The following is a 54458-nucleotide window of genomic DNA, read 5'->3' as shown; positions in this document are numbered from 1 at the left end:
CCACGAGGGTTCTCCCGCTCTCGAATTAAACCCGGGACCGACTTTTCCGTGACATATACCCCGAGTGGGAATCCTTCTCAGAGTTCACCCGAACTCGACATCACTCCTGGAGCAGCCCTGCCCGGGCATCCTCCCGAAGCTGCATGTCCCGCAGCTCATCCCTGTGGATCGCGGCGACGAACGACAACAGTCCGGCCTTGATCTGGGGTTCGGTCAACGGCTTCCGGAGGGCCACTTTCCACAACCCGTCCCTGGTGTCCCGATAGGGGGCATCCCAACGAGACAGATCTTGTTCTTGTCGATGTGTGTTGGTGGCCCGCCGATTCATGATCTGAACGTTAGGAGCGCCCCCGTGGCACCGGCCAGAAAGTTGCTTCAAGTTCCCCGAAGTCGCCTGCGGGCGGTCTCGAGCTCCGCCCGTGCCGCGTCTCCGTACACGGCTTGATCACGGAGCAGGTTGAAGAAGCGAAGGTAGATGGCGATCTCACTTGGACGTTTGGTCCGATAGCCGCCCGTCCAGTGCTCACTGCGCACGAGCACGTCGTCGTAGACGTAGAAGCCTTCGCCCGGCCAGATGTTCCGATGACTTCCCAACGGGATGATCCCCAAAGCGACATTCGGGAACGACGCGGCGCGTTCAATGTAGTCCAGTTGCTCCAGCATCGCGGGTACACCGCCCCGCACCGCGTACAGCGCAGGGGCCTCCACGACAAATGAGTACGCACACCTGGCGGACTCCAGAACGCGGCGACGATTCATCCTGCCGCCAGCTACCAGGTCCACGTCCTCGGCAAGCCCGTGGAAGCGGGACACGTCCGCCACGACGGCGCGTGTGTAGTCCCGCGTTTGGAGGAAGCCTGGAATCGTCTGAGACTCGTACGCCCGAACCAGTTTCGTCCGCTCGTACAAGGGCCTTATACGGGCACTCTGCTGGTTGAGTCCCGCCCTGAATGCGTGCCGGTACTCCTCCCACATCTCATCGAGTTGACGATGTGAGGCGATCAGCTCGGGAATCTGTTCAACGGCCCCGCAGGCGTCCGCCCATGCCCTGAGGTTCGACTCGGTGGGAACCTGCGTGCCATGCTCGATCTTGGAGATCTTACTTTTGTGCCAGCCGCATTGCCGGGCCAGATCGACACCGCTCAGGCCGGCGTCCAGCCTGAGGCCACGGAGACGATTGCCGAAGGCCCTCCGAGCATCCTGAATCTGATCCTGTTCGGACAAAACAGTGGATTCGAGAAGATGGTCAGACCGGGCGGTATTCGTGATGCGGAATGGCTATATCCCACAACGCCGAATAGATGTCACCACAGGACTTCACCACGTACGGATCGGCGTGATACTGAATCTCCGCTCGCAGGTCAGAACCATCAAATACGTTGAAGAGAACGGCTTCACCATCAAGCAGCCAGAAGTCATTGCCCGGCATGACCATGCGGGACGTGAGGTTGCGAGGGACCCATCGCAGATCCTCCCCCGCCTCGACCTTGAGACCGTTGGTCGCCTCATAGCACCATCGCTGGTACGCGGACAGCGGCTCAGAAACCACGCAGATGCGACGATAGACCTTGCCCTCGGCAACCCCGGCGCGCACACGATCGCACCACGGCTTCAAGGTCCGGGGAACTTCGTCCCGGTCACCTTGCCGCCAGTTCGCGAACAGCTCCCGATCGATGCCGTAGTTGTCGCGCATCTCCAGGTGCAGGGCTTCACGGGCGATTCCGTTGATCAGATCAGCCCGTGCCTTGGGAGAGATCAACTCCATAGCGCTCCTTCACGTACATATGCACGAACCGGTCGGCCAGCGCGTCCGGAATCTCGAGATAGGTCTCGTGCTCTGCCAGGGCATTCAGCATGTCACCCACGTCCGGCCCCAGCCGGTCCCCTTGCACGATCCACGAGCGCCGATTGGACTTGTAGAACGCCGCACACTCGTTGTCCTGGTTCGAACCGGGGTCCTTGCAGAAGAACGTAACCGCCAGGTCGTCTCTCCCACGGCGAGGTTGCTCCATGTTCCCGCCCTTCGTGATCAAGCCAAAGGTCCGGCACACGATTCAGGGAAGGAGGGCGTCCGCCCTCCGCATCAACACCCTCGGCTGCGCGACCTACCCGGTCAAGACCCGGCGGGGCAAGAATCGAGGCGCCGGAACGCGGCATCGGAGCCACAACATGCAGCGATCCGACGGCACGCCGCACATCGGAAAGCAGCCCCACGTTCACGCGAGGCCCGCGTCCGCCGTCCACCTCCGCGGCAACGCCACACCGCCCCGGCTCTGTCACGTGGACGACGGCGCGGGAGACGCCCGAGGTTCAGAGCGCGTCGCCCTCGCGGGCGCGGATCACGTCCGCGAGACGGCGAGCGGCGGACGGAGACAGGGCGAGGCGCGGACCTGCCGCGTCCTTGCTGTCGCGGATGCCTACGGATCGGGGAGACAGCCGGGCGACCTCGACACATGCCCCGCCTTCTGACGTGCTACGACTCGCCTTGCGCCATTCAACGATCATCGGTATTCGTCCATCGCTTTCTCAATCGCCGAGTACGACTCCGTCGCAGACCAGGCTAGATCATTGACCTCCTCCATCTTCTGCGCATACCGCTCCACCCGGTCAGGGTCCAGCACCAAATGTCCGACCATGCCGGGGGCCTCGGCGAAGGCGACATCGGAGCCGACCGTGAGGAGCTGGAAGGAACCGTCATGGCCAATGTGCCAACCGACGTGGCGTCCCACAACCCTCACGCTCGCACCGGGGCGTTGCGCCAATTCCAGGAGATGTGCGAGCTGCTCACGCATGACCCGCGCACCCCCGACCGGCGAGGCAAGGACGACCCACGACAACAGTGCAGAGACACGCGGCATGTCGCCCCGCTTCCACACGGCCGCCTGCCGCTCGAGCCGACGCTCCAGAGCCTGATCGACGTCGGCCAGCAGGCCCGCCGCGTGAGCCCGCTCGAAGGTCGCACGCGCATAGTCCGGCGTTTGCCACAGGCCCGGGATGATGCCGAGATCCCAGGTGCGGAGGCGGGACGCGGACGCTTCGTAGGCGGCGAGGGAGGTGAGCCAGTCGTCGTCGGGACGGGCGAGGGCGTGGGAGATGAGGTGCGTGAAGAGCCGTTCGAGGCGCCACGTGTCGTCCAGGATCATCGCGTGGTGCGGATTCAGGTGGCGCGTGCCACTGACCAGGCGTGTGACGTGGCTGCGCGAGCATCCGAGGAGTTCGGCGACCCGTGCCTGCGAGGTGCTCTGGACGTAGATCTGCCGTCGCAGTTCGACCGCGATGAGATCCCATATCGACCGCGCCGCGTCGAGTGGGGGACGTCCATTTTCCAGCGCTTTGGCGCGCTTTCCAGCCTTGGCGAATGATCTTGCAGGGGGCATTTCAAGATCTCTTTCGTTGCCTGCCGTTCTAGGAACCGTAGCGAGGTTAACCCGTCGTGACTCATCGTGTAGGTCCGATCACAGAATTGGCGGGAGGAAATCATGCGGCTTTCGCGGCGGCAGGGTGGGCGGCATGTGGCGGGGAAGAGCCTCGCCGTGTCGGAGGAGCCGGGGCGGGTGGTTCGGGTTGGTGCGCTGACCGCTCTGGCGGACGCGTGTCAGGTCGCCGGGATGCGGGTGCAGTGGCGTCCGCTCGGGGACGGGCCGACGCGCTACCTGCGGGTCTCGGTGGAGGGGGCCGCGCCCGTGGGGGTTCGGGTCGACTTCATGGACGACGAGTGGCTCTACGTCTGGCACACCGGGGACGAAGAGCCGCGCAGCATCGGCCCCTTGGACGACCTGTCCGGCATCGTCGCCATCGTCCACTACGTCCTGCACAAGCGGGTCGGGTGACGTGCGACGACGCGGCGGAGGTGGTGGGTGCCTCGCCGCGTCGTCGTGGGTGGGTCAGATGAAGGTGCTCAGGGTGGCCGCTGTGGTGAAGCCGACGATGGAGAGGATGGTTTCGAGGACGGTCCAGGTCTTGAGGGTGTCTCGGACGGAGAGGTTGAAGTAGCGCGAGACGATCCAGAAGCCGCCGTCGTTGACGTGGGACGCGATGATCGAGCCCGCTGAGATGGCGACGGCGATGAGGGCCAGGTGGGCCTGGGAGTGGTGTTCGCCTTGGAGCAGCGGGGCGACGATGCCGCCGGTGGTGACGATGGCGACGGTCGCGGAGCCCTGGGCGAGGCGGAGGCCGCAGCTGATCAGGTAGGCGAGGACGATGAGCGGGAGCCCGGCGTCCGCCATGGTGGTCGCGAGGGCCTTGCCGACGCCGGTCGCGGCGATGACGGCGCCGAAGAACGCGCCGCCGCCGACGACCAGGAGGAGCATGCCGACCGGACGCAGGGAGCGGGTGGCCAGGTCGGACAGTTCCTTCGCGGGGATGCCTCGGCGGATGCCCAGGAGGTAGCTCGCCAGGAGGACGGCGACGGTGAGGGCGACGGCCGGGGTTCCGACGAAGGTGAGCAGGGGGAGGACGCTGCTCCCCTTCCACCAGACGTCGCCGAAGGTGGCCAGCAGGATCAGGACGAGCGGGACGAGGATGATCAGGGCGACGAGGGCCAGGGGCGGTTCGGGGCGCGCCTCCTTCTCGGCGGCCGCGTAGTCCTCCGGGACCTGGGCCTGGACGCGGTTGCCGATCCACGTCCCCCAGGCGATGCCCGCGACGAGGAACGCCGGGACTCCGCAGGCCAGGCCCATGATGATCAGCCAGCCGAGGGACACGCCGAGCAGGCCGGACGCGGCGACCGGGCCCGGGTGCGGGGGCAGGAACGCGTGCGTCACGGACAGGCCGCACAGCATCGGCATCGCGTACAGGACGAGCGAGCGTCCGCCGCGCCGGGCGGTGATGTAGACGAGCGGCGCCAGCACGAAGATGCCGATGTCGAAGAAGACCGGCACCCCGAAGATGAGGCCGACCAGGCCCATCACGAGCGGGGCGCGTTTCTCGCCGAAGACTTCCAGGAGTCTCCGGGTGAGGACGTCGGCGCCGCCGGACGCCTCCAGGATCGCGCCGAGGATCGTCCCGAGTCCGATGATCGGGGCGATGTGCCCGAGGATGCCGCCGAACCCGGTCTCCAGCAGGGACGTCTTGGAGCTGAGCGGCGTCCCGACGATCTGGGACACGGGGAGTCCGGCGGCGAGGGCGAGGGCGAGGCCGGAGACGAGCAGGGAGATGAACGGTTCGAGCCGGACCTTGATGATGAGCACGAGCAGCAGGGCTATGGCCAGCGCGCACAGCAGCAGCAGGCCGCCCGTCTCGTGACGGAGCCAGTGGACCATGGGGGGTGTGCCTCCTCAGGGGGTGGAGGTGGTGTCCCTTCCGCGCCGCAGGGCGTGTCCGGGGAGGGCGCCGGTCGGACGTCCGTCGTGGAGGACCGGGACGCCGTTGACCAGCACGTGCGTGATGCCCTCCGGGACGGTCCGGGGGGCGTCGAAGGTGGCGGTGTCCCGCACCGTGGCGGGGTCGAACAGGACGAGGTCGGCGTGGTACCCGGTCCGGACGAGGCCGCGCTCACGCAGCCGGAGGCGTCGGGCGGGACGTCCGGTGAGGTGCGCGACGCACTCTTCGAGGGTGAGAACGCCCAGGTCACGGACGTAGTGGCCGAGGTAGCGGGGGAACGTCCCGTAGGCGCGGGGGTGGGGTTTCGCGCCGGGCGTCAGCGGGAGGAGGCCGTCACTGCCTCCGGTGTGCGCGGGGTGCCGCATGATCGCGCGGACGTTCTCCTCGTGCCCGACGTGCTGGAGGATCGTGGTGCCGAGGTCGTCGGCGGCGAGCAGTTCGCGGAACACCTCGAACGGCGGCCGTCCGGAGGACGCGGCGAGGGCGGCGACGGTGCGTCCGACCGTGCCGGGGACGCGGGAGCCGGAGATCTCGATGGTGTCCCACTCGACGGGGACGCCGTGGCAGCCGTCCGAGCCGTCCACCTCCATGACCTCGCGGACGTGCGCGGCGGACGCGGGGTCGGCGAGGCGGGCGAGGGCGGCGGCGGGTCCGCCCTCGGCGGCGCGGCTGGGGAGCAGGGCGGCGAGCGTGGTGGATCCGGGCAGGTAGGGATAGGTGTCGAGGGTGATGTCGCAGCCGCCGGAGATCGCCTCGTCCAGGAGGGCGAGCAGTTCGCCCGCGCGGCCCTTGTTGACGCCGAAGTTCATCGTGGCGTGGGCGAGGTGCAGCGGGCAGCCGGAGCGGCGTGAGACGTCGACCATCGCGGCGTACGCGTCGAGCGCGCCCGCGCCGTAGGAGCGGTGGTGCGGCGAGTGGTAGCCGCCGAGGCCCGCGACGACGCGGCAGAGCTCCACGAGCTCGTCGTCCGAGGCGTACGTTCCGGGCACGTAGGTGAGGCCGCTGGACATGCCGACCGCGCCTTCGCGCATGCCGGTCGCGACGAGGTCGCGCTGCCGGTCGAGTTCGGCGCGGGTCGGCTCGCGGGCGTCCCAGCCCATGGCGAGCAACCGGACGGTGCCCTGCGGGACGAGGTAGGCGGCGTTCACGGCGATGCCGCCGTCGAGCCGGTCGAGGTACCCGCCGACCGTGCGCCAGGTCCAGTCGAAGCCGTCCGGGTCGCCGTTCCAGCCCGCGATCGCCTGCCGGACGGACGCGAGCGTCACGTCCGAGACGGGCGCGTAGGACAGTCCGTCCTGGCCGATGACCTCGCAGGTCACGCCCTGGGCGACCTTCGCGAGGTGGTCGGGCGCGGCGAGCAGCGCGAGGTCGGAGTGGGCGTGCATGTCGATGAAGCCGGGAGCGAGGACGAGCCCGTCGGCGTCGACGACGTCCGGCGCGGAGGTCGCGGATGTGGTGATCTCGGCGATGCGTCCGTCCGCGACGCGGACGTTCGCGCGGTACGCGGGGGCTCCGGTTCCGTCGACGACGGTCGCGTGCCGGAAGAGCACGTCAGAACCAGGTCCGGACGAGGTCGACCACGGCCGGTTCGGGGTCGCCGGCGGACGAGATCACCGGGACGAGCTGCCATTTGTCCATCGCCGTGCACGGGTGCGACAGCCCGAACCGGACGATGTCGCCGACCGCGACGTCCGCGTCGCGGAGGAACGCGTGCTGGTCGGCGAGGGCGCTGACGTGCGCGTTCTCGACCGGTGCGGCGCCGCGTCCCCGGACGAGCTGCGGCACCGGCAGGCCCTCGTCGAACGGCAGGTCGCGCTTGCCGGCGTCGGCGAGCGCGAGGGCGCGTTCGGGGCGGGACACGACGCGTCCCCAGCCGTGCATCGCCGACCGGAAACGCTCGCCCTCCGCACGGGCGAGTGGGGAGATGCCCTGGTAGAAGCCGTCGTCGTGGATCAGGTAAGCGCCGGAGCGCAGGAGGACGCGCGCGGACGGCAGGCCGCCCAGCACGTCCACGACCTGGTCGAAGTAGGCGCTGCCGCCCGCCGACGCGACCGGCGCGTCCACCTCGAAGGACAGGCGTCCGAAGAGCTCGGCGAAGCGGCGCAGGTAGCCGTCGACGATGTCGAGCGCGGCGTCGGACGCGTCGTGCGCGAGCGTGCCCTCGTACCCGGCGACGCCCGCGAGCCGCAGCGTCGGCGCGGCCCGGATCGCGGCGGCGACGGCCTCGGCCTCGCCGAGGGTGCGCGCGCCGGTGCGTCCGTCGCGCGCGCCGAGTTCGACGCAGACGTCCACCGGACGGGACGCGCCGGCGTCGCGGAGCGCGGCGTCCATCAGCTCGGCCGTCCGGACCGAGTCGGCCCAGGAGAGGAACTCGAAGGCGGGGTCGCGGTCGAGCTCGGCGGCGATCCAGGCGAGCCCGGCCGGGTCGAGCAGCGCGTTCGCGAGGAGCAGCCGCCGCACGCCGAAGGCGCGCGCGACGCGGAGCTGCGGGAGGTTCGCGAGGGTGATGCCCCAGGCCCCGGCGTCGAGCTGCGCCTTCCAGAGCTGCGGCGCCATCGTCGTCTTGCCGTGCGGGGCGAGTTCGACACCCGCCTTGTCCGCGTACCGCGCCATCAGCGCGAGGTTGTGGTCGAGCGCGGACGCGTCGAGCGTCAGCAGCGGCGTGCCGAGGTCGCCGAGGACGGGACGTTCCGCCAGGTACTCGCCCACAGTGCGTCCGTGCGCGGCCGCCGGGACGGCCTGGAACCGCCAGTCGAGCCGTTCGTCCCGCAGGGCCGCCACCGCGTCACCGTCGATCATCACCGCTCCCACCTCGCTCGTTGCGTCTTATGCAACACTCATTGCACAATGCGTTCTGCCGGTTGTAGCATCGCGATCATCAGCGGGTCAACGGTGACCGCGCCGGAACGCCGACGTCGGGGAGCAGCGGGAACATGGAGCGGCAGCCGCCGGTGGCGTGTGTGGGCGAGACCATGGCCGCGCTCCTGCCGGACCGCCCCGGACCGCTCGACCACGTCGAGACCTTCCGGCACGCCATCGGCGGCGCCGAGGCGAACGTGGCGCGCGGGCTCGCCGCCCTCGGCGTCCCGGCCGCCTGGATCGGACGCGTCGGAGCCGACGGTTTCGGACGCCGCGTCACCGCCGAACTCGCCGCGTCCGGCGTCGACGTCTCCGCCGTCGAGGTCGACCCGCGCCGTCCGACCGGGCTGTACGTCAAGGAGACCGGGCCAGGCGGCAGCGTCCTGCACTACTACCGCGAGGGCTCGGCCGGGTCCGCGCTCTCGCCCGCGCTGCTCGGCTCCCCGGTGCTGCGCGACGCGCCGCTCGTCCACCTGTCGGGCATCACGCCCGCCCTCTCCGCCGGCGCGCACGCGCTCGTCGCCGGACTGCTGCGGGAGCGCGTCCCGGGCCGTCTGACCAGCTTCGACCTGAACTACCGTCCCGCGCTCTGGCCACCGGGCGCCGACCCCGCCGCGACGCTCCGCCCGCTCCTGGACGCCGCCGGCATCGTCCTGCTCGGCGCGGACGAGGCCGAGGCCGTCCTCGGCACCTCCGACCCGGCGAAGCTCCGCGCCCTCCTCCCCGGCCCGGACACCATCGTCCTCAAGGACGACCGCCACCAGGCCACCGCCCTGACCCGCCTCACGTCCGAGACCGTGACGGAGCCCGCGCTGCGCGTGGAGGTGGTGGAACCGGTCGGCGCCGGGGACGCCTTCGCCGCCGGGTTCCTGGCCGGTACGCTGCGCGGGCTCGACCCGCGCGGACGGCTGCGGCTCGGCCACCTGGCCGCCGCCGGAGCGCTGGTCGTGCCCGGCGACCACGGACCGCCGCCCCCTCCCGACCGGATCGCCGCGCTCCTCGCCGCGACCCCGGCCGAATGGGCGGCCACCACCCTCACCCGGGCCACCATCACTCAGGGCGCCATCATTCAGCGCACCATCCTTCGGGGGACGACATGAGTCAGAGCCTCGCCCGCGGCCTCGCGCTGCTGCGCGGCCTCGCGGACGGCCCGCGCTCCCTGGACGACCTCGCGGCCGAGCTCGGCGTCCACAAGACGACCGTGCTGCGGCTGCTGCGCGTCCTGGAGGACGACCGGTTCGTGCACCGCGACGACGACCACCGCTTCCACCTCGGCTCGCGGCTGTTCGAACTGTCGGCGGCGGCACTCGACCAGCGCGGCGTCCGGCGCGTCGCCGCCCCGCACCTGGCAGGGCTGAACGACCGGACCGGGCAGACCGTCCACCTCGGCGTGTACGAGAGCAGCGAGGTCGTCTACCTGGACAAGTACGACTCGCGGCACGCCGTCCGGATGTACTCGCGGGTCGGCCTGCCGATGCCGCTGCACGCGACGGCGATCGCGAAGGTGCTGCTCGCCGACCTGCCCGACGCGCGCCGCCGCGCGGTCGCCGCGGCCATCGAGTACACCCCGTTCACCCCGAACACCCTGACCGGCCCGGACGCGCTGCTCGCCGAGCTCGACCGGGTCGCGGCGCGCGGCTACGCCGTGGACGACGCCGAGCACGAGACGTTCATCCACTGCGTCGCGGCCCCGGTGCGCGACGCGTCCGGGCGCGTCGTCGCCGCCGCGTCCATCTCGGTGCCGGACCTCGCGCCGCTCGCGCCCGAGCACGTCACCGACCTGCTGCCCGACCTGCTGGAGACGGCGCGGGCCATCTCCGCCGACTTCGGCCACCGTCCGGAAACGAAGGGAAACCAGAACCCATGACCGCCAAGACCGAGATCCGCACCGACGCCGCGCCCACGCCCCTGCCTGTCTTCTCCCAGGGAGTCCGCAAGGGCCCGATGCTCCAGGTCTCCGGGCAGGGCTCGCAGGACCCGGAGACCGGCGAGCTCCTGCACCTCGGGGACGTGAAGGCGCAGACCACCCGCACACTGGAGAACGTCCGCGCGATCCTCGAGGCGGGCGGCGCGTCCGTCGCGGACGTCATGATGTTCCGCGTCTACCTCACGACCCGCGACCACTTCGGCCCGATGAACGAGGCGTACGCCGAGTTCGTCGAGAAGTACTCCGGGGACGCCCCGCTGCCCTGCCGCACGACGGTCTTCGTCGAGCTCCCGCACGCGGACATGCTCGTCGAGATCGACGCCCTCGCCTGCGTCGCCTGACCTCTCCGGCGCGGACCGCCTGCTAGCGGACCGCGTGCTAGGCGGGCGCGCGGCCCCCGCCGAGGTGGCCGCGCGCCACGAGTTCCAGCATGAGCAGCGCGGACGCCGACTCGACGGCCAGCAGGGCGATGAGCACGAGGAGCTGGGCGGCGCCCGCCTGCACCGGGTCGGCGCCGCCCAGCAGGACGCCGACGAACGCGCCCGGCAGCGTGACCAGGCCGACCGTCCGGGTCTGGTCGATCGCCGGGACGAGCGCCAGCGCCGCCGCCGGACGGCACACCTCCAGCGCCGCGTCCCGCTGCGGGAGCCCGAGCGCGAGGCCGCCCTCGTACTCGCCGCGCCGCTGCCACAGGTCGTCCAGGGCGCGGCGTCCGGTGAGCGCGGTCGCGGTCATCGCGCCGCCGATGAGAATGCCCGCGATCGGCAGTACCGCGATCGGCCGCAAAGGCACGAGCCCGGTCGCGAGCAGCAGGACCAAAGCGGGGACGACGCCCGTCGCGATGGCGAAAGCCGCCCATCCCGCGGACCGCGCGGATTGCCGGACCGTGCGCGCGCCGCGTCCGCGAACGCGGCGCGCGGCGGTGAAGGCCGCGACGGTCACCATCGCCGCGATGAAGCATCCGGTCAGCGCTCCGCTGCGCAGGACGCCCGCGATGACCAGCGAAACCGCCGACAGCTGCACGACCGCGCGCAACGCGGCGACCGCGACGTCGCGCGAGAGGCCGAGCCCACCCACACGGACGAGCACGACCGCGATGACGGCGAGCGCGCCGAGGACCAGCCCGAGCAGGGGCCCGACAGACGGTGTTCCGGTCATTGTGCGGCGAAGGATTTCATTTCAACTTATTGTGACCTGATTCCGGCACCTTGGGCCCTCTCAACCCCGATACCGTGGGACATGTGGCGGATACGGGGACGAGCGGACCGACCAGGCGAGCCGCGCTCACGCTGCTGGGCGCCGCCGGACTCGCCGTACTCGGAGCGGACGGCGCGCTCCACGGGACGGCGCACGCCGACCGCGTGCGGCAGGCGGCGAACGCCGGGCGGCCGGCCCAGCACCTGAAGCCTACGCCGACCCCGAAACCGAGCCCGGTGGCCACGCCGCGTCCGGCGTCCTGGACGCAGGAGCGCCTGACCCTCGTCAAGGCGCCCATCCGCGACATCTTCAAGGACGTCAGCCCGCCCGCGCCGCCGAACTCGATCGCGCTGACCATCGACGACGGTCCGCACCCGACCTGGACGCCGCAGGTCCTCGACGTCCTCGCCGAGTTCGAGGTGCACGCGACGTTCTTCCAGATCGGCGAGCAGATCCAGGAGTGGCCGAAGCTGACCCGCCGGGTCGTCGCGGCCGGGCACCAGATCTGCAACCACACCCAGACGCACCCGATCCCGTTCGACCACGTCCGCGGGAAGCGCCTCCGCAAGGAGGTCATCGAGCCGTTCCACCGCGTCGCGGACGTCACGGGCGTCGTCCCGACGCTGTTCCGCGCGCCCGGCGGCGCGTGGTCCAAGCCGAGCCTGGAGCTCATCGCCGAGCACGGCATGCTCCCCGTCGACTGGGCCGTCGACCCGACCGACTGGTCCCGTCCGGGCGTCGGCCACATCCGCCGGACGATGCTGTCGGCGAAGGCCGGGAACGTCCTGCTCTGCCACGACGGCGGCGGTGACCGCTCGCAGACGGTCGCCGCGCTCCGCGCCGTCATCCCCAAGCTGAAGAAGCGCGGCCTGAACTTCGTCGCCCTCTGAGGCGAAACCCCTGAACAACACGGAACCCCCGGCCGCCGAAGCGGCCGGGGGTTCTTGTTCGTCGAGGTCAGCGGGTCAGGACCGGGGCGGCGGGCACCGCCGGGGTCTCCGGCTCGCCGTGCGAGACGTTCGGCAGCCAGCCGAGCCAGCGCGGCACCCACCAGTTGGCGCGGCCGAGCATCGCCATGACGGCGGGCAGCAGGATCACGCGGACGATCGTGGCGTCGATGAGGACCGCGACCGCGAGGCCGACGCCGAGCTGCTTGAAGTCCTGGAGGGACAGCGTCCCGAAGATCCCGAACGTGGCGATCATGATGATGGCGGCGCTGGTCACGACGCCCGCGGTGGCGCGCACGCCGTCCGCGACGGCCGGGGTGGTCGGCAGGCCCTTGTCGTGGGCCTCGCGGATCCGGGAGACCACGAACACGTGGTAGTCCATCGACAGGCCGAACAGGACGACGAAGACGAACAGCGGGATCCAGGACTCGAGCGCGCCGACCGCGTGCGTGGCGACCAGCGAGGCGCCCCAGCCGTGCTGGAAGACCGCGACCATGACGCCGTAGGCGGCGCCGACCGACAGCAGGTTGAGGACGATCGCGGTCGCGGCGATCACCGGCGAGCGGAAGAACACCAGCATCAGCAGGAACGTCACGCCCATGACCAGCAGGAACACCGGCAGGATGCTGCCTCCGAGGCGTCCGTTGAAGTCGTCGGAGAAGGCCAGGTGGCCGCTGATCTCGGCCTGGCCGACCTTGCCGACCGTGTTCGGGACGACCTGCTCGCGGAGCGTCTTCAGGGCGTGCTGGGAGGTCTTGTCCGAGCCGTCGCCGGCGAGGGGCACCTGGATCTTCGCGACGGTCGAGCCGTGCGTCTGGACGTTGATCGGGTTGTTCATCTCACCGGTCGCGAGCGCCTCCTTCTTCAGGGACGCGATCGCCTGCCGCACCGGCGGGGCCGTGACGTCGTCGGCCTTGACGACCACGATCGCCGGGCCGGGGCTGCCGGGGAACGCCTTGTTGATGGCCGTGTAGGTCTGCGCGATCGACTCGTTCTGCGGCATCTGCTGGTTCAGGTCGAGCTTCTGCGTCTTCAGGCCGAGCGCGGGGGCGGCCAGGACGAGCAGGACCCCGGCGGCGAGGACGGCGGCGATCCCCGGCTTGGCGAGGACGGGGCGCAGCAGCGCGCCGATCACGCGTCCGCCCTGCCGGGCGCCGCCCTGCTGAGCGGTGCCGCGGCGGCCGCGGCGGCGGGACCGGCCGAGGAAGGGGATGCGGCCGAACTCGACCTTGTCGCCGAGCAGGGACAGCAGCGCGGGCAGGACGGTGACGGAGCCGAGCATCGCGACGCAGACGACGAGGATGGTGCCGAGCGCGAAGCTCTCGAAGATGCCCATCCCGGTGAGGAACATGCCGGACATCGCGACCATGACGGTCAGGCCGGAGACCAGCACGGACCGTCCGGACGTGGCGGCGGCGATCCGCAGCGCGGTCTCCCGGTCCCGGCCCAGCGACCGCTCCTGGCGCTCACGCTGGAGGTAGAAGAGGCAGTAGTCGACGCCGACGGCGAGGCCCATCAGCAGCATGACCGAGTTGGTGGAGCTGTCCACGTGCATGACGTGGCTGAAGGCCGCCACCAGGCCGAGCGAGGCGAGGAAGGCCGTGAAGGCCAGCACGACCGGCAGCAGGGCCGCGAGCAGCGCCCCGAACGCGATCAGCAGGATGCCCAGCGCGAGGGGCAGCGCGGTGATCTCGGCCCGCTTGAAGTCCTTGCCGACCGCGTTGCCGAACCACTTGTCGGCGCTGGCGCCGCCGAACTGCCCGATCGTGACGTCCGGGTTGGCGCGCTTGGCGGCGTCCGTGGCGTCCAGGATCGGCTGGATGTGGTCCCCGGCCTTCTTCGGGTCGCCGGCGACGTCGAACACGACCAGGCGGTCCCGCGGGTCCTTGCCGGTGAGGGTCGGCTTCAGCCCGGCGACCTGACCGGACGCCTGCACCCGGGCCCGGACGTCCGCGACGGCCTTGGTCAGCGCCCCGCTGTCGTCCGAGTGGAGCAGCACCATCTCGGTGGCCGGGTCGTTGACCCCGGCGTCCGAGAGGATCTTCTCGGCGCGGGCCGACGACCCGACGCCCTGCTCGTAGTTCTCCAGCTTCTTGGTGCCGGAGCTCCCGCCCAGCACCGAGGCGAGCACGACGAAGGCGAGCCATCCGACGATGGCGATGGTGCGGTGGTGGGCGCTCCAGTGGCCCAGCCGCTCCGCGACGTTTCTCTTCATGGTGATCCCTGATGCATAGGTTGGGGGGTGACACCACAAACGCTATGAACTGCCGGTTTGCTGGAGAATGGCGTTACGTGCCGATCTGGGGTGTAGCTGAGTACACCCCTCGTTCGGGGCTCTCGCCACACTGCGCTCTCCGCTCTGAGACCCGAGTATGAGAGGCACCAGTACGAACGATGGAGGATCCGGTGAGCGGCGAAGTGAGCATGAAGAGGGGCCTCGGCCGGTACCTGGAAGTGCCGTGGCAGGGCCTGCGGCTGTGGCTGATGTCCTTCCCGCTGCTGTTCGCCTCCATCGCCGTGACGCTCTCGTTCGGCCTGGTCGGCATCGGCGCCGGGATCTTCCTGGTGCCGCCCGCGGTGATGATGCTGCGCAGCCTGCTCGACGGCTACCGCGACCTGGTGTCCCGCTGGACGGGCCGGAAGGTCGAGCGGCCCTACCTGCCCGTCCCCGAGGGCAGCCCGATGCAGCGCTTCACCGCGCTGATCCAGGACCCGGCGACCTGGCGGGACATGGCGTTCCTGCTGCTCGACCCGGTCGTGTCGGCGTTCACCGCCTTCCTGTCCTTCCTGCTCTTCCTGTACGGGATCTACGGCTGGCTGCTGGCCGCGTTCCTCGGCAAGATCATCGTGGACCACAGCGGGAACGAGTGGTACACCTTCATCCCGCTGCAGGGCAGCTTCTCCGACCACCCGGTCAACGCGTCCCTGCTGGCCACGTTCGCCACGATCTACGGCCTCGCCGGCCTGTACTTCGGCCCCCGCCTGATGGACGTCTACGGCCGCTGGACGCAGAACATGCTCGGCCCGACCGAGAGGTCCCGGCTGGCGCTGCGCGTCCAGCACCTCGCCGAGACCCGCGCGGACGCCGTCGACACCTCGGCCCGCGAGCTGCGCCGGATCGAGCGCGACCTGCACGACGGCGCCCAGGCCCGGCTCGTCGCGATGGGCATGAGCCTCGGCGCGATCGAGCAGCTGCTGGACAAGGACCCGGACCGCGCCCGGACCCTGCTCGCCGAGACCCGCGAGTCGTCCGCCAAGGCCCTGCGCGAACTGCGCGACCTCGTCCGCGGCATCCACCCGCCGGTGCTCGCCGACCGCGGGATCGGGGACGCCGTCAAGGCCCTCGCCCTGGACCACCCGCTGCCCGTCGAGGTCATCGTCGACCTGCCCGGACGCCCGGACGCCCCGGTCGAGTCCGCCGCCTACTTCGCGGTCTCGGAGATCCTCACCAACGTCGCCAAGCACTCCGGCGCCCGGCACGTCTGGGTGGACGTCCGGTACGCCTTCGGGACGCTGCGGATCTCGGTCACCGACGACGGCCGGGGCGGCGCGTCCCTCGACGGAGGTACCGGACTTCGCGGAATCGAGCGGCGGATCGGTACATTCGACGGTGTGCTCGCCCTCAGCTCGCCCGTGGGCGGCCCCACCATCGTCACCCTGGAGCTGCCCTGCGCGCTCCTCACCACCTGACGGAGACACCGTTGCGCGTCGTGCTCGCCGAGGACCTGGCCCTGCTGCGCGAGGGGCTGGTCAGCCTCCTCCAGGCGCACGACTTCGAGATCGCGGCGGCCGTGGACAACGGTCCGTCCCTGCTCAAGGCGCTCCTCGACCACCGTCCGGACGTGGCGGTGGTCGACGTGCGCCTGCCCCCGACCTTCACCGACGAGGGCCTCCAGGCCGCCCTGGAGGCCCGCCGCCAGGTCCCGGGGCTGCCCGTCCTGGTCCTGTCCCAGTACGTCGAGCAGCTGTACGCCCGCGAGCTCCTCGCGGACGGCTCGGGCGGCATCGGCTACCTGCTGAAGGACCGGGTGTTCGACGCCGGGCAGTTCGTCGACGCCATCCGGCGGGTCGCGGCGGGCGGCACGGCGATGGACCCTGAGGTCGTCGCCCGGCTCGTCGCGCGCGGACGGGACGACTCGCCCCTCGCCCGGCTCACCCCGCGCGAGCGCGAGGTGATGGAGCTCATGGCGCAGGGCCGCTCGAACGCGGCGATCGCGCAGCAGCTCGTCGTCACCGAGCGCGCGGTCACCAAGCACACCGCCAACATCTTCGCCAAGCTCGACCTCGCCGTCTCCGACGACGACAACCGGCGCGTGCTGGCGGTGCTCGCCTACCTCAACAGCTGACCGCCGCCCTGGAACACCGCCTCAGTGACGGAAGTTCACGCCGGTCGCGACCGGCTGGATCGTCCCGGCGGTGAAGGAGTCCGGGCAGAGCGTGACCGGGCCGTGCCGGCCCGGCACATGCACGGCGTTCCACCCCTCATGCACCCGGACGCCGAACCCGCCGATCGTCGGGCAGCCCTTCGTGACGGCGTACTTCACGCCCTCGAACGCCGAGGTGCCCGGCTTCAGCGTGATCGTCGTCCCCGCCCCGGGCACCTTCGCGCGGGTGGTGCGCAGCTCCTCGTACCGGCCGGACGCGCCCTTGCCGAAGGTCGCCCACCCGGCCGCGAGCGTGCAGGGCTTCGACGACCTGTTGGTCAGGATCACCGTCGCGTAGACATGGCCGTCCTTGCTCCAGGGCTGCTGCTGCCAGCCCGCCTCGAGCTGCGCGGACGCGCATCGCCCGGCGTTCCCGCCGCGCTCCCCGGCCTTCACATGGGACGGGACGGTCTCGGGCCCGGCCTTCCCGCCCGAGGCTCCGGCACCACCGGACGCTCCGGGCGACGACGTCACCTTCGACGTCCCCGAGGCCGTGCTGCCCGCCTTGGTGTCCCCGCACCCGGCGAGGGCCACGGCGACGGCCGCCGCTCCCCCGGCCAGCGTGACGCTCGTACGAACGGTACGTGGCTTCATGACGAACACCCTGCCAAAGGCCGTCCCGCGCCACAACCGCCACTCCCGTCCCTCCGGGCATCCCGGGCGATTCGGGACACCGGCCGGACGGTCCCGCGACCAGGCCCGCGACCAGCCCGGGGACCGGGTCAGCCCGTCCAGGTGAAGCGGGGCGGACGGCGTTCGAGGAAGGCCGCGACGCCCTCCGCGACGTCGCCGCCCTTCGTCACCTCGTCCAGCCACGACTGGACGAGGTCCTCCGCCGGACGGTCGGCGGCCAGGGCGTCGACGATCTCCTTGGTCGCGCACTGGGTGAGCAGCGAGCGCCCGGCGAGCGTGGCGGTGAACGCGGCGACGCGCTCGTGGACGGTCCCGGGCGGGACGGTCTCGTCCAGCAGCCCGATCCGCAGCGCGTGCGCGGCGTCCACGAGGTCGGCCGAGAAGAGCAGGTACTTGGCCGCGGACGGCCCGACCTGCCGGACGAGCCGCGCGGTCGCCGAGTGCGGGTAGACGATGCCGAGCTTGGCCGGGGTGATCCCGAACCGCGCGTCCCCGGCGGCGAACCGCAGGTCGCAGGCCAGGGCGAGCTGGCAGCCGCCGCCCACGCAGAAGCCCTCGATCGCGGCCACGGTCGGCTTCGGGAACGCCGCGAGCGCCTCCTCCGCGTGCACCGACAGGTGGCCCTTGTCGGGACGGTTGATGTCGGCGAGCTCGGAGATGTCCGCGCCCGCGCAGAAGTCGCCGCCCGCCCCGGTCAGCACGACCGCCCGGACGGACGGGTCGGCGGCCAGGCCGTCCAGCAGCGGCGGCAGCGCCCGCCACATCTCCGCCGACATCGCGTTCCGCTTGGCGGGCCGGTCGATCGTGATCGTGGCCACGCCGTCCGCGACGGCGCTCCACAGCCGTCCGTCACCGCCCATCGGCACCCCTTCCGCCCATCCGCGACGCCATCGTACGGAAGCCCCCGCCCCGCCCCGGAGGCCGAGGGCCCCGGAGGGCACGGACTTCAGAGGGCACGGCCACCGGAGGGCACGGACGCCGCGGACGCCGGAGGAGCCGCATTTCGGAGGGCGGGGATGTCGGAGGGGCGTGGGAACCTCGTGCGGTCCGCCGACATCGAACTCTCGTCCGCCCGAGGAGGCCACGACCATGACGGACGGGCGCGTCCGGCCACGCCGGTAGGCCGGGAATGCACAGGACGCGGAATGTGCTGTACTGTCAAATCAGCGTCTCCGGCCAGAAGGCGCCTCGGATCCGCGTCCAGCGTGATCGGGGCCGGGAGGCGCGCACGTTCCCCGCCCGGACCTCTGAGCGTCCGGTGACAGCCCGCGCGGCCCACGGCCGCCCGCAGCCTCTCAGGGAGCCGTACTCTTCCGCCTGCCAGGGCAGGCCGATCAACTTCCCTCACTCGTTCCTCTCGATCACGCGCCGCCCGAGAAGCGGCCGTCTGAAGGGACCCGCATGACCACCACCACCACGGCAGAACACGCCAGCGTGCCCGCACAGGCCGACCGGCGCCGCCGCACCCGGGCCCGGACCACCGCGGCCCGCACCCCCGCCCACACGGTCGACGGCACGGACGCCGCCGCGCAGCAGACCGGGCAGAGCGGCGCGGACCCCGCGGCGCAGGCCCTGCCCGTCGTCCCGTTCCACGGCATCCTGGCCCTCCAGGACACCCGCGCGTTCGTCCGCACCTCGGGCTACCTGGCCGGGCCGGACGACGTGTACCTCACCCCGTCCCAGGTCCGGGACGCGCACCTGCGCCCCGGCGACATCGTCGTCGGCACCGCCCGCCCGCCCCGGTCCAGCCGGGAGCGGTACGCGACGCTCGCGTCCGTCGAGACGGTCAACGGGCTCTCGCCCGAGGCCGCCGCCGAACGACCCCGGTTCAACACGCTGACGCCGCTGTTCCCGAACGAGCGGCTGCGCCTGGACACCGGCGCCATGGGGACCCGCATCATCGACCTGGTGTCGCCGATCGGCAAGGGCCAGCGCGGCCTGATCGTCTCGCCGCCCAAGGTCGGCAAGACCATGATCCTCAAGGCGCTCGCCAACGCGATCTCGGTCAACAACCCCGAGTGCCACCTGATGATCCTGCTGATCGACGAGCGGCCGGAGGAGGTCACCGACTTCGAGCGCACGGTCGAGGGCGAGGTCGTCCACTCGACCTTCGACCGGCCCGCCGAGGAGCACATCGCCCTCGCCGAGCTCGCCGTCGAGCGGGCCAAGCGGCTGGTCGAGCAGGGCCACGACGTGGTCATGCTGCTCGACTCGATCACCCGGCTCGGCCGCGTCTACAACCTGGCGGCCCCGTCCAGCAGCCGGATCCTCGCCGGCGGCGTCGCGACGACCGCGCTGTACCCGCCGAAGAAGTTCTTCGGCGCCGCCCGCAACATCGAGGACGGCGGCTCCCTCACCATCCTCGCCACCGCCCTGGTCGAGACCGGCTCGCGGATGGACGAGGTGTTCTTCGAGGAGTTCAAGGGCACCGGCAACATGGAGCTGAAGCTCGACCGGAGCCTGGCCGACCGCCGCGTCTTCCCGGCCGTCGACGTCGAGGCGTCCGGCACCCGCCGCGAGGACCTGCTCATGTCCCCCGAGGAGCTGGAGCTGAACTGGAAGCTCCGCCGCGCGATGTCCGGCATGGACAAGCAGCAGGCGATCGAGCTGCTCCTGGAGCGGATGAAGGGCACCACGTCCAACGCCGAGTTCCTGCTCCGGATGCAGCACACCGTCTGAGGTCTGCGAAAGGCCACCGAAGAGTCACTGAAGGGCCGCTGAAGGGCCGCCGAAGGGGCCACTGGAAGGCCACAGAAGATCCCGATGAGCCTCTGACCGGCGCGGACGATCCGCCCGGGGCCTATTCGCCGGTGGAGGGCTCCGGATCGAACGACCGCAGGATCCGGTCGTAGAGGCGCGCTCCCGGCGTCCAGCGCGAGGCGTGGGTGTAGAAGAAGAACTCGTATCCCGCGACCCGGCTGCGCAGGGCGTGCGACCCGCCGTCCCGGTCCCAGGTGAACTCCCACTCCGCCGCGCCCGGCGCCAGGTCCGGCGCGGACTCGATCCGCAGCCGGTGATAGCCGGGGTAGGCGCCGTCGTCGGCCGCGCGGCGCTCGGCCGCGTGCAGGCCGGTCAGCGCGTCCCCCGGGGCGCGGACGATGGTCATCCCCTCGCCGTCCACCGGGCCGGTCCAGGCGACGCCGCCGCTGATGCGGCGGGTGCTCCAGTCCGCCGGGACCTCCACGCTGAACGCGCCGTCCGCGTGGTAGACGGTCGTCTGGTCGGACACGCCCGGGAAGGGCTGTACCACCGACGACGCGCTCTTGCTCACCGACGTCCAGCGGGCCGACCAGGCTCCCAGGGCCGCGACCCCCGCCAGCGCGGCGCTCAGGCCGAGCAGCGCCCCGAACCTCGGACGCCTCGACGCGGGCGTCCGGACGGTCGTGCGCCGGTGCGCGCCGCGTCCCGTCCCGCCGGCGACCAGGCTCGTCCCGCCCAGGTCGTACAGGACGTATCCGGCCTCGGGTTCCTTCTCGCCGGGCGGCTCGTCCTCCTCGTCGGGCTCGGCCACCGCGTCGGGCGTGTCGGGCGTGTCGGGCGTCTCCTCCTCGTCCGGGGCCTCCGGCGCGGAGAGCGTCCCCGGTACGGCGGACAGCGTGCGCAGGGCGTCCCGGAGGAGCGCCTCCACGGCCTCGGCGCTCAGCCGCTCGGCCGGGTCCTCGCGGAGCAGCCCGGCGACGATCGGGCTCAGCGCGCAGGCGAGGCGCGGCGGCTCGTACTCGCCGAGCAGCACCGCGACCATCGACGCGAGGGCGTGGCTGCGCAGGAACGGCGAGCGGCCCTCGACCGCCGCGTACAGGGTCGCGCCGAGCGCCCACAGGTCGGACGCCACGACGCTCGGCAGCCCCCGCACCCGCTCGGGCGACAGGTAGGCGGGCGAGCCCTCGATCCCGGACACGAGCGTGTCGTCCCCGCGTCCGCCGCGGACGCCGTCGTCGGTGTGGACGGCCAGCCCGAAGTCGCTGAGCAGCACCCGGCCGTCCTCGCAGAGCAGCACGTTGGACGGCTTGACGTCACGGTGCAGGATGCCCTCGGCGTGCGCGGCGCGCAGCACCGACAGCAGCGCCAGGCCGACCTCGGCGGCGCGGGCCGCGGGCAGCGGGCCGTCCTGGGCGAGGACCTGGTGCAGCGACCGCGCCCGGATGAACTCCATGATGATCCAGGGACGGCCGTCCTCCATGACGATGTCGAAGATCTGGACGACGCCGGGGTGCCGGAGCGCGGCCGTGGCGCGCGCCTCCTCGACCATCCGCCTGCAGGCGAGGCGTCGCTCGCCGGTGGTGAGCCGCTCCGGAAGGCGGACCTCCTTGACGGCCACGTCCCGGTCGAGCAGCTCGTCATGGGCGCGCCAGACCGTGCCCATGCCGCCGCGTCCCGCCTCCGAGAGCAGGCGATACCGGCGTGCGAGCGGTATCAACCCTTCTCCCCCCATGAGGTGGTTATCGGTCGTAAGCCCTCTCGACATGTTCCACATCGAGTAACGATTTCCTCACGATGCGTCATTTGCGGGCCAGAACGCGCGGTGTCGAGAGGGGCGGATCAGGCGTCCCGCGGCGGCACAGCAGCCACACCAGCCAGCCGAGTCCGCCCGCCGGGATCTCCGCCGCGTAGGTGAAGAAGGAGTACAGGATCGTGGCGGCCGCGGCGGGCCCGGCGGGCACCCCGAAGGACACCAGCAGCGCGGCCGTGCCCGTCTCGCTGATCCCCGCGCCGCTCGGCGTGACCACGGCCGTGGTGAGCATCCGGTTGATCGCGAACACCGCGACCACCTCGGCGACCTGCACGTGCGCGCCGACCGCGACCAGGCACCCGTACAGCAGCGTGGCCTGGAACAGCAGGTAGGCGAGCATCCCGAGGGTCAGGCGGCGCCAGCCGGTGCGCAGCACGTCCACCGCCTTGTCCCGGACGGACAACAGCGCGCCGTCGGCCTTGACCAGCCAGCGTCCGGCGCGTCCGGGCAGGCGGCGGGCGGTCGCGCGCAGCCGGACGTCCACGGCGTGCGCGGCCTTCGGCGACCGCAGCGCGAGGACGAGGACCGCGAGGATGCCGAGGATCACGGCGGCGGCCAGGAACGCCATCACGGCCGTCCGGCGGTTCGGCAGCTCGCCCGCGACCAGCAGCGCGACGATCCCGGCGGCGGGCAGCAGCAGCCGCGCCATGACGTTCCACACGCCCGTGACCAGCGCGGACACGGTGATCGAGGCGTTCCGGTGGCCCCAGCCGCGGGCCATCGCGAAGGTCATCGCGAGGCCCGCCGCGCCGCCGAACGGCAGCAGGTTGCTGACCGCGCTGCCGACCGCGTTCATCAGCAGCGCCTGCCAGTGCCGCAGGCCCGGCAGGGACGCGGTGAGCACGAACGTGTAGGCCCACAGCCCGGCGGACCACAGCAGGGTGAGCCCGACCAGCTCCCCGAGGGAGAGGTCCCCGAGCTCGTGGAAGATCACCTCCCAGTTCACGCCGACCAGGTACGGCAGCGCGGCCAGCAGCCCGATCGCTCCCGCCAGCGACAGCACCGACAGGACGGCGCGCGCCGGGCGGCTCAACACTCCGCCGCGAACGCCGTACCGCCATCGGACGCGGGAGCCGGGGCCGTGCCCGGCGGGCCGGGCGGGCCGGTCTCCAGGGGCCAGGCGTCCAGCGGGTGGCGGAGGACGGGGCCGTCCGGCAGGTCGCGGCGGATGTACCACTCGGTGCCGAGCGCCCGCCGGAACAGCGGCCTGGGCAGCCACAACAGCGCCGCGAGCGTCCGGACGGTGTCGCCGCCGGTCGTCTGGGACGCGTGCGCCGCCATCGAGAGGCGCTTGGCCGAGGTGTACCGGCGCACCGGGACGCGATGCGTGATCTCGGCGCCGGACGCGTAGGCGCGCTCGAAGGACGCGACGTCCACCGAACGCGGCAGCAGCCGCAGCCACGCCAGCCCCCGCAGGACCCGCAGCAGCAGATCGCGGTCGACCGTCGCCTCGAGGACGACCGGTGTCCCGGCCACCTTCGCCGCCTCCGTCCCGACCCGGTGCACCTGGACGTGGTCGGGGTGCCCGTACCCGCCGGCCGGGTCGTACACGACCAGCAGGTCGGCGGCCTCCTGCCGGAGCACCTCGGCCAGTTCCCCGGCGGCGGCCTCCACGTGCGCGCGCGAGAAACCGCCCGGAGCGTCCCCGTCGAGCCCGGAATCCTCGTAACCGAGCAGGACGACCCGCTCACATCCGAGCGCGCGGGCGGAGGCGTGCAGCTCGGCCGTCCGCGCCACACCGAGCCGGGCCCGCGTCACCGCGTCCCGCTCGGCCTCCGCCGCGTGGGCGCCGCCCGAAGGGTCCCGCTCCTCGTCTAACGCCCGGGACGGAGCCTCGGGCCGGTCCGGGAGCGGCGTCCGGACGGGCAAGGTGAGGCCGCGTTCGCCGGCGGTGGCGACCACGAGGACGACCCGGTGTCCCTCGGCCGCCAGGCGGGCCATGGTGCCCGCCGTGAGCAGGGATTCGTCGTCCGGATGGGCATGGAAGAAGACGCAGGTTCGTCGCACGGCCTATTAGATTCCCGGGACGTGTGAAGCGTGGGCTTGCTGCGGGTCAAGGCTCGCCCATCCCCCACGCGGTGACGCGTGTCGGCGCGGGTCCCGCGCGGGCCGCGCCCGCACGGTCGTGGGGTGCGGATACTCCATGTCAGCGACTGCTTCCCGCCCCGGCTCGGCGGCATCGAGGTGCAGGTCGACGAGCTGGCCCGGGCGCAGGGCGCGGCGGGCCACGACGTCACCGTCGCCACCGCCACGCCCGCGCCGGACGGGACGGGCGACGGGCCCGGCGCGCCCGGCGGGCCCCCGTTCCCGGTGGTGCGGCTGGTCGCGCCGCTGCCCTGGGAGCTGCCGGTCGGCCGCTCGCTGGCGCCGCTGCTGGAGAGCCTCAAACCGGACGTCGTCCACGTGCACGCGGGGGCCGTCTCGCCGTTCGCGTGGCGCGCCGTCCACAGCCTGGGGATGACGGGAATGCCCGTGGTGCTGACCGTCCACAGCATGTGGGGGCCGGTCAGCCGCGCGGTCTACCGGACGCTCGTCCCGCTCTGGGCGCGCCGCCACGGCAGCGGGCTCGTGGTGACGACGGTGAGCGAGGCGGCGGCGCGCCCGATCCGCGCGGTCGTCGACGGACGGCTCCCCGTCCGCGTCGTGTCGAACGGCATCGACCTGTCCCTCTGGAACGCCGGGGCTCCCCTCGTCCCGGAGCCCGGCGACCTCGCGAACCTCCCCGGCCCCGCGAACCTCCCGGGCCCTGCGGATCTCCAGGGCCTCGCGGACTTCGCGGACGCGCCGGACGGTGTGCCGCACGTGGTGGCCGTCGGGCGGCTCGCGCCGCGCAAGGAGCCCGTGAACCTGCTGCGGGTGCTGCGTGAGGCGGCGGCGACGGCGCCGCTGCGGGCGACGGTCGTCGGGGACGGTCCGGCACGCCGGCGGATGGAGCGGTACCTGCGGCGGCACGGGATGACGGGCTGGGTGCGGCTCACCGGACGGCTCGACCGGTCCCAGGTGCGGACGGTCCTGGCGGGCGCGGACGTGTTCCTCGCGCCGGCGTCCCGGGAGTCGTTCGGGCTCGCGGCGCTGGAGGCCAGGCTCGCGGGCGTGCCGGTGGTGGCGCAGGCGGGCGGCGGCGTCGCCGACTTCGTCACGTCCGGACGCGAGGGGCTGCTCGGCGGGACGCCGCGCGAACTGGCGGCGGCGCTGGCGCTGCTCGCGTCCGACCCCGTCCTGCGGGGCCGGATCGCGGCGCACAACCGCGCCACCTCACCCGTCCGGTGCTCGTGGCCCGCCGTCCTCGCGGCGTTCGGCTCCTGCTACGACGCGGCGTCGGCGAAGACCGACTTCGCCCACTTGTAGTCGGACTTCCCGACGGCCGTCCGCTGCACCTCGGCGACGACCCTGAGCTCGCGCGGGAGCTTGTACCCGGCGAGCCGGTCGCGGCAGTGCCCGACCAGCTCCTCCAGCGTCGGGGACGTGCCCGGACGCGGCGCGACGACGGCCGCGACGCGCTGCCCGAACCGCTCGTCGGGGAGGCCGACCACGACGACGTCGTAGACGTCCGGATGGTCCTTGAGGGCGACCTCGACCTCCTCGGGGTACACCTTCTCGCCGCCCGTGTTGATCATGAGGGAGCCGCGTCCGAGCAGGACGATCGTGCCGTCCTCCTCGAGGGAGGCGTAGTCTCCCGGCACCGACCAGCGGACGCCGTCCTCATCGGTGAAGAACGTGGACGCGGTCTTCTTCGGGTCGTTGTAGTAGCCGAGCGGGATGTTCCCGGACCGCGCGAGCTTGCCGATCTCGCCGGGCCGGACGGGCTTGAGGTCGTCGTCCAGGACGGTGATCCCCGGCTTCATCATGAACCGGGCCGTGCCCTCCTTGCCGCCGACGGACGGCCCGCACGCGCCGGTCTCGGACGCGCCGTAGTTGTCGAGGAACACCACGTTCGGCAGGTGCGCCTTCAGCTCGTCCTTGGCGCCCTCGGTGAGCGGCGCGCCGCCGGACGCGATCGCGAACAGCGACGACGTGTCGTGCTCGCCGGACGCCAGCTCCTTGGCGACGGGCCGCGCCATGACGTCCCCGACGATCATCAGGACGTTCGCCTGCTCGTCGGCGAGCAGGCGCAGCGCCGTGGCCGGGTCGAACCCGTGGTCGGTGTACAGGACGACCTTGGCCCCGCTGAACAGGCCCATGAACGCGACCCACTGGCCGGCGCCGTGCATGACGGGCGCGCAGTCGAGGACGGCCATCGCGGGCTGCTCGGCGTTCGCGGCGAGCGCCTCCGGGCTGGTCACGGGGTCGCCGAGGACGTTCCCGCCGCCGAGCGCGCCGAAGAAGATGTCCTCGCTGCGCCACTCGACGCCCTTGGGGTAGCCGGTCGTCCCGCCCGTGTACATGACGTACCGGTCGTCGCTGGACCGCTCGGGGAAGTCGTCGTCGCCGGACGCCTCGCCGAGGGCCTTCTCGAACTCGACGGCGCCGGGGATCACGGCGTCGGAGCCGTCCTCGATGACGACGACGTGCCGTAGTTCCGGCAGGTCGTCCCGGACGTCCTGGACCTTCGCCAGCAGCGACCGCTCGCCGACCAGCGCCACCGAGTCCGAGTCGGACAGGACGTGGTGGAGCTCGGCGGAGACGTACCGGTAGTTCACCGGGATCGGCACCGCGCGGATCTTGAAGACGCCGAGCATCGTCTCGATCCACTCGGCCCGGTTGTAGGCGAGGATCGCGACGTGCTCGCCGGGCCGGATCCCGGCGGCGTCGAGATGGTGCCCCACCCGGCTCGCGCGCTCGTTCAGCTCCGCGTACGTCCTGCGCTGGTCCCCGGCCACGAGGGCCGGTCTGTCCGGGCCCGCCTCGGCCAGGATTTCCAGGAGATCCGCCAGGTTGTAGCTCCGCGCCATGGCCACACGTCCTCGGGGTGGGGGTGTACCGGGTGCCCCTGATGATCGCCCGCGACCCGGCGCGCGCTCAATACCTGTGGACGCCGCGTCCAATGAGATGGGTCACAACGGGAACTCTGACCGGATGATCGGCCAGGAACTGACCAACCGGGCAAAACCCCTGGTCGGACGGCTGTTTCCCGAGCGCGGCGGCGCCGCCCGGACGGAGATCGCAAAGCCCTGCCCGCAAGGGGCTCCGCGTTCTTACACCGCTCTTATCCGGAGCCGGGCATGCTGTGCCGTAACGATTACGTATCAGACGGGGGTAGCGGTGAGCGCAAGCGCAGTGGCGTGGACGCCTCCGACGTGGGAGGAGATCGTCGACCAGCACTCGACACGGGTGTTCAGGTTGGCGTACCGCCTGACCGGCAACCGGCACGACGCGGAAGACCTCACCCAGGACGTGTTCGTCCGGGTGTTCCGGTCGCTGTCGTCCTACACGCCGGGCACGTTCGAGGGCTGGCTCCACCGCATCACCACCAACCTGTTCCTCGACCGGGCGCGCCGCAAGCAGCGCATCCGCTTCGACGCCCTCGCCGAGGACGCCGACGAGCGCCTCGAGGGCCGCGAGCTGTCGCCCGCGCAGACCTACGACGACCGGCACCTGGACGCCGACATCCAGACCGCGCTCGACTCGCTCGCCCCGGAGTACCGCGCCGCGGTCGTCCTGTGCGACATCGAGGGCCTCACCTACGAGGAGATCGCCGCCTCGCTCGGGGTCAAGCTCGGCACCGTCCGCAGCCGTATCCACCGGGGCCGCGCCCAGCTGCGCGTCGCCCTGGAGCACCGCCGCCCGGCCGCGTCCGCCCCGGCGGTCCCGGCCCCGGCCCCGTCCCAGGAGTGCGTTACCACGGCGCCGTGACCGTCGCCGCGGTCCGGCGCCACGCGATCACGGCCCCGTGGTGATCGCGTCTCCTGGACCACCGTTCTTGAGCCGTGCGGAGCAGCGTCCCGCACGGCTCAATCCTTTTGCCCCCGAAGGGGCGCCGGAGCGCCGGACCTTGGGGCGTGTCTCGACGTCACCCGCCCTACTGCGCGACGCCCTGGGGACACCTCGTGAGCCCTAGTCCGGCGGGCTCGCGGCCAGGGTGGTGACGGCGGCGGACAGTTCGGTGGCGTAGGCGTCGGTGAGCTTGGTGGCGTCGAAGACCAGCGCGTACCACATCGGCCCGAAGACCAGGTCGATGAGGACGTCGTTGTCCGGGTAGGTGACCTGGCCGCGGCTTCGGGCGCGGTCGAGGATCTCGCCGACGGCGGCGCGGCGGGACTGGATGAGGGTGTCGGTGACCCGGCGGGCGAAGTCCGGGTCCTGGAGGGCCTCGGCGGCCAGGGCCTGGTTGAGCGCGCCGGGGACGCCGCGCTGGGCGGCGAAGGTCTCCTCCAGCAGGGTCAGCAGGTCTTCGCCCAGGTCACCGGTGTCGGGCGTGGGCAGGCGGGTGCGGGCGTAGGCGACCAGGGAGTCGAGGATCACCTCACCCTTGCCGGCGAACCGGCGGTAGACGGCCTGTTTGGAGACGCCGCTACGGGCGGCGATCCCCTCCATGCTCACCCCCCGGTAGCCCTGTTCGGCGACCAGGTCGAGGGTGGCCTGGCGGATGGCTTCATCGACGGCGGGATCACGAGGTCGTCCGGTCATGCTCCCGACCCTACTTGACATACGGACCGTGCCGTATTTTAATTCCAATACGCACCGCACCGTAGCGAAAGGGAGTGCGTGGTGAGAACTCGTTCGTCAACACCGGCACTGGTCACGCTGGCACTGGGGTACTTCGCCCTGGGGACCGCGTCGCTGGCCGTGGTCGGGCTCAGCGCCCCGATCGCCGCGGACCTGCACGTCCGCCCCGCGACCATCGGGACCCTGGTCACCGTCTTCTCGCTGGTGTTCGCGCTGGCCGCGCCGCTGACCGCGGTCGTGCTGGGGCGCATGGAACGCAGGCGGGTCATGCTGATCGGCCTGGCCCTGATGCTGGCCGGCGGCCTTGGCAGCGCACTGGCCCCGACCTTCGCGACCCTGGTCGCCTCCCGGGTGGTCGCCGGACTGGGCGCGGCGATCTTCGGTCCGGTCGCCTCGGCCACCGGCTCGATGATCGTCCCGGCCGAGCAGCGACCGCGGGCGCTGGCGGTGGTGTTCGGCGGGATGACCGCCGCCACCGTCCTCGGGGTACCCCTGGCCTCGGCGGCGGGGACGACGATCGGCTGGCGCTGGACGCTGGCCGCCGTGGTGATCCTCACCGGTGCGGTGATGGCGTTGCTGCCCGGGTTGCTGCCTCCGGTGGAGGCGGGCCCCGCACCGACCGCACGCGGGTTCGCCCGCATGCTGCGCAACCCCGGAGTCGTGCCGATCATCTCGACCACGCTGCTGGTGCTGACCGCGCAGTTCACCGTGTACGGGGTCGCCGGCGCCTACCTGGCGACGCGGTTCGGGGCCTCCACCGGCATGGTGTCGCTGACGCTGCTGGTGTTCGGCGCGGTGGGAATGGTCGGCAACGTCGTCGGCCCCCGTCTGTACACACGGCTGGGCGGGGCGAAGACCATCGCCGCCGCACTGGCCGGCCTCACCGTCACCTTCGCCGCGCTGACGGCCGTGCCGGGAGCACTGCCGGTCGGGGTCGGGGTGTTCGCCTTCTGGGCCTTCTTCAACACCGTGTTCATGGCGCCGCAGCAGACCCGGCTGGTGGAGCTGCTCCCCGAACAGCGCGGAGTCCTGCTGGCGCTCAACGCCTCGGCGCTGTACCTGGGCATGAGCCTGGGCAGCCTGCTCGGCAGTGGCCTCCTGCCCGCCCTCGGCGCCCGGGGACTGTCCGCCCTCCCGCTGGTGCCGCTGGCCCTGGCGGTCGGCGCCCACATGCTCTCCGTCCGCTCGGCCGGCCGGCCGCAGGTGCTCGCCACCCCCACCCGAACCCCCGGCGCGACCCGCGTCGAGAGCTCGGCGAAGGCGCCCCTCGGCGCCTCCGCCGCGACCCACCACTGATCGAAACACCCACACAAGAAATCAGGAGAACGTCATGTCCCAGCTCGTCCGCGACTACTTCGAGCTCGTCTGGAACCAGGGCCGCACCGACATCGCCGACCAGTACCTCGCCGAGGACCTGCTCCAGCACAACCCGAACCTGCCCGACGGCCGCAAGCCCCTGGTCGACTTCATCGACGGGCTGCGCACCCAGCTCCCGCAGGCGCACTTCGAGATCCACCGCATGGCCGCCGAGGGCGACCTGGTGTTCGCCCACAGCCTGTTCACGGCCCAGCCCGGCCACCAGGGCATCGCCGTGGTGGACGTGTTCCGGATCGCCGACGGACTGATCGCCGAGCACTGGGACCTGCGCGAGGACGTCCCCGACACCACCGCCAGCGGCCGTCCCACCGTCTGACCGATCCCGCTCCGATCTGCCGCACGTCCTATCTCAAGGAGAGGAAAAAGCCGTGTCCACTTCCGACACCATGTCGCTGCGTGACCAGACCATCCTGATCACCGGAGCCACCGACGGGCTCGGCCGAGCCCTGGCCCACCGGCTCGCCACCGAGGGGGCGACGCTGATCCTGCACGGCCGCAACCCCGCCAAGGGCCGGGACCTGCTGGCAGAGCTGCGCGACCAGACCGGCAACGAGCGGCTCACGTTCGAGACCGCCGACTTCGCCGAGCTGGACCAGATCCGGGCGCTGGGCGAGCGGGTGGCCGCCCGCGACCGGCTTGACGTCCTGGTCAACAACGCCGGCATCGGCGTCGAGCGGGCCCCGCAGCGCAGCGCCGACGGGTTGGAGCTGACCTTCCAGGTCGACTACCTGGCCACCTACGCGCTCAGCTGCCTGCTCACCCCCCTGCTGACCCGGTCCCCCCGAGGGCGTGTGGTCAACGTCAGCTCCGCCGGGCAGGCGCCACTGGACTTCCAGGACGTGATGCTGGAGCGCCACTGGGACGGCGTGCAGGCCTACTGCCAGGCCAAACTCGCGCAGATCATGCTCACCTTCGAGCACGCGGACCTGCTGCGCGGGCAGGGCGTCGCCATCAACGCCCTGCACCCCGCCTCCTACATGCCCACCAAGATCGTCAAGGGGCTCTTCGCGGTGCAGAGCACCGTGGAGGAGGGAGTGACCAACACCGCCCGCCTGGTCGGCGACCCGGCCCTCGCCGAGGTCACCGGGACCTACTTCAACCGGGCCCGTCCCGCGCGAGCCCATCACCAGGCCTACGACGAGAAGGCCCGGACCCGGCTGCTGGCGCTCAGCGAGGAGCTGACCGGCATCCCGTTCCCCGCCACGCCGCCGCTCGCCGCCTGAGGCGAGCCGCGCGGGTCACGGAGCTCGCCGCCCGAGGCGGAGCTCCGTGACCCCCGCAGCGGAACACGCGAACGCAACAAGAACCATCAGCGGCCACGACATCCCCTGGCCGAACCTAGGAGCGACAGGAACATGAGCACCACCATCGACGGCGTCGCGGAGAAGGTCGCGATCGTCACCGGCGCCGCCACCGGCCTCGGCGCGGCGATCGCGGCCCGGCTCGCGGCCGAGGGCGCCCACGTCGTCGTCAACCACCTGCCCCACCAGCAGGACCAGGCCGACGAACTCGTCCGGAGCATCATCGACGCGGGCGGCCAGGCGGTGGCCCTGGCGGCCGACATCGCCGACACCGAGCAGCGCGACGCGCTCATCGACGCGGCGACCCAGCGGTTCGGCGGGCTGGACATCCTGGTGAACAACGCCGTTCTGCCCGTGCTCAAGCCCATGGCCGAGGTGACCGAGGAGGAGTTCGACGCCAGCTTCGGCGTCAACGCGCGGGCGCCCTTCTTCCTGATGCAGCGCGCCGCGGAGCAGATGCGCGACGGCGGCCGCATCATCAACATCTCCTCCCACACGACCGGGCTGTTCTTCGCACGCTACGGCCTCTACGACGGGGCGAAGGGCGCGCTGGAGCAGTTCTCACGGGTCTTCTCCCGGGAGATCGGGCACCGTGGCATCACCGTCAACGTGGTCTCCCCCGGCCCCACCGACACCCCGGAGTTCCGCACCCGGCCCGCGGAGTTCATCGCGAGCCTGGAGAAGATGACCGCCATGGGGCGCATCGGACGGCCCGACGAGATCGTCAACATGATCACCTTCCTGGCGTCCTCCCAGGCCAGCTGGGTGACCGGCCAGAACATCCGCGTCAACGGAGGCGTCGTCTAAGTCTGGCCGAGCACGGGCCCCGGCCACCCGGATCCAACTCGGAGATCATGCCGAGGGATCGGTGGCACGGGGCCTCGGCCGTTCCAGGGGAGGAGCTAGTACTCCTCCGGGGCTTCGAGTTCGTCCTCGGTGCGTTCGAGGCCGAGGCGGGCGGACAGGTCGAGCAGGGCCTGGGGCGTGCGGCCCGAGAGGACGATGCCGCCGCTGTGGCCCTGGGCAAGGTGGACGAGCACGTCCGGGCCGCCGCGGACGATCCCGTCCTGTTCGAGTTCGCGCCATGGCTCGAAGCCGAGCGCGGGCAGTTCGGCCTCGATCCGGGCGACCAGATCGGCCCCGTCGTCGTCGCCGACGACGTCCTCCTCGTAGACCTCCGTCGACCAGCCGAGCGTGCGGGGCAAGCGTTGAACGGCCAGCTGGAGGAAGAACTCCGAGAGCGACCGCGCCTGGAGGACCCATTCGCCCTCGCCCTCGTCACCAGCGACGCTGACCAGCACGCGCGGGTCGGGCTCGTACGCCTCGGCGGCCGGGTACCCCCACTCGTTGCAGGCCTGGTACTCGACCATGAACACGCAGACACGGTGGTCGGCGTCCGGGGCGACGAGGTCCGAGTCGTCCGGGATCGGGCCCAGGCTCTCGCCATGGTCGGGCGTCTCTGCCTGGGCGGTCGGCGGGTACACGGGGTGCGTCCAGTAGAGGCCGGCGTCGTGGGTGAAGGAGTTGAACGGCAGCTCCCACCACTCGTCCAGCGCCGCAGGGATGGGCAGGGCGAGGTCGACGCCCCCGAAACCGTCGACGCCGGTCTTTCCGCCCATCGCTAGTGCGTACTTCTCGTGCCTCTCCTCGGACATGCGCTTCCGGCGGGACGAGCCCGGCCTGACCGCGTAGCCCCACTCCTCCTGGAACTCGCGCAGCACGTCCCAGCGGTTCGGCGCCGTCTTCAGCCGGTCCGCGAACGTCCCGTAGTCAACGATCTCCGCCACCTGGCCGCCCCTCTCCACGCGCCTCGGTCAGTACTCGCCGGGCTCGGTGAGGTCCTCTTCGGTGAGTTTCACACCGAGACGTTCGGCCAGGTCGAGGACGGCCCGCGGGGTGCGGCCGGCGAAGGCGATGCCGCCGAGTTCGCCGTCCGCGACGAAGGCCAGGACGTCCGGGCCGCCGTAGACGATCGTGTCCTGCTGGAGTTCGGCCCACGGCTCGAAGCCCAGCTCCGGCATGCGCTCGGTGATCCGGGCGCGCAGGTCGTCCTCGTCGCCGTCGATGATCTCCTCGCCGTCGTAGATCTCCGCGGACCAGCCGAGCGTCCGGGGCAGCCGCTGGACGGTCAGCTGGAGGAAGAACTCCGAGACCGACCGGGCCTGGAGCGCCCACCGGTCGTCGTCCACGCTGACCAGCACGCGCGGGTCGGGGTCGTGTGCCTCGGCGGCGAGGTAGCCCCACTCGTTGCAGTACTGGTTCTCGGCCATGAACACGCAGACGCGGCGGTCGGCGTCCGGGGCGACGAGGTCCGAGTCGTCCTGGAGCGGGCCCGCGACGCCGTAGCCGGACGGGTCGGGACGCACGGTCGGCGGATACACCGGGTTCGTCTCGTAGTGCTGGGAGTCGTGGGTGAACGAGTTGAAGGGAAGCTCCCACCACTCGTCCAGCGCGGCGGGGATGGGCAGCGCGAGGTCGACGCCCTCCAGGCCGTCCTCGTCGCGGGGCTCCCCGCTCAACGCGCGGACGTACGTCTCGTGCTCGTCCTCGGTCCAGCGGTCCCAGCGGTCCGAGCCGGGTCTCACGGCGTAGCCCCACTCCTCGTGGAACTCGCGCAGGACGTCCCAGCGGTTCGGCGCGGCCTTCAGCCGGTCCGCGAACGCCCCATAGTCAACGATCTTCGCCACGCGGGCATCGTAGGGGGACGGTCCGACAGACCGCCCCCGAACCGGATGATCAGGCGATCTCGGCCAGGCCGGACTCAGTACTCCTCCGGGGCTTCGAGCTCGTCCTCGGTGCGTTCGAGGCCGAGGCGGGCGGTCAGGTCCAGGAGGGCCTGAGGTGTGCGGCCGGAGAGGAAGATGCCGCCGCACGCGCCCTTGGCGATGTGGACGAGCACGTCCGGGCCGCCGCGGACGATCGTGTCCATGCCGAGCTCCCGCCACGGCTCGAAACCGAGCGCGGGCAACTCGGCCTCGATCCTGGCGACCAGCTCGGTCTGGTCGCCGTCGACGACGTCCTCCTGGTAGACCTGCGTCGACCAGCCGAGCGCGATGGGCAGCCGCTGGACGGCCAGCTGGACGAAGAACTCCGAGAGCGACCGCGCCTGGAGGACCCACTCCCTCTCGTCCCAGCCGACGGAGGCCAGCACGCGCGGGTCGGGCTCGTGCGCCTCGGCGGCCGGGTAAGCCCACTCGACGCAGTACACGCCCTCGATCATGAACACGCAGACGCGGTGGTCGGCGTCCGGCGCGACCAGGTCCGAGTCGTCCGGGAGCGGGCCCATGTCGCCCTCTTCGAGCGGCTCGGCCCGGGCGGTCGGCGGGTACACGGGTTGCATCCAGGGGTGCATCCACTCGGGACGGTCGTCCTGGATGATGGTGTTGTAGGGCAGCTCCCACCACTCGTCCAGCGTCGCCGGGACGGGCAGGGTGAGATCGGCGTCCTCGAACTGGTCCTTGTCGGGATCGTCCAGTGCGAGCACGGACAACTCGTGCTTGTCCTCGGGAGGGCGGTTCCACCGGGACGAGCCCGGCCTGATCACGTAACCCCACTCCTCCTGGAACTCGCGCAGCAGGTCCCAGCGGTTCGGCGCGGCCTTCAGGCGGTCCGCGAACGTCCCGTAGTCAATGATCTTCCCCACGCGGGCATCGTAGGGGGACGTTCCGGCAGACCGCCCCCCGAACCGGATGATCAGGCGATCTCGGCCAGGCCGTCCTTGATCACGACATCGCCGGAGCTCGACACGGTCTCGAACGCGACCGTCCCGTCACCGCGGTCGTGGATCCGGGTCGTGACGTCCTGACCTGGGAGGACGACCTTGGAGAAGCGGACGGCGAGGCGCTTCAGCCGGGCCGGGTCGCCGCCCGCCGCCGCCTCGACCACCGCGCGGGACGTGAACGCCATCGTGCACAGGCCGTGCGCGATGATCCCGGGCAGGCCCGCGCTCTTCGCGAACTCCTCGTCCAGGTGGATCGGCATCGGGTCGCCGGACGCCTTGGAGTAGCGGAACGTCTGGTCGTTGTCCACATGCTGGGTGACCTCGGCGAGCGGCGCGGCGGCGCGCAGCTCCTCCGGGAAGGCGTGCGCCGGGGCCTGCTCGCCGACCGTCTCCCCGGCCTGGAAACCGCGGAAGAACGACACCATCTTTCGCTCCTACCGGCCCGACCTGGACAAACACCGGGATACGCGCTCTGAGCTGGTCTAACAGCTCCGAACGCTTCGCATGGATTCCGGCTGGTTCTGGTGGCCTGACGGAACAGAGACGGAACAGCGACGCCCCGCGGGATGAGTCCCGCGGGGCGTCCGTGTACCTGGACGAGATCAGCCCAGAGAAGCGCCGCGCGGCTCGGGAGCCTCGCGAAGGACCTGGGCGACGGGCGGGGACGACTCGAAGGGCCGAAGCCGCTCGAGAACCAGATGAGCGCGCTTCGCGGTGCGGTCGCTGGCGACCTCGGCGGACAGGTCGAGCATGCGGGAGGTGACGGCGGCGGCTTCCTCAGGTTCGTTGGCGTCCACCAGGGCGACAGCGAGCCACGACAGGTAGAGCGCGAGCTCTCGCGTGTGCGTCGCGTCGTATCGGCTCAGCACGTCCGCCAGCAGGGGGACGGCGCGAAGCGGACGGCGAAGCTCGGTGTAGGCGCGCGCTTCCATGACCTGTAGTTCGCCCTCGCTGACCCAGTAGAGGTATCCGGGGTCGGCGTCCTGGTGCTCGTTCTGGTCGAGCGCCGCGCTGGCCTGTCCGAGCGCCTCGACGGTGGCGGCGCGGTCCTGGGCGCGCGCGTTCGCCCATGCGAAGCGGTCCCAGGCGAGTGCGCGAGCACGGGGCGGGGCGTCCGGCCCGGCCACGTCCAGAGATGCGCGCGCGAGCTCCACACCCTCGGCAGGCTCCCCGACGTTCGCGACCTGGTAGGCCAGCGAGCCCAGCAGGTTGCTCTCTAGCGTCCGGTCTCCGGCCTCTCGAGCCGCGTCGATGCCGAGACGGTAGATCTCGGCCGCACGGTCGTGTTCCCCAGCGTCGCTGGCGACCCATCCGGCGATCTGGGCGAACTCGCCGATGAGGGCGAGCAGCTCCCGGCTGGTCTGCTCAGAGTGGCTCGACTCCCGGTGGACGCGGATCGCGTTCTCCAGTTCCCGGACGGCGGGGACGAAGAGATCACCACCGGCTAGCAGGTCGTCCGCCAGGCGGAGCCCGTGAACGCGTGCGGCTAGATCGGTGACTATCCCTGCACCGACGCGACGCCCGGTGATCTCGGCGAGCCGCGCGGACAGCTCCCCACTGGGGAGAGGAAGGCCCGGCAACGAGCCGAGTGGTTCCGCGCGCTGTGCGGAACGCTCAGGGCCGAACAACTCGTCTTCCGTCCGGCCAGTCGCCAGCGCGTACAAGGACCGGTAGCGCGGGGACGGCCGATGCAGTCCCCGTTCCCACTCCTTGATCATGTGAGTGAGCGCCTGGACGTGGGCGAGTTGCTCCCGGTCGCCAGGTGAAGCGGCGCGCCGGATGCGCCGAGCCATCTCGCCACGGGACCAGTACGGCGGAGCCTCACGCGCGGCACGGAGCCGCGCCCCGAGCGCCTCTTTTTCCGTCGGCAACGTTGCACGCACCTTTCGCCGGGGTGGGGAGACCCGACCGGACGGAGTGGGGAGAGCTTGCGTGTCTCCCCCATCTAGCCCCCATTCTCCCCATGGCCTTGTGGCGTGCGCACTGGTTTCACTGTCGGTAGTGGGCGCGGACCGCCGCTTCTGAGGTTCCCGTGTGGTCCGACATCGTGAACGAAGGGTGCCGGAGGGGCCGCGCCCACCCCAAGACACAAGGCGGCCCCGGCCCCGGTGCGCGAACACCGGGGAGGATCCGGGGCCTTGATCGGACTTCGGAGGTCCGACCCATGAGCGATCGTAGTGAACCGTCCGGCTCGACCGGTCCTGTCCCGAACGACTGGTCTCCCCGCCCCTCCGAGCGCCTCGCAGCTCTCGCGCAACATCTCCTTGCGCACAAGCTGTTCACCGACCTGAGCAACACGAGCGCGCTGATCACCGACTCCCAGGACGAACCGTGGTCCGGCTCCGGTGAGGTCCCGTCCGTGCGGGTGGTGTGCCGTGAGCGCCCCGCCGATGGGGACAGGCTGTGGTTCTTCACCGCGGACGGCGCTCCGCTCGCGCCGCATGACCAGGTGTTCAACGCGGTGACCGAGATCAAGGGCCGGTTGGCCCGGCAACGCGCCGGACACGGGTCATGAGCCCCGCCCCGTGGTCGGCGCCTGAGGTCGATCCGGATGAGGTCCTGGCCGTTCTGCATGCGCAGTTCCCCCAGGTTCCGACGTGGCGCGGGGACTTCACCGGTTCGTGGTGGGCGCTGCTCCGCGGTCGCCTGGTCGAAGCGCGCGACCCCCGCCAGCTCGCCGAGTACATCCGCGCGGTACTGACCTCGGCGCGGCCCGCCAGCCCCTGGGTTCCGGGTCACCGCGTGCCCCAGGTGATCCCTGGCACGGCCGAGCGCGCGCCCCGCCCCGTCCGTGCCCCGGTCCGCCCCTCCGTCCGCCCGGCGCTTCCTTCGGTGCACATGGCCCGGCCGCCCCGGTGGCGGCGCGTTCTCCGGCGGGTGCGCTGGTTCTTCCTCGAGGGGGAGTCGTGGGAATGATGACGGTGGAGATCTACCGGCGCACCGACCGCACTGGGTACGTCGCGTGCGCGACCAACGGCGCGAGGCTCGCCGAGATCAGGCCGAAGGGTGACGGCTGGTGGGACTGCCGCACTACGGACGGGTCGGAACGCCGCGAGATGTGGGAGCCCAACGAGAGCGACGCCGAGGCGGCGGCTGTCCAGTTGGTCGCGGTGCGATTCCTCAGCCGCACGCGCTGATACTCCCGTGGCCTGTGGGACGCAGGATGGCGACCACAGGTCACGGGGTTCCACGCGGGGTTAGTCGGGCTTTCGCAGGGACGGTTCTCCCCGTTCGACCTCGGGTCGTCCCCATCAGCTCCCTCGATGGGGACGACCCGAGCCAAGCGTGGGGCGCGCCGATCCTGTGCGGGGCGGCGCGCCCCGCCCGTGGCAACGTCCCCACATCCGGCCGGAGGGGCCCGGTTGTGGGGACGTCTCATGCCGCGTACCGCCGGAATCCCCACGGGATGGGGATCCGGACGGCGGCGCGGCCCGTGCCGCACGGTGGGGAGCCGCGGGCATCGTCCACCGGCCCGATTCCCCACCGTGCGGCGCACATCTCCCAGACCCGTACAGAGCCCGAGCTGCAGCATGCTCCCGGTGCAGCTGGCCCCCGGGTGGGGAGTCCCTGCCACCCTCGCGCCACGCTGAACTCGGCGCGCCGCACGGTGACCGCGCGCGGACCGGACCTGACCAAAGCATGTCCGCGCGGCCACCGGGCCTAGTCGGCCTCGGCCTGGTCGTCGTCCTGGTTCGGCTCGAGCTCGCGACGCACGCGCCCCACGGTCTTGTGGTCGCACCCGATGAGGCGCACGAGCTCGCGATCCGACGCCGAGGGGTTCGCCCGGATCTCCTGCGCGATCCGCTCGGCCACGTTCGCCCGGCCCCGGCCCGCCGATGGGGCTTCCGGCTCGGGTGTCGGGGGAACCAGGCGCGGCCCGGCGTCGGGCGCGTCGGCCTGGTCCTCGCGGACGTCCGGCTCAGCGCGCCGCCCGGCGTCGTTCTCGGTGACGTCCTCGGCCCACCCCCAGCGGATCCAGTCGGCCGCCGTGCGCGGGGACGCGGTCAGGGTCTCGCCGCCGTGGTGGTGGCCGAGCTCGGTGACGATCTGGCGTCCCTCGAGGACGCGCACGCGCGTGCGGTCGGTGGTCACGGCAGTACCCCCACGATGCGGACGACAGCGGCGGGGTTGGGAAGGACGAGATCGGCGCGCATGGTCACGCGGACGGCGCGTTCGCGTCGTGGCCGTCCGGCATCTCGGTCTCCGGCGTGGCCTCGAGCGGCTGTGCTGGTGCTTCTGGCTCCGTGGGCATGTCTTCCCCTTCCGTCATCTGCTCTCGAAACCGCCACTCGCGGTGAACCGCGGGGGCGTCGGCGTGGGCAGGTACTTCGCCGGATCGCGACGAATGCAGGTCTCGACGTAGCGGGGGGTGTTGGAGGTGCCCGGCCCGATCTGTTGCACGACCTTGGTCGCGTGCTCGCGGCTGACTGTCTGCCCGGTGGAAGCGCGAAGCAGGCTCACCACCAAGTCCGGGAGGTCAACGGAAGGGCCAACGCTGGCACCGTCCGCCCTTCCTGAGGTTGATCCTCTGTTGTCCTGTACTCCTTGGGGGAACGCCGCGCGCCCCCCTGCCGAGCGTGCGGTGTTCCCCTTGGGGGAAGGCTGAGCGGCCCCCTTTGGGGAAGGCTGGGCGTTCCCCTTTAGGTGCAGGGCGTACGTCGCATTCCGTCCCGCGCCCCCGCGCCTGATCACCGTGATCGCGGCATCAGCCTTGAGCGTCCGCACAGCGCGCTTGACGGCTTCATACGACGCAGCGCGTGCCCTGTCCGAAGCCGCGTCCGTCTCGCTCATGTCGGGGAGCTCACGCCCGATGGCCATCACGAGCTCATCCCGGCCCGCGAAGTACACGGGTGGGTCGTCGTCGTCCATGCTGCGTATCGCCATGTAGACCAGGAGGCGGAAGGGGCCGTCCGGGAGCTGTCTCCAGTTGTCGAACACGGCCTTGACGTTGCGGATCCCCACCGGTGGCCCTCCGCGGACGCGTTGCTCTCGCTCACTCGCCAGTCCCGCGGACGGCCTGGTCGTCAAGCCACCGCTCGACGTCTTCCCAGCGGTATCGGCGGTGCCTGCCCACTCGCCGGTAGGTAGGTCCTGTGCCACGGTGCGCCCAGTCGTCCAGCGTCCGCGCCGGGACCTTGAGATAGGCGGCGAGTTCCTCGGAGTCCGCCAGCGAGGCACGGCGCGGACTTGTTCCCTGAGAGACCATTTGATCCACCTTCGCGATACATGATCGTTGCAGGAGAGATCAGATCAGTGTCACCTTGTACGTGTCAACGCGGAACGCTACTGTTCCTTCATGGAACAAATCGATCCCGCTACCGCGGTGGTGGCCCGCCGCGTCCGGGAGCTCCGCGAAAAGCGCGGCTGGTCAGCGCAAAGGCTCGCGGACGAGATGGCCAGTGCAGGCGTTCCCTGGAAGCGGATCGTCGTGACGAAGCTCGAGAACAGTCGACGCCAGTCGGTCAGCTTGGCCGAGGTTCTGACGTTGGCCTACGTCCTCGACGTCGCTCCGGTGCACCTGATCATCCCCACGGAAGGTGCCGACCCGTACCCCATCACCCCTGACCGGTTCGTCCGGCCTGCCGTGGCGCGGGAGTGGATCCGCGGACGGATGGCGCTCGACTCACAAGATCCACGTCTGTACTTCTCCGAGGTCCCCCTCAAGGAGTGGACCGCGCCGGAGCTCAGCGAGGAGGAGATCAACATGCGGAGTCGCCTGAACCGCGCGGTGAAGAAGATGCGTCCCCGACTGTCCAGCGAGGCGGAGCAGGATGGCCAGAGTTAAGGATCTGTGGTTCTCCGAGGTCAGAGACCCGAGCGACCCGACGAAGAAGGTCAAGAGGAAGACCAAGCGGCACCCGGACAACGGCGGAAGCAAGGAGGCGAAGCGCTGGCTCGCGGTCTGGATCGGGCCGGACGGCAAGGAGGCGACGAAGGCGTTCCTCATCAAGGACAGGGCCAAGAACTACGCGCGCGACATGGAGTCGGACGTTGATCGCGGGGAGTACATCGACCCGAAGGCCGGACGGGAGCTGTTCGGGCCGCTCGCGCGGAAGTACCTGCGGCTTCGTGACGTCGGCGCGACCAGCCGGAGCAAGTACGAGCGCGTCATCCGACTCCACATCTCTCCCACCTTCGATCATCGCCAGGTCGGATCCATCAAGCCGTCAGAGTGCGGCGAGTGGATGAGGAAGCTCGCGGACACTCACGGACGCTCGATCCAGGAACAGGCGTTGACGTTGCTCCGCGGGATCTTCGAGCTCGCCGTGGCCGATGGTCTCCGCAAGGACAACCCCGCGAAGTCGTCCGTGGTCCCGGAACCGCGGGACCGCGACGGGGGCGGAGAGGAACGCGAGCCCTGGAACTCGGATCGGGTCTGGGCAGTGATCTCGGTGCACCCTGAGCCGTATCGGACGATCCCCACCGTGTCCGGCGGGTGCGGACTCCGCGAAGGTGAGGCGTTCGCCCTCGCGCTCGAAGACTTCGACTTCGAGGCTGGCAAGGTGACGATCCGTCGACAGATCACCCGCGAGGGGAAGACGTGGGTCTTCAAGCTCCCGAAGGGCGGCAAGACCCGCACCGTCCCGTTGCCGAACGGCGTGGCTCGAGCGGTCAAGGCGTACATCGACACCTACCCACCGCACGCGTACACGCTCCCGTGGCTCAGGGAGGACGGCAAGCTCGAAGGTGAGCACACGTGCGCCCTGCTGTTCCGCTGGTGGGGGCGAGACTCACGGACCAACGATCAGCACATCCGAGCGTCGTCATATGACCAGGTCGTCTGGAAGCCCGCGCTCGCCGCCGCGGGGGTCATCCCCGAGCCCGAGCCCGGTCCGCGCGGCGGGACGTACCGCCGGTTCACGCAGGGGCGGCACGACGCGACGCACGCCCTGCGGCACTTCTACTCGGCGACGCTCCAGGACGCCGGGGTCTCGCTCGCCGGAGTCATGGACTTCCTGGGACACAGCCGGAAGGGCCGGAAGGGGCTCCCGGTGACCCTCAACACCTACGGCCACACGACGGAAGTCACCTTCGAGACGGCGCGGAACGCGATCGACCGGACCTTGTTCCGGCTCCGCGCGGTTCAAGATCATTCCCGTGACGGAACAGGGACAGAACAGGCCGCGAGCTAGCGCCCCCCTCCCCCCGAAAGAACCAGCTCAGACGGCTACCGGCCTCTGATCACGGAAGAACGACACCATCCACTGCTCGTTGACCAGGTCACCGCCGTCCGTGCGGGTCTCCAGCCTCAGCGACACCGTCGTCCCCGACCGCTTGGACGAGTACCCGGTGACCTTCGCCCGCGACACCAGCTTCATGCCCGGCTCGATCGGGCGGTGGAACACCATGTCCTGCTCGCCGTGCACGACGAACGGGATCAGGCTGTCCGGGACGACCGTGAACAGCGGGTCGATCATGCCCTGGAACACCGGGACGATCGCGAAGACCGGCGGGGCCAGCTCGCCCGACGTGTGCCGCGGGTTCGCGTCGTTCGTCGCGGCGGCGTACTCGATCGTCCGGCCGCGCTCGACGGCGAAGTCGAACGGCGCGCTCCAGACGTCCAGGGCGTCCTTGTTCATCTCGGTCATGAGGGGGTTCCTTACTGGTAGAGGCCCTTGGCCCAGCGGTAGTCGGCCTTGCCGGCGGGCGAGCGCCGCACCTCGTCCACGATCCTGATGTCGCGGGGGACCTTGTATCCGGCGAGCGTCGTCCGGGTGTGCGCGGTGAGCTCCTCCGGTGTCGCGGACGCGCCGGGCGCGAGTGAGACGGCGGCGGCGACGCGGGAGCCGAGCCGCTCGTCCGGGACGCCGACGACCAGCGCGTCGTACACGGCCGGGTGCGTCTTCAGCGCCGCCTCGACCTCCTCGACGAACACCTTCTCGCCACCGGTGTTGATCACCAGGGAACCGCGTCCGAGCAGCACGATCGCGCCGTCCGGGTCGATCCGGGCCATGTCGCCCTGGAGCGCCCAGCGCACGCCGTGCTCGTCGGTGACGAACGTCCTGGCGGTCTTGGCCTCGTCGTTCCAGTAGCCGAGCGGGATGCGGCCGCGCCGCGCGAGCTGGCCGATCTCGCCCGAGCCCGCCGCGACGGGCCGCAGGAGGTGGTCGAGGACGGCGGTGTCGTCCGCGCGCGGGACGAACCGCGGGTGCCCGTCGCCGGACGGCGCGACCGCCTGCCCCGACGCGCCCGTCTCCGAACCCCCGAACGCGTCCAGGATCATCAGCAGGGACGGGACGAGCTCGTGCAGCCGCGCCTTGACGTCCGGGGAGGTCACCGCGCCGCCGGTCGCGAGGACGAGCAGCGCGGACAGGTCGTGGCGTCCGGGGTGCGCCTCCAGCTCGGCGATCAGCGGGCGGACCATGACGTCCCCGACCGCGTTCAGCGTGACGACCTTCTCCCCGGCGGCGAGCGCGAGCACCTTCGCCGCGTCGAAGCTCCGGCCCGTCCAGAGGACGAGCGTGGACCCGGAGGTCAGCGCGACCCAGGCGACCCACATGCCCGCGCCGTGCATGAGCGGCGCGCAGACCAGCGTGGTGAGGCCGCCGTCCAGGACCTTCGTGGACAGCGTCTCGGGTGTGGGGATGGGGTTGCCGATGGGATTTCCGCCTCCCATGGCGGCCAGGAAAATGTCCTCGTGGCGCCACATCACGCCCTTGGGCATGCCGGTGGTGCCGCCCGTGTAGAGCAGGTAGAGGTCGTCGGCCGAGCGTTCGCCGAAGTCGTTCGCGGGCGAGGCGGCGGCGAGCGCGTCCTCGTAGCGGGTGGCATCCGGAACCACCTCGTCCGAGCCGTCCTCGATGACCAGGACGTGTCGCAGGTCGGCGAGCTTTCCGCGCGCGTCGCCGAGGCGGGCGATCAGCGTCCGCTCGCCGACCAGCGCGGCGGAGTCCGAGTCGGCGATCACGTAGGCGAGCTCGTCGGCGGTGTACCGGTAGTTGACGTTCACCGGGACGGCGCGCAGCTTGTACACGCCGATCTGCGCCTCCAGCCACTCGGCCCGGTTGTAGGAGAGCAGCGAGACGGTGTCGCCGGGGCCCACGCCGTTCGCGGCGAGGTGGTGGGCGAGCCGGTTCGCGCGTTCGTCCAGCTCCCGGTACGTGAGTCTGCGGTCACCGGAGACGATCGCGGTCTTGTCCGGCACCGCCGCCGCGACGATCTCGAACAGGTCGGCGAGGTTGAAGCTGCGAGACATCCGTCCGTCCTCCGGGGTGGTGGTGCGGCGAACCGGTCCGGGTAGAAACATACAAGCTTGACTGTTTCTTAGACAGGCCCTAGCGTCCGAGCCACCCTGAGGAGAGGCGGGCACCGTGACCACCAGGACCTTCGTCGTCGGCGTCGGCATGACCAAGTTCGAGAAGCCCGGCAGCCGCGAGTGGGACTACCCCGACATGGCCCGCGAGTCCGGGACCAAGGCCCTCCAGGACGCCGGGATCCCCTACGACCTGATCGAGCAGGCGTACGTCGGCTACGTGTACGGCGAGTCCACGTCCGGCCAGCGCGCCGTCTACGAACTGGGCATCACCGGCATCCCGGTCGTGAACGTCAACAACAACTGCTCGACCGGCTCGACCGCCCTGTTCCTCGCCCGCCAGGCCGTGCGCTCCGGGACGGTCGACTGCGCGCTCGCCCTCGGCTTCGAGAAGATGCAGAAGGGCTCCCTCGGCTCCACCTACGAGGACCGCGAGCAGCCCATGCTCAACCACCTCAAGGAGCTGTTCCCCCTGTACGAGTGGGGTGGCGAGCCCATCGCGCCCTACATGTTCGGCGCCGCCGGACGCGAGCACATGGAGAAGTACGGGACGACCGCCGACCAGTTCGCGCGCATCGGCTGGAAGAACCACCGGCACTCGGTGAACAACCCGTACGCCCAGTTCCAGGACGCGTACTCGCTCGACGACATCAAGGCCGCCCGCATGGTCTACGACCCGCTGACCAAGCTCCAGTGCTCCCCCACCTCGGACGGCTCCGGCGCGGCGGTCATCGCGTCCGAGCGTTTCGTGGACGAGCACGACCTGTGGGACCGGGCCGTCGAGATCGTCGGCCAGTCCATGGTCACCGACACCCGCGCCACGTTCGAGTCCAAGTCCGCCATCACGATCATCGGCGCCGAGATGTCGGCGCTCGCCGCCCGCCGCGCCTACGACGAGGCGGGCCTGTCCGCCGCGGACGTCCAGGTCATCGAGCTGCACGACTGCTTCAGCACCAACGAGCTCATCACCTACGAGGCCCTCGGCCTCGCCGCCGAGGGCGAGGGCGGGAAGCTCGTCGACGCCGGCGACAACACCTACGGCGGCCGCTGGGTCGTCAACCCGTCCGGCGGCCTCATCTCCAAGGGCCACCCCCTGGGCGCCACCGGCCTCGCCCAATGCGCCGAACTCACCTGGCAACTCCGAGGCAAAGCCGACGCCCGCCAGGTAGAAAATGCGAAGGCCGCCCTCCAACACAACATCGGCCTAGGCGGCGCCGCAGTAGTAACCCTCTACAAGCAGCCGAACTAACACTCCCCCCGGGCCGCCAAGCGCGGCCCGGCCCTCAGCCGACGAGTTGGCCGTGCTCCAGGTAGCGGGTCGATCCGTCCGCGCGAGCCTCGTGACCATGGACGATCCGGCGAGCGAGCCGGGCGATCGTCAGTTCGTGGACCTGCGCCACATCGTGGAACTCGTAGGCCACGACCTCGGCAGGGTCGAGCCTGACGGCTCCGAGCTGTTCCGGCGTGAGTGTCCCGCCGTCGAAGACGAACAGCACCTTGTCACCCTCGTTCTGATGGGGCGCCCAGTCGGTCACCAAGAGCCGCCCGATCGGCGGCGCGATGCCGAGTTCCTCACGAACCTCACGGACGGCCGCCTCCCTCGGCGTCTCACCCCGTTCGATGTAGCCACCCGGAATATCCCGGTAGTCCTTATAGGACGGGACGACCAACAAGACGTCACCCTCCTGGTCGAAGAACAGGACACCCGCAGCGGCACGGGGAACAGCGAAGCTCTCTACCGGGCTCGAAGTCACGAAACGACTGTAGAAGACGGGGACTCGCAGATGCCGGGGTCAGCACGCGTCGCACTGACCCGACGGTCAGGGCCTGTCACGGGTGGCGACGGCGCTATCGCGGGACCCGCCTCAGAGGGGGTAGGCGTGGGCCCAGTGCCGACCGACGAGGTAGACGACGATGGCCCAGACCCAAGGTGTGGCCACGGCTGCCGCGACGCACAGGGTCAAGCCGATCTGGGCTGCCTTGCGGCGGACCAAAGCCAAAACCACCGCGACGACCAGAAGCGCTGCGGCGAGCAGACCCGCGATGATGAGGGACTTCTCGTAGAACGGGCCATAGGCATGCTCGAACGCCGCAGGCTCCGAGTTGTCACCGTAGAAGCCCCAGGCCAGGAAAGCCTCACCCCAGTAGGCGATGAACGCGCCCCCCAGAGTGCACAGCAGGCCAAGAGGGATCACGGCCGCGGGATAGATGAGCATGGAGTAGGACTGTGGCCTCTGCGGGGGGAGGTAGGAGCCGGGGCAGCTGGTCATGTTCAGATCATGCTGCGCGCTGCGGCCGCCCAGAATCCGCGCTCCTACTCAACGTCCCCGTACATTCGTACTCACCCGACCGTACGAAACGACGGACATTCGGGGGAACCTCCCCCTGGACGCAAAAGAGCCCCCGGAGATCCGGGGGCTCATTCGTCGGGGGTCAGGCCAGGTCGTGCTCGCCTGCCTTGATTCGGATCAGCAGGTCTCGTGCTGCCGACCTGGGGAGCACGAGCGCGGGACCAACCGGGTTCTTGCTGTCGCGCACTCCGACGCGACCGGAGAGACCCGCAACACGTTCGAGGTCCGCGCACTCAACGCACTCCCCGCCGTCCGAGGTGGACCGCGTCGCCTTGCGCCATTGCAGGTCCGTCATGCGCACGCGGTCATCACTCCCCCGCTCGAAGCGCCTCCGCAAGGCCGCGCGCTGCGGCAGGGGTGAGGCCGAGCCGCGGGCCCTCGGGGTCCTTGCTGTCACGGACGCCCACGACCTCGGGGCGCAGGCGGGCAAGTTCCACGCAGTCGCCGCCAGACGGGGCCGAGTGACTGCTCTTACGCCATTCGATCACGCGGAGTCCTCCATCGCTGCGCGCTTCTGCCTCGACCGTACGACGCGGCAGGCATACCGGGCACTCTCCCTCTGGACATACAAAGAGCCCCCGGAGATCCGGGGGCTCGGTCCATCGAGGGGGTCAGGCCAGGTCGTCCTCGCCTGCCTTGATTCGCGACAGGAGGTCTCGCGCTGCCGTTCTGGGAAGCGCGAACGCGGAGCCGGTCGGGTTCTTGCTGTCGCGGATCCCGACGGTGTTAGGGGCGAGGCGGGCGACTTCTACGCAGTCGCCACCCGTTGAGCTGCTGTGGGACGACTTGCGCCACTCAGTCATCGGTAGATTTCCATCGCTTCCTGTAGTACCGCGCCCGTACGCCGTACCGGCGAGGCATGGTCGCTTACCTGCTCCCACCGTACCGAGATCTTGTGAACGTCAGCGGGGACGTACAAGATGCGTCCCTCGTGCGGAGCCTCGCAGAACGCGTATTCGCGGTTCTTGACCGTCAGGAGCTTGAACGATCCGTCCAGGCCAACGTGTCCCATGGCGTCGGATTCGACGAAGCGCAGAGAGACGTTCGGCCGTCCCGCATGCTCCATGAGCAGCTCGATCTGCGCGCGCATGACGGCGGAGCCTCCGTACGTGTGGCGGAGAATCGGCCAGTTGATCACCGCTGAGATCTGGGGCGGATCGTCGCGCTCGAACACAGCCCGCTGACGCTCCAAGCGGTCTTCCAGGGCCTGGTCGATGCTCTTGATCAGCCCCGCTTCGTAAGCCTTGGCGATCACGGCCCGCGCGTACTCGGGGTGTTGGAGCAATCCCGGTACGAGCGATACGTCCCACATCCGCATACGCGAGGCTTCGCGCTCGTACTGGCGCAGCCCGGTCCGCCAGTCCTGCTCGGCGAACGTGCTTGCGTGGAACACGAGCGCAGCGAACAGTCCGCTCGTTTTCCACGCCTCATCCAGGGAGTTGGCATATGCGTCGTTCAGTTTCCGAAGCCCGTTTTCGATCCTGGAAACGGTGGAACGGTCACACTTGAGCAAGGCCGCAACTTGGACCTCGGACATGTGCTTGGCGATGCGCCATGCCCTCACTTCAAGGGCGATGACGTCCCACAACGAGCCCATCGGGTCGAGGTTGTCACGCGCTGGCATCGCTCCTCCGAGGGGGTTCCAAGTGTGATGCGGAACGTAGCGAGAGTAACCCGGGAGGGCGCACTCTGTAACTCGAATCACACGTTCGGTTACGGAGGTATCCCATGCGCCTCGCACGGCGACGCGGGGGACGGCATGCGGCAGGAGCCGCGCAAGCCGTCCACCCCCAGGTCGCAACCCCTGCGACGTCACCCACGTCACGTCCTCGCCACCCTCGCGGGCAGGCGCTGGAAGCTCTGGAACATGCGGCTCCGCGCTTTGGGATGAGCGCGGTTCGGGAGCGGGACGCGGTGGCGTTGTCGGTTGTCGGCGTCGCGCCCATCGTCGTTCGCGTCGATTACCAGTGCGGGAGGTGGTGCTTTGTGTGGACGGGGCGGGACGCCGAGCGTGAGTCGCTTGGGCTCGTGGCTGACCTGGAAGACGTGCTCCACCTCATCGCGTGGACGCTGAATGCGGGCGGCGCGCGGTGAGCGCCAGGGGCTCTTACAAGAACCGCACCACTCGCTTCGCGGAACCTGCTGTTCTGGTGCCCATCGTCGTCGGTGCTTGGTCCAGGGTGTGGGACGTCGCGTGGGCGGACGGGCGGTCGTCGGGGCGTATGCGCGAACTGGTCTCGGTGCTTGCGGCCGCTGACGCGGTGGACGCCTTGGAGGATGCGGAGGCGCTTCCCGTCCTGCTGGCGCTGGACGCGGCATGGGAGGAGGTCAAGGCGGCGTTCGTCGGGCGCTTGGCGGCGTTCGGGTACTTTCCCGCGCGCATTCGGATCATCACCGCGCTCGCGCACACCGAGTACCTGGACATCGTCAGCGAGGCCATCCGGCGCATGGGGCCGCTGCCCGCATCCGAGGACGTGACGTGATCACTCCCGGTATGAGGTGGCCGCGCATCCGGAGGGTCTGGTCTCGGCGGAGCGAGGTGGATCTGGGGTGGATGCTTGAACTTGGCGATTGTGAGGACGGGGAAGGCCGTGCGCGGCGGGTGGATGAGGCGATGGCCGAATCGCCTGTGACGGCGGGCTGGGTCCTCGACGTCCAGCCTGAGCGAGTGGAAGGGTATGCGGGGGTGCCGCTGTGCGTGGCCCTTCTCGGGCTCGGGGGGCGGGTGAGCGGGCGGCGGATCTGGGTCGAGGCGTCCGGCGTTCAGAGCCTGCTGGACGTGGCCGACCGCGTTCGTTCTCCGGAGTTCCGCGAGGCCATGGGCGACTTCGGGGACGGGTACAGCTGACGTCAGACGCGCCAGACGCGGATGGTGCCGTCGGTGCTGGCGGCCGCGACCGACGAGCCGTCTGGGGCGTAGGCGACCGCGCGAACCTCCCTGGTGTGGCCGGTCAGTCTGCGGACGACTTTGCCGGTCTTGGTGTCCCACAGGTCGACGACGTCGTGGTCCCCGGCGTCGCGTCCGGCCAGGAGTGTGCCGTCGGGGCTGAAGGCGATCTGGTTGGAGTCGTCCTTGCCGCCGCCGATGATCGAGGTGGCGAGCGTCCGGGTCTTGAGGTTCCACAGGTGGATGCCCGTGCCGGTGGTGTTGACGGCCAGTTCGGTGCCGTCCGGGCTGAACGCGATGTCGGCGACGATGCCGTCGGGTTCACCGATCGTTCCGATGAGACGGCCGCCGGACGTGTCCCACAGCTTGACCTGGGTGAGGTCGGAGGTGGCGAACTGGAGGCCGTCCGGGCTGTAGACGACGTGCGAGAGTCCGGTGGTGCCGCCGCTGTCGAGCGTTCCCTCGGCGGAGTTCTGGGGGACGTTCCACAGCACGATCTTGTGCGGGCCCTTGTCGTTGGAGTACGTCCCGATGGCGAGCCTGTCACCTTCGGGACTGAACGCGGCCGAGGAGGCGATGCCCGCCTTGTCGCCGCCGGGGAGCTGGAACGTGCGGGTGACGCGCTGGGTGCGCGCGTCCCACAGGCTGATCGAGCTGTAGTTGTCGGTGGCGATGGTGCGGCCGTCGGGGGACGGGGCGGCGAAGCTGCTCGAGCCGTGGACGCTGTCGTCCAGGTTGGCGAGGACGCGGCCGGTGGTGACGTCCCACATGCGGCTCGGCGCGCTGACGCTCATCGAGATCAGCTCACGGCTGTCCGGCAGGTAGGTCAGGTTGAGGACGCCCTGCGAGCCGAGGATCAGGTCCTTCGCCGCCGCCTTGGTCGGCTGGCGTGAAGGCTCCGGCGTGTGGCCGGAGTCGCGCAGGGTCAGCGCGGCGGTGACGCCGCCCGCCACGAGCACCACCGCACCGGCCGCGGCGGCGCGAAGGAGCAGCGTGCGGCGGCGGGCTCGTCCGGACGGCGGCGCGAACGCCTCTGGGGCGGGGCCGTACGGGGTGGTGGCGCCGACGGGCACGGGCACGGTCGGGAACACGGGTCGTGAGGGCGGTGGCTCGGTGCCGTTGGCGATGGCGGTCAGGGCGGCGGACAGGGGTTCGGGGGTGCTGCGCTTGGACGGGTCCTTGGTGAGGAGGCCGGCGATCACAGGGGTCAGGGGACCCGCCAGGGCCGGGGGCGACGGCTCTTCCGTGGCCACCGACACGTAGATCGCGGCGGGTGTGGCGCCCGTGAAGGGCGGGCGGCCCTCCACCGCGGTGTACAGGGTGGCGCCGAGGGCCCACAGGTCGGAGCGGGGCGTCGCCGGTTCGCCGCGGATCTGCTCCGGCGCCATGTAGCCGGGCGTGCCGACGAGGGCGCCCGTCCGCGTGACGGTGACGTCGTCGGCCAGCGCGGCGATGCCGAAGTCGGTGAGGACGGCGCGGTCCCCGGACAGCAGGACGTTCGCGGGCTTGACGTCGCGGTGGACGATGCCGTGCGCGTGCGCGGCGGTCAGCGCGGACAGCATCTGCCGGCCGATCTCGGCGACCCGTCGCGGCGGAAGCGGCCCCTCGGCGCGCAGCAGGTCGGAGAGGGACCGGCCGCGGACGAACTCCATGATGATCCACGGGCGTCCGTCGGGTTCGAGCACCCGGTCGTGCACGGTGACGATGCCGGGATGGTGCAGGCGGGCGGCGGCGCGGGCCTCGCGGGCCGTCCGGGCGTACCACTCGCGGCGTCCCTCGTCGTCGATGCCCTCGGGCAGGAGCATCTCCTTGACGGCGACCTCGCGGCCCAGCTGGTCGTCGTACGCGCGCCACACGCGGCCCATGCCGCCGCGTCCGATCAGCTCCAGGATCCGGTAGCGGCCGGCCAGCGTCTCTCCGGTGTCGCCGCGCATGGGCGAACGATAGCGGCCCCGCCGCCGCTCACTGGTCGGGGGTGACCATGCGGCGGAGGCGGGCCTTGGAGCGGAGCCAGCGGGCCTCCTGCCGTTCCGGGGTCGTGGGGTGGACGAAGTTGAGGAGGCAGAGGCCGCGGATGGTCTCCAGGGCGACGTAGAGGTTGCCGCGGACCTCGGGGTCGTCCACCTGGTCGCCGAAGACGGCGCGGCTGATGTCCAGGAGGCCGGCGGTGATCAGGCGTTCGAACTCGGCGACGTGTTCGCGCAGGTCGGGGTCGGTGCGGGCGGTGACCCACAGTTCCATGGACGCCTCGAACAGCGGGCCCTGGAAGGCGCGCCAGAGCAGGTCGAGGGCGTCCCCGAGGGGGTCGGCGGAGGCGCGGAGACGATCGAGGTCCTCGGCGAGGAAGCGGTCGGCGCGTTTGCGGGCCAGGTGCTCGACGGCGGCGAGGACGAGATCGTTCTTCGTCGGGAAGTGGTGCACCTGGGCGCCGCGGGAGACCCCGGCGCGCTGGACGACGCGGGTCGTGGTGGTGCCGTGGTAGCCGTACTCGACGAGGCAGGCGACGGTCGCGTCGAGGAGCGCCGCGCGGGTCGCGGCGGTGCGTTCCTCCTGCGTGCGGCGGGGGCGGACGGGTGACGGCATGCCCTCAGCCTATCGAAGAAACATACAGGTTGTCCGGTATGTATACCTCCTCGCAGACCGATGGAGGATCCGGGCTTGACACTGCTTGAAGTCTCAACTAATCTCCGAGGAGTCAGTTCGTTGAAGTTTCAAGAACTACCCGTAGGAGCAACGCCATGACCCTCGCCACCACCGAGCTGGGCCTGACCGCCGGCACCTGGAACATCGACCCCGCGCACTCCGAGGTCACCTTCGCGATCCGCCACCTGATGACCAAGGTACGCGGCTCCTTCACCGACTTCTCGGGCGCCGTCCAGGTCGCCGACGACGTCGCCACGTCCACCGCGACGGCCGAGATCAAGCTCGCCTCGATCGACACCCGCAACGCCGACCGCGACGCCCACGTCCGCACCGCCGACGTGCTGGACGTCGAGAACCACCCGACCATGACCTTCGCGACCACCGGCGTCCGCGCCGAGGGCGGCGACTACAAGGTCGAGGGCACCCTGACGATCAAGGGCGTCGCCAAGCCGGTCACCCTGGACGTCGACTTCCACGGCATCGGCCAGGACCCGTGGGGCGGCACCCGCGCCGGGTTCTCCGCCTCCACGACGATCAACCGCAAGGACTGGGGCATCGAGTTCAACGTCCCGCTGGGCGGCGACAAGGCCCTCCTCGGCGACAAGGTCGACATCACCCTGGAGATCCAGGCCGTGCAGGCTTCCTGAGGCCGCACTCCTTTTGAAAGGACCGCCCGCGCCCCGCGCAGGCGGTCCTTTCATGTGTTCTCGATGTCCAGGGGCAGATTGAGGACGAGACGCGCGCCGCGCACGGAGTCCTCGATCGTGAGGGAACCGCCGTGCGCCTGGGCGATCTCGCGGGCGATGGCGAGGCCGAGGCCGGTGCCGCCCGCGTGCCTGCTGCGGGCGCTGTCCAGGCGGGTGAAGCGCGCGAAGACCCGCTCGCGGTCGGCGTCCGGGACGCCCGCGCCGTCGTCCTGGACGGTCAGGACCGCGAACCCGCCGGACGAGCTGACCGCGACCGCGACCGAGCCGTCCGCGTAGCGCTCGGCGTTGTCGAGCAGGTTGCCGAGCAGCCGGACGAACTGCATCCGGACGCCGCGGACCCGCACGCCCGGGGCGAGATCGGCCACCAGGCGGGGCGCTCCCGCGGAGCGCGGGATCCCGTCGCGGCGGGCGATCTCCCGGCGCGCCAGGTCACCGAGGTCGACGGCCTCGCGGGCCGCGTTCCCCGTGCCGATCCGGGCGAGCAGCAGCAGGTCGGTGACGATGTGCTCCAGCCGGTCGGTGTCGCGCAGCGCGGACGCGACGACGGCCTTCAGGTCGGTGTCCTCGGGGTGCATCGCGGCGTCCTCGAGGTTGGCGCGCAGGCCCGCGATGGGCGTGCGCAGCTCGTGCGAGGCGTCCGAGGCGAACTGGCGCTGCCGGTCCACGGCGCGTTCGAGCCGGTCGAGGGTCTGGTTGGCGGTCGCGGCGAGCTCGGCGATCTCGTCCTCCCCGGGCGGCTGCGGCACCCGCCGGGACAGGTCGCTGCCGCTGATCTCGGCGAGCTGGCCCCGGATCTGCTCGACCGGGCGGAGCGTCCGTCCGACGACGCGCCACGTGACCCACGCCACCAGCGCCGACAGGCCGAGGACGGCGACGGCGAGCAGCACCTCCAGCACGCCGTTCACCAGCGGCCCCGGGATCCGGGTCGCGGCGTAGACGACGACCGAGTCGGGCGCGGTGGTGACGCGGATCGCCTCGACCATCTCGCAGTGCCGGGTCAGGCCGTGGCCGTGGCAGTGCCGGAAGTCGCGGACGCGTTCGTCGCGCGGCGGCCAGAAGCCGGAGATCCGGGGGTGCCGCCCGGCGGCGGGCGTGGCGTCCAGCATGTTGCCGCCGGGGCCGACGACCTGGATCAGGACGCGTCCGCCGCTGTCGTCCGGGATGGGCGAGGCGAGCGACCCGTCGCGGATCGCGGCGCTCGTCCGGCGCGCGGACTGCGCGGTGTCCTGGACGAGCGCGGCGCGCACCGTGTCCCGGATCCCGAGGTCCGCCGCGATCGCGATCGCGCCGAACACCACCGCCGCCAGCACCGCGGCGACCAGGGTGTCCCTCGTCCTGATCGACCGTGGCCGCAACCGCATCGTGTCCCCCCTCACATCCGCCCACAGCGTGCCATGGCGCCCTGCGCGCCATCCTGCCCCCGCCGACCCTCCCGCGTCCCCGGCGTCCCGCGTCACGGAGGTCGCCGGACGTCCCGGCGGCCCGCGCGGGCGGCACCCGGCGCACGCTCAACACGGCACGTCGGCGCGTGGTGACCGTGCGGAGCGTGAGAATCGGCGCGCCCGTAACCCCGGTCCGGGTTTCCCCAGGCCAGATCTGGACATTTCGCCTCAGAAGACCATATCCGCGGCAGAAGGCGAGGACATGGGACGAGACGTTTCCGCCGCGACCATCAGCGGTATGGACCGGCGCAGGTACCGGGAGAAGGTGCGACGCGACCTGGACGTGCTCGCACGCATGCTGCGCGAGTCGCAGTTCGACTTCGAGCGGCCGCACATCGGGGTGGAGATCGA

The 54458-nt window shown here is 71.0% G+C and carries 62 protein-coding genes and 1 pseudogene (2 of these 63 only partly in view); 25 read left to right on the top strand and 38 right to left on the bottom strand.

Annotated features, from left to right (window positions below; translation table 11 throughout):
* From EBO15_RS12445 to EBO15_RS12420, 7 genes are all read right to left on the bottom strand, one after another.
* Positions 1–4 carry the start of a DUF397 domain-containing protein gene (locus tag EBO15_RS12445; RefSeq protein ID WP_233616139.1) on the bottom strand. 215 nt of this gene lie to the left of the window's left edge, so the window shows 4 of its 219 coding nt (coding positions 1–4); the start codon lies at positions 2–4; the stop codon falls past the left edge of the window.
* A gap of 96 nt (positions 5–100) precedes the next feature.
* Positions 101–328 carry a hypothetical protein gene (locus tag EBO15_RS43615; RefSeq protein ID WP_147481475.1) on the bottom strand — a complete coding sequence of 76 codons (228 nt, stop codon included), beginning with the start codon at positions 326–328 and terminating at the stop codon, positions 101–103.
* Between the two features lie 47 nt (positions 329–375).
* Positions 376–1224 carry a helix-turn-helix domain-containing protein gene (locus tag EBO15_RS12440; protein WP_158628205.1) on the bottom strand — a complete coding sequence of 283 codons (849 nt, stop codon included), beginning with the start codon at positions 1222–1224 and terminating at the stop codon, positions 376–378.
* A gap of 22 nt (positions 1225–1246) precedes the next feature.
* The gene (locus tag EBO15_RS12435) at positions 1247–1765 is read right to left on the bottom strand and encodes a DUF6879 family protein (protein ID WP_122194499.1); all 519 of its coding nucleotides are present in this window, start codon (positions 1763–1765) and stop codon (positions 1247–1249) included.
* Positions 1734–2012 carry a hypothetical protein gene (locus EBO15_RS12430; protein ID WP_147481474.1) on the bottom strand — a complete coding sequence of 93 codons (279 nt, stop codon included), beginning with the start codon at positions 2010–2012 and terminating at the stop codon, positions 1734–1736. The genes EBO15_RS12435 and EBO15_RS12430 overlap by 32 nt, the downstream gene beginning before the upstream one ends.
* A gap of 298 nt (positions 2013–2310) precedes the next feature.
* Entirely contained in the window at positions 2311–2505 is a 195-nt protein-coding gene (locus tag EBO15_RS12425; RefSeq protein ID WP_122194497.1) for a DUF397 domain-containing protein, read from the bottom strand.
* The gene (locus EBO15_RS12420) at positions 2502–3377 is read right to left on the bottom strand and encodes a DUF5753 domain-containing protein (RefSeq protein WP_147481473.1); all 876 of its coding nucleotides are present in this window, start codon (positions 3375–3377) and stop codon (positions 2502–2504) included. Before EBO15_RS12420 ends, EBO15_RS12425 begins: the two co-directional genes overlap by 4 nt.
* Positions 3378–3479: 102 nt before the next feature.
* Here EBO15_RS12420 and EBO15_RS12415 point away from each other — a divergent pair, with 102 nt between their 5' ends.
* Positions 3480–3830: a hypothetical protein gene (locus EBO15_RS12415; RefSeq protein WP_122194495.1), complete on the top strand. Its 351-nt coding sequence runs from the start codon at positions 3480–3482 to the stop codon at positions 3828–3830.
* A gap of 54 nt (positions 3831–3884) precedes the next feature.
* Here EBO15_RS12415 and EBO15_RS12410 read toward each other — a convergent pair whose 3' ends face one another.
* From EBO15_RS12410 to EBO15_RS12400, 3 genes are read right to left on the bottom strand one after another with little or no spacing between them, the layout of a single operon-like run.
* On the bottom strand, positions 3885–5261 hold the full coding sequence (locus tag EBO15_RS12410) for a GntP family permease (RefSeq protein WP_122194494.1): 1377 nt from the start codon (positions 5259–5261) through the stop codon (positions 3885–3887).
* 15 nt (positions 5262–5276) lie between these two features.
* The gene (locus EBO15_RS12405) at positions 5277–6872 is read right to left on the bottom strand and encodes an N-acyl-D-amino-acid deacylase family protein (protein ID WP_122194493.1); all 1596 of its coding nucleotides are present in this window, start codon (positions 6870–6872) and stop codon (positions 5277–5279) included.
* Between the two features lies 1 nt (position 6873).
* A complete protein-coding gene (locus EBO15_RS12400; RefSeq protein ID WP_122194522.1) occupies positions 6874–8121 on the bottom strand; it encodes an alanine racemase in 1248 nt (415 codons plus the stop codon).
* 134 nt (positions 8122–8255) lie between these two features.
* Here EBO15_RS12400 and EBO15_RS12395 point away from each other — a divergent pair, with 134 nt between their 5' ends.
* Genes EBO15_RS12395 through EBO15_RS12385 form a run of 3 tightly spaced genes read left to right on the top strand, consistent with a single transcriptional unit; the run spans position 8256 to position 10449 of the window.
* Positions 8256–9281, top strand: coding sequence for a sugar kinase (locus EBO15_RS12395; RefSeq protein ID WP_122194492.1), 1026 nt, complete (start codon positions 8256–8258; stop codon positions 9279–9281).
* On the top strand, positions 9278–10048 hold the full coding sequence (locus EBO15_RS12390) for an IclR family transcriptional regulator (RefSeq protein ID WP_122194491.1): 771 nt from the start codon (positions 9278–9280) through the stop codon (positions 10046–10048). Before EBO15_RS12395 ends, EBO15_RS12390 begins: the two co-directional genes overlap by 4 nt.
* Positions 10045–10449, top strand: coding sequence for a RidA family protein (locus EBO15_RS12385; protein WP_122194490.1), 405 nt, complete (start codon positions 10045–10047; stop codon positions 10447–10449). Before EBO15_RS12390 ends, EBO15_RS12385 begins: the two co-directional genes overlap by 4 nt.
* 37 nt (positions 10450–10486) lie before the next feature.
* On the opposite strand, the gene EBO15_RS12380 is transcribed toward EBO15_RS12385, so the two are convergent.
* Positions 10487–11266: an ABC transporter permease gene (locus EBO15_RS12380; protein ID WP_122194489.1), complete on the bottom strand. Its 780-nt coding sequence runs from the start codon at positions 11264–11266 to the stop codon at positions 10487–10489.
* Between the two features lie 83 nt (positions 11267–11349).
* Between EBO15_RS12380 and EBO15_RS12375 the strand changes: the two genes are divergently transcribed.
* Positions 11350–12195 carry a polysaccharide deacetylase family protein gene (locus EBO15_RS12375; RefSeq protein WP_122194488.1) on the top strand — a complete coding sequence of 282 codons (846 nt, stop codon included), beginning with the start codon at positions 11350–11352 and terminating at the stop codon, positions 12193–12195.
* Positions 12196–12262: 67 nt separating this feature from the next.
* Here the strand turns inward: EBO15_RS12375 and EBO15_RS12370 are convergent, their stop codons facing one another.
* A complete protein-coding gene (locus EBO15_RS12370; protein ID WP_122194487.1) occupies positions 12263–14467 on the bottom strand; it encodes an MMPL family transporter in 2205 nt (734 codons plus the stop codon).
* Between the two features lie 191 nt (positions 14468–14658).
* Here EBO15_RS12370 and EBO15_RS12365 point away from each other — a divergent pair, with 191 nt between their 5' ends.
* A complete protein-coding gene (locus EBO15_RS12365; protein WP_233616138.1) occupies positions 14659–15942 on the top strand; it encodes a sensor histidine kinase in 1284 nt (427 codons plus the stop codon).
* Positions 15943–15953: 11 nt separating this feature from the next.
* Complete coding sequence (locus tag EBO15_RS12360; RefSeq protein ID WP_122194485.1) at positions 15954–16598, top strand: LuxR C-terminal-related transcriptional regulator; 645 nt, start codon at positions 15954–15956, stop codon at positions 16596–16598.
* 21 nt (positions 16599–16619) lie between these two features.
* Here the strand turns inward: EBO15_RS12360 and EBO15_RS12355 are convergent, their stop codons facing one another.
* Complete coding sequence (locus EBO15_RS12355) at positions 16620–17270, bottom strand: DUF4232 domain-containing protein (RefSeq protein ID WP_147481472.1); 651 nt, start codon at positions 17268–17270, stop codon at positions 16620–16622.
* A gap of 128 nt (positions 17271–17398) precedes the next feature.
* Positions 17399–18169, bottom strand: a complete 771-nt coding sequence (locus tag EBO15_RS12350; RefSeq protein WP_122194483.1) for an enoyl-CoA hydratase/isomerase family protein — start codon at positions 18167–18169, stop codon at positions 17399–17401.
* A 645-nt stretch (positions 18170–18814) separates the two neighbouring features.
* On the opposite strand from EBO15_RS12350, the pseudogene rho reads away from it, so the two are divergent.
* Positions 18815–19988, top strand: a pseudogene (rho, locus tag EBO15_RS12345) (transcription termination factor Rho); the annotation flags it as partial.
* A 121-nt stretch (positions 19989–20109) separates the two neighbouring features.
* Here rho and EBO15_RS12340 read toward each other — a convergent pair.
* The 3 genes from EBO15_RS12340 to EBO15_RS12330 all read right to left on the bottom strand — a co-directional run bounded on the left by EBO15_RS12340 (position 20110) and on the right by EBO15_RS12330 (position 23826).
* Positions 20110–21726, bottom strand: a complete 1617-nt coding sequence (locus EBO15_RS12340; protein WP_158628204.1) for a serine/threonine-protein kinase — start codon at positions 21724–21726, stop codon at positions 20110–20112.
* 82 nt (positions 21727–21808) lie between these two features.
* Positions 21809–22852, bottom strand: coding sequence for a lysylphosphatidylglycerol synthase transmembrane domain-containing protein (locus EBO15_RS12335; protein WP_122194481.1), 1044 nt, complete (start codon positions 22850–22852; stop codon positions 21809–21811).
* The gene (locus EBO15_RS12330) at positions 22849–23826 is read right to left on the bottom strand and encodes a PIG-L deacetylase family protein (protein WP_199744491.1); all 978 of its coding nucleotides are present in this window, start codon (positions 23824–23826) and stop codon (positions 22849–22851) included. Before EBO15_RS12330 ends, EBO15_RS12335 begins: the two co-directional genes overlap by 4 nt.
* A gap of 123 nt (positions 23827–23949) precedes the next feature.
* Here EBO15_RS12330 and EBO15_RS12325 point away from each other — a divergent pair, with 123 nt between their 5' ends.
* Positions 23950–25167 (top strand): glycosyltransferase family 4 protein, encoded by a 1218-nt coding sequence (locus tag EBO15_RS12325; protein ID WP_233616136.1) that lies wholly within the window; start codon positions 23950–23952, stop codon positions 25165–25167.
* On the opposite strand, the gene EBO15_RS12320 is transcribed toward EBO15_RS12325, so the two are convergent.
* Complete coding sequence (locus EBO15_RS12320) at positions 25125–26711, bottom strand: acyl-CoA synthetase (protein WP_122194480.1); 1587 nt, start codon at positions 26709–26711, stop codon at positions 25125–25127. The two genes, EBO15_RS12325 and EBO15_RS12320, sit on opposite strands and share 43 nt — an antisense overlap.
* Before the next feature lie 310 nt (positions 26712–27021).
* On the opposite strand from EBO15_RS12320, the gene sigE reads away from it, so the two are divergent.
* Positions 27022–27612, top strand: a complete 591-nt coding sequence (sigE, locus tag EBO15_RS12315) for an RNA polymerase sigma factor SigE (protein WP_233616135.1) — start codon at positions 27022–27024, stop codon at positions 27610–27612.
* A 201-nt stretch (positions 27613–27813) separates the two neighbouring features.
* Here sigE and EBO15_RS12310 read toward each other — a convergent pair whose 3' ends face one another.
* Positions 27814–28386 carry a TetR/AcrR family transcriptional regulator gene (locus tag EBO15_RS12310; RefSeq protein WP_158628203.1) on the bottom strand — a complete coding sequence of 191 codons (573 nt, stop codon included), beginning with the start codon at positions 28384–28386 and terminating at the stop codon, positions 27814–27816.
* An 81-nt stretch (positions 28387–28467) separates the two neighbouring features.
* Between EBO15_RS12310 and EBO15_RS12305 the strand changes: the two genes are divergently transcribed.
* From EBO15_RS12305 to EBO15_RS12290, 4 genes are all read left to right on the top strand, one after another.
* Positions 28468–29721 carry an MFS transporter gene (locus tag EBO15_RS12305; protein WP_122194518.1) on the top strand — a complete coding sequence of 418 codons (1254 nt, stop codon included), beginning with the start codon at positions 28468–28470 and terminating at the stop codon, positions 29719–29721.
* A 34-nt stretch (positions 29722–29755) separates the two neighbouring features.
* Positions 29756–30118, top strand: a complete 363-nt coding sequence (locus EBO15_RS12300; RefSeq protein WP_122194478.1) for a nuclear transport factor 2 family protein — start codon at positions 29756–29758, stop codon at positions 30116–30118.
* Positions 30119–30170: 52 nt separating this feature from the next.
* On the top strand, positions 30171–31025 hold the full coding sequence (locus EBO15_RS12295) for an SDR family NAD(P)-dependent oxidoreductase (RefSeq protein WP_233616134.1): 855 nt from the start codon (positions 30171–30173) through the stop codon (positions 31023–31025).
* A gap of 132 nt (positions 31026–31157) precedes the next feature.
* A complete protein-coding gene (locus EBO15_RS12290; RefSeq protein WP_122194476.1) occupies positions 31158–31910 on the top strand; it encodes an SDR family oxidoreductase in 753 nt (250 codons plus the stop codon).
* Positions 31911–32005: 95 nt separating this feature from the next.
* Here EBO15_RS12290 and EBO15_RS12285 read toward each other — a convergent pair whose 3' ends face one another.
* The 5 genes from EBO15_RS12285 to EBO15_RS12265 form a co-directional block, all read right to left on the bottom strand.
* The gene (locus tag EBO15_RS12285) at positions 32006–32890 is read right to left on the bottom strand and encodes a hypothetical protein (RefSeq protein WP_122194475.1); all 885 of its coding nucleotides are present in this window, start codon (positions 32888–32890) and stop codon (positions 32006–32008) included.
* A 27-nt stretch (positions 32891–32917) separates the two neighbouring features.
* Positions 32918–33790, bottom strand: coding sequence for a hypothetical protein (locus tag EBO15_RS12280; protein WP_122194474.1), 873 nt, complete (start codon positions 33788–33790; stop codon positions 32918–32920).
* Between the two features lie 74 nt (positions 33791–33864).
* The gene (locus tag EBO15_RS12275; RefSeq protein WP_122194473.1) at positions 33865–34746 is read right to left on the bottom strand and encodes a hypothetical protein; all 882 of its coding nucleotides are present in this window, start codon (positions 34744–34746) and stop codon (positions 33865–33867) included.
* Positions 34747–34796: 50 nt separating this feature from the next.
* A complete protein-coding gene (locus EBO15_RS12270) occupies positions 34797–35249 on the bottom strand; it encodes a MaoC/PaaZ C-terminal domain-containing protein (protein WP_233616133.1) in 453 nt (150 codons plus the stop codon).
* 177 nt (positions 35250–35426) lie between these two features.
* Positions 35427–36617 carry a transcriptional regulator gene (locus tag EBO15_RS12265; protein ID WP_199744490.1) on the bottom strand — a complete coding sequence of 397 codons (1191 nt, stop codon included), beginning with the start codon at positions 36615–36617 and terminating at the stop codon, positions 35427–35429.
* Positions 36618–36988: 371 nt separating this feature from the next.
* Between EBO15_RS12265 and EBO15_RS12260 the strand changes: the two genes are divergently transcribed.
* From EBO15_RS12260 to EBO15_RS12250, 3 genes are read left to right on the top strand one after another with little or no spacing between them, the layout of a single operon-like run.
* On the top strand, positions 36989–37339 hold the full coding sequence (locus EBO15_RS12260) for a hypothetical protein (RefSeq protein ID WP_122194471.1): 351 nt from the start codon (positions 36989–36991) through the stop codon (positions 37337–37339).
* Complete coding sequence (locus EBO15_RS12255) at positions 37336–37740, top strand: hypothetical protein (protein ID WP_122194470.1); 405 nt, start codon at positions 37336–37338, stop codon at positions 37738–37740. The genes EBO15_RS12260 and EBO15_RS12255 overlap by 4 nt, the downstream gene beginning before the upstream one ends.
* Positions 37737–37961, top strand: coding sequence for a hypothetical protein (locus EBO15_RS12250; protein ID WP_122194469.1), 225 nt, complete (start codon positions 37737–37739; stop codon positions 37959–37961). Before EBO15_RS12255 ends, EBO15_RS12250 begins: the two co-directional genes overlap by 4 nt.
* A gap of 523 nt (positions 37962–38484) precedes the next feature.
* Here EBO15_RS12250 and EBO15_RS12245 read toward each other — a convergent pair.
* The 3 genes from EBO15_RS12245 to EBO15_RS12235 form a co-directional block, all read right to left on the bottom strand.
* On the bottom strand, positions 38485–38916 hold the full coding sequence (locus EBO15_RS12245) for a hypothetical protein (RefSeq protein ID WP_122194468.1): 432 nt from the start codon (positions 38914–38916) through the stop codon (positions 38485–38487).
* A gap of 174 nt (positions 38917–39090) precedes the next feature.
* Positions 39091–39786, bottom strand: a complete 696-nt coding sequence (locus EBO15_RS12240) for a hypothetical protein (RefSeq protein ID WP_122194467.1) — start codon at positions 39784–39786, stop codon at positions 39091–39093.
* Between the two features lie 31 nt (positions 39787–39817).
* A complete protein-coding gene (locus EBO15_RS12235) occupies positions 39818–40030 on the bottom strand; it encodes a helix-turn-helix domain-containing protein (RefSeq protein ID WP_122194466.1) in 213 nt (70 codons plus the stop codon).
* A 90-nt stretch (positions 40031–40120) separates the two neighbouring features.
* Between EBO15_RS12235 and EBO15_RS12230 the strand changes: the two genes are divergently transcribed.
* Both EBO15_RS12230 and EBO15_RS12225 read left to right on the top strand, forming a co-directional pair.
* Positions 40121–40609 carry a helix-turn-helix domain-containing protein gene (locus EBO15_RS12230; protein ID WP_122194465.1) on the top strand — a complete coding sequence of 163 codons (489 nt, stop codon included), beginning with the start codon at positions 40121–40123 and terminating at the stop codon, positions 40607–40609.
* Positions 40596–41957 carry a tyrosine-type recombinase/integrase gene (locus tag EBO15_RS12225; protein WP_122194464.1) on the top strand — a complete coding sequence of 454 codons (1362 nt, stop codon included), beginning with the start codon at positions 40596–40598 and terminating at the stop codon, positions 41955–41957. The genes EBO15_RS12230 and EBO15_RS12225 overlap by 14 nt, the downstream gene beginning before the upstream one ends.
* Positions 41958–41984: 27 nt before the next feature.
* On the opposite strand, the gene EBO15_RS12220 is transcribed toward EBO15_RS12225, so the two are convergent.
* Positions 41985–42413 (bottom strand): FAS1-like dehydratase domain-containing protein, encoded by a 429-nt coding sequence (locus EBO15_RS12220; RefSeq protein ID WP_122194463.1) that lies wholly within the window; start codon positions 42411–42413, stop codon positions 41985–41987.
* Positions 42414–42424: 11 nt separating this feature from the next.
* Positions 42425–44020: an acyl-CoA synthetase gene (locus EBO15_RS12215; protein WP_122194462.1), complete on the bottom strand. Its 1596-nt coding sequence runs from the start codon at positions 44018–44020 to the stop codon at positions 42425–42427.
* Positions 44021–44135: 115 nt separating this feature from the next.
* Here EBO15_RS12215 and EBO15_RS12210 point away from each other — a divergent pair, with 115 nt between their 5' ends.
* A complete protein-coding gene (locus EBO15_RS12210; RefSeq protein WP_122194461.1) occupies positions 44136–45326 on the top strand; it encodes a lipid-transfer protein in 1191 nt (396 codons plus the stop codon).
* Between the two features lie 34 nt (positions 45327–45360).
* Here the strand turns inward: EBO15_RS12210 and EBO15_RS12205 are convergent, their stop codons facing one another.
* The 6 genes from EBO15_RS12205 to EBO15_RS12180 form a co-directional block, all read right to left on the bottom strand.
* Complete coding sequence (locus EBO15_RS12205; RefSeq protein ID WP_122194460.1) at positions 45361–45831, bottom strand: NUDIX domain-containing protein; 471 nt, start codon at positions 45829–45831, stop codon at positions 45361–45363.
* A gap of 111 nt (positions 45832–45942) precedes the next feature.
* Positions 45943–46293 (bottom strand): hypothetical protein, encoded by a 351-nt coding sequence (locus EBO15_RS12200; protein ID WP_147481471.1) that lies wholly within the window; start codon positions 46291–46293, stop codon positions 45943–45945.
* A gap of 217 nt (positions 46294–46510) precedes the next feature.
* A complete protein-coding gene (locus EBO15_RS12195; protein ID WP_122194517.1) occupies positions 46511–46723 on the bottom strand; it encodes a DUF397 domain-containing protein in 213 nt (70 codons plus the stop codon).
* 13 nt (positions 46724–46736) lie between these two features.
* Positions 46737–46916, bottom strand: a complete 180-nt coding sequence (locus EBO15_RS12190; protein WP_122194458.1) for a DUF397 domain-containing protein — start codon at positions 46914–46916, stop codon at positions 46737–46739.
* A gap of 123 nt (positions 46917–47039) precedes the next feature.
* Complete coding sequence (locus EBO15_RS12185) at positions 47040–47231, bottom strand: DUF397 domain-containing protein (RefSeq protein ID WP_122194457.1); 192 nt, start codon at positions 47229–47231, stop codon at positions 47040–47042.
* Complete coding sequence (locus tag EBO15_RS12180) at positions 47228–48052, bottom strand: helix-turn-helix domain-containing protein (protein WP_122194456.1); 825 nt, start codon at positions 48050–48052, stop codon at positions 47228–47230. The genes EBO15_RS12185 and EBO15_RS12180 overlap by 4 nt, the downstream gene beginning before the upstream one ends.
* A 263-nt stretch (positions 48053–48315) precedes the next feature.
* On the opposite strand from EBO15_RS12180, the gene EBO15_RS12175 reads away from it, so the two are divergent.
* The 3 genes from EBO15_RS12175 (at position 48316) to EBO15_RS43610 (ending at position 49276) form a co-directional block, all read left to right on the top strand.
* Entirely contained in the window at positions 48316–48522 is a 207-nt protein-coding gene (locus tag EBO15_RS12175) for a hypothetical protein (protein WP_122194455.1), read from the top strand.
* 128 nt (positions 48523–48650) lie between these two features.
* Positions 48651–48911 carry a hypothetical protein gene (locus tag EBO15_RS12170; RefSeq protein ID WP_147481470.1) on the top strand — a complete coding sequence of 87 codons (261 nt, stop codon included), beginning with the start codon at positions 48651–48653 and terminating at the stop codon, positions 48909–48911.
* A gap of 131 nt (positions 48912–49042) precedes the next feature.
* Positions 49043–49276, top strand: coding sequence for a hypothetical protein (locus tag EBO15_RS43610; RefSeq protein WP_147481469.1), 234 nt, complete (start codon positions 49043–49045; stop codon positions 49274–49276).
* 2 nt (positions 49277–49278) lie between these two features.
* On the opposite strand, the gene EBO15_RS12160 is transcribed toward EBO15_RS43610, so the two are convergent.
* On the bottom strand, positions 49279–51249 hold the full coding sequence (locus EBO15_RS12160) for a WD40 repeat domain-containing serine/threonine protein kinase (protein WP_122194452.1): 1971 nt from the start codon (positions 51247–51249) through the stop codon (positions 49279–49281).
* 28 nt (positions 51250–51277) lie between these two features.
* Positions 51278–51898, bottom strand: coding sequence for a TetR/AcrR family transcriptional regulator (locus EBO15_RS12155; protein WP_122194451.1), 621 nt, complete (start codon positions 51896–51898; stop codon positions 51278–51280).
* Between the two features lie 155 nt (positions 51899–52053).
* On the opposite strand from EBO15_RS12155, the gene EBO15_RS12150 reads away from it, so the two are divergent.
* Positions 52054–52605 carry a YceI family protein gene (locus EBO15_RS12150; RefSeq protein ID WP_122194450.1) on the top strand — a complete coding sequence of 184 codons (552 nt, stop codon included), beginning with the start codon at positions 52054–52056 and terminating at the stop codon, positions 52603–52605.
* Positions 52606–52655: 50 nt separating this feature from the next.
* Here EBO15_RS12150 and EBO15_RS12145 read toward each other — a convergent pair whose 3' ends face one another.
* Positions 52656–54026: a sensor histidine kinase gene (locus tag EBO15_RS12145; RefSeq protein ID WP_122194449.1), complete on the bottom strand. Its 1371-nt coding sequence runs from the start codon at positions 54024–54026 to the stop codon at positions 52656–52658.
* A 283-nt stretch (positions 54027–54309) separates the two neighbouring features.
* Between EBO15_RS12145 and EBO15_RS12140 the strand changes: the two genes are divergently transcribed.
* Positions 54310–54458: the 5' portion of a glutamate-cysteine ligase family protein gene (locus EBO15_RS12140; protein ID WP_122194448.1), read on the top strand. It continues 1333 nt past the right edge of the window; the window shows 149 of its 1482 coding nt (coding positions 1–149); it begins with the start codon at positions 54310–54312; its stop codon lies beyond the right edge, outside the window.

Origin of the sequence: Actinomadura harenae, from assembly GCF_003696215.1 — a bacterium.
GTDB classification, from domain to species: Bacteria; Actinomycetota; Actinomycetes; order Streptosporangiales; family Streptosporangiaceae; genus Spirillospora; species Spirillospora harenae.
Note: the sequence above shows the minus strand (reverse complement) of the source record. Positions and strands in the feature narration are given on the sequence as shown.

Coding starts and splice junctions, on each gene's coding strand:
- EBO15_RS12145 (WP_122194449.1), bottom strand. CDS start 54,026: ATGCGGTTGCGGCCACGGTCGATCAGGACGAGGGACACCCTGGTCGCC.
- EBO15_RS12265 (WP_199744490.1), bottom strand. CDS start 36,617: ATGGCTCGGCGCATCCGGCGCGCCGCTTCACCTGGCGACCGGGAGCAA.
- EBO15_RS12390 (WP_122194491.1), top strand. CDS start 9,278: ATGAGTCAGAGCCTCGCCCGCGGCCTCGCGCTGCTGCGCGGCCTCGCG.
- EBO15_RS12180 (WP_122194456.1), bottom strand. CDS start 48,052: ATGCCAGCGCGTGACAACCTCGACCCGATGGGCTCGTTGTGGGACGTC.
- EBO15_RS12260 (WP_122194471.1), top strand. CDS start 36,989: ATGAGCGATCGTAGTGAACCGTCCGGCTCGACCGGTCCTGTCCCGAAC.
- EBO15_RS12425 (WP_122194497.1), bottom strand. CDS start 2,505: ATGATCGTTGAATGGCGCAAGGCGAGTCGTAGCACGTCAGAAGGCGGG.
- EBO15_RS12170 (WP_147481470.1), top strand. CDS start 48,651: ATGCGCGAACTGGTCTCGGTGCTTGCGGCCGCTGACGCGGTGGACGCC.
- EBO15_RS12185 (WP_122194457.1), bottom strand. CDS start 47,231: ATGACTGAGTGGCGCAAGTCGTCCCACAGCAGCTCAACGGGTGGCGAC.
- EBO15_RS12235 (WP_122194466.1), bottom strand. CDS start 40,030: ATGGTCTCTCAGGGAACAAGTCCGCGCCGTGCCTCGCTGGCGGACTCC.
- EBO15_RS12410 (WP_122194494.1), bottom strand. CDS start 5,261: ATGGTCCACTGGCTCCGTCACGAGACGGGCGGCCTGCTGCTGCTGTGC.
- EBO15_RS12400 (WP_122194522.1), bottom strand. CDS start 8,121: ATGATCGACGGTGACGCGGTGGCGGCCCTGCGGGACGAACGGCTCGAC.
- EBO15_RS12385 (WP_122194490.1), top strand. CDS start 10,045: ATGACCGCCAAGACCGAGATCCGCACCGACGCCGCGCCCACGCCCCTG.
- EBO15_RS43610 (WP_147481469.1), top strand. CDS start 49,043: ATGGCCGAATCGCCTGTGACGGCGGGCTGGGTCCTCGACGTCCAGCCT.
- EBO15_RS12175 (WP_122194455.1), top strand. CDS start 48,316: ATGAGCGCGGTTCGGGAGCGGGACGCGGTGGCGTTGTCGGTTGTCGGC.
- EBO15_RS12150 (WP_122194450.1), top strand. CDS start 52,054: ATGACCCTCGCCACCACCGAGCTGGGCCTGACCGCCGGCACCTGGAAC.
- EBO15_RS12225 (WP_122194464.1), top strand. CDS start 40,596: ATGGCCAGAGTTAAGGATCTGTGGTTCTCCGAGGTCAGAGACCCGAGC.
- EBO15_RS12220 (WP_122194463.1), bottom strand. CDS start 42,413: ATGACCGAGATGAACAAGGACGCCCTGGACGTCTGGAGCGCGCCGTTC.
- EBO15_RS12255 (WP_122194470.1), top strand. CDS start 37,336: ATGAGCCCCGCCCCGTGGTCGGCGCCTGAGGTCGATCCGGATGAGGTC.
- EBO15_RS43615 (WP_147481475.1), bottom strand. CDS start 328: ATGAATCGGCGGGCCACCAACACACATCGACAAGAACAAGATCTGTCT.
- EBO15_RS12355 (WP_147481472.1), bottom strand. CDS start 17,270: ATGAAGCCACGTACCGTTCGTACGAGCGTCACGCTGGCCGGGGGAGCG.
- EBO15_RS12415 (WP_122194495.1), top strand. CDS start 3,480: ATGCGGCTTTCGCGGCGGCAGGGTGGGCGGCATGTGGCGGGGAAGAGC.
- EBO15_RS12430 (WP_147481474.1), bottom strand. CDS start 2,012: ATGGAGCAACCTCGCCGTGGGAGAGACGACCTGGCGGTTACGTTCTTC.
- EBO15_RS12230 (WP_122194465.1), top strand. CDS start 40,121: ATGGAACAAATCGATCCCGCTACCGCGGTGGTGGCCCGCCGCGTCCGG.
- EBO15_RS12200 (WP_147481471.1), bottom strand. CDS start 46,293: ATGCTCATCTATCCCGCGGCCGTGATCCCTCTTGGCCTGCTGTGCACT.
- EBO15_RS12310 (WP_158628203.1), bottom strand. CDS start 28,386: ATGACCGGACGACCTCGTGATCCCGCCGTCGATGAAGCCATCCGCCAG.
- EBO15_RS12215 (WP_122194462.1), bottom strand. CDS start 44,020: ATGTCTCGCAGCTTCAACCTCGCCGACCTGTTCGAGATCGTCGCGGCG.
- EBO15_RS12250 (WP_122194469.1), top strand. CDS start 37,737: ATGATGACGGTGGAGATCTACCGGCGCACCGACCGCACTGGGTACGTC.
- EBO15_RS12270 (WP_233616133.1), bottom strand. CDS start 35,249: ATGGTGTCGTTCTTCCGCGGTTTCCAGGCCGGGGAGACGGTCGGCGAG.
- EBO15_RS12155 (WP_122194451.1), bottom strand. CDS start 51,898: ATGCCGTCACCCGTCCGCCCCCGCCGCACGCAGGAGGAACGCACCGCC.
- EBO15_RS12195 (WP_122194517.1), bottom strand. CDS start 46,723: ATGACGGACCTGCAATGGCGCAAGGCGACGCGGTCCACCTCGGACGGC.
- EBO15_RS12160 (WP_122194452.1), bottom strand. CDS start 51,249: ATGCGCGGCGACACCGGAGAGACGCTGGCCGGCCGCTACCGGATCCTG.
- EBO15_RS12320 (WP_122194480.1), bottom strand. CDS start 26,711: ATGGCGCGGAGCTACAACCTGGCGGATCTCCTGGAAATCCTGGCCGAG.
- EBO15_RS12395 (WP_122194492.1), top strand. CDS start 8,256: ATGGAGCGGCAGCCGCCGGTGGCGTGTGTGGGCGAGACCATGGCCGCG.
- EBO15_RS12300 (WP_122194478.1), top strand. CDS start 29,756: ATGTCCCAGCTCGTCCGCGACTACTTCGAGCTCGTCTGGAACCAGGGC.
- EBO15_RS12435 (WP_122194499.1), bottom strand. CDS start 1,765: ATGGAGTTGATCTCTCCCAAGGCACGGGCTGATCTGATCAACGGAATC.
- EBO15_RS12420 (WP_147481473.1), bottom strand. CDS start 3,377: ATGCCCCCTGCAAGATCATTCGCCAAGGCTGGAAAGCGCGCCAAAGCG.
- EBO15_RS12370 (WP_122194487.1), bottom strand. CDS start 14,467: ATGAAGAGAAACGTCGCGGAGCGGCTGGGCCACTGGAGCGCCCACCAC.
- EBO15_RS12380 (WP_122194489.1), bottom strand. CDS start 11,266: ATGACCGGAACACCGTCTGTCGGGCCCCTGCTCGGGCTGGTCCTCGGC.
- EBO15_RS12350 (WP_122194483.1), bottom strand. CDS start 18,169: ATGGGCGGTGACGGACGGCTGTGGAGCGCCGTCGCGGACGGCGTGGCC.
- EBO15_RS12290 (WP_122194476.1), top strand. CDS start 31,158: ATGAGCACCACCATCGACGGCGTCGCGGAGAAGGTCGCGATCGTCACC.